At 63.9% G+C, this 57671-nt stretch carries 55 protein-coding genes (1 of these 55 running past the window's edge); 15 read left to right on the forward strand and 40 right to left on the reverse strand.

Annotated features, from left to right (window positions below; translation table 11 throughout):
• From AB4068_RS09635 to AB4068_RS09660, 6 genes are all read right to left on the reverse strand, one after another.
• Positions 1-149, reverse strand: a 149-nt coding sequence (locus AB4068_RS09635) for a hypothetical protein (RefSeq protein WP_441433306.1), incomplete at its 3' end; no start/stop codon positions are given.
• Positions 150-194: 45 nt separating this feature from the next.
• On the reverse strand, positions 195-1109 hold the full coding sequence (locus AB4068_RS09640) for an ABC transporter substrate-binding protein (protein WP_059389394.1): 915 nt from the start codon (positions 1107-1109) through the stop codon (positions 195-197).
• 115 nt (positions 1110-1224) lie between these two features.
• Positions 1225-1953, reverse strand: coding sequence for an ABC transporter permease (locus tag AB4068_RS09645; protein WP_441433246.1), 729 nt, complete (start codon positions 1951-1953; stop codon positions 1225-1227).
• Positions 1950-2600 carry an ABC transporter permease gene (locus tag AB4068_RS09650; RefSeq protein ID WP_059389395.1) on the reverse strand — a complete coding sequence of 217 codons (651 nt, stop codon included), beginning with the start codon at positions 2598-2600 and terminating at the stop codon, positions 1950-1952. The genes AB4068_RS09645 and AB4068_RS09650 overlap by 4 nt, the downstream gene beginning before the upstream one ends.
• Positions 2597-3703 (reverse strand): ABC transporter ATP-binding protein, encoded by a 1107-nt coding sequence (locus tag AB4068_RS09655; RefSeq protein ID WP_284989879.1) that lies wholly within the window; start codon positions 3701-3703, stop codon positions 2597-2599. Before AB4068_RS09655 ends, AB4068_RS09650 begins: the two co-directional genes overlap by 4 nt.
• Positions 3700-4431, reverse strand: a complete 732-nt coding sequence (locus AB4068_RS09660; protein ID WP_284989880.1) for an IclR family transcriptional regulator — start codon at positions 4429-4431, stop codon at positions 3700-3702. The genes AB4068_RS09655 and AB4068_RS09660 overlap by 4 nt, the downstream gene beginning before the upstream one ends.
• 202 nt (positions 4432-4633) lie before the next feature.
• Between AB4068_RS09660 and AB4068_RS09665 the strand changes: the two genes are divergently transcribed.
• Together AB4068_RS09665 and AB4068_RS09670 are read left to right on the forward strand one after the other, a co-directional pair.
• Positions 4634-5833: an allantoate amidohydrolase gene (locus AB4068_RS09665; protein WP_306961952.1), complete on the forward strand. Its 1200-nt coding sequence runs from the start codon at positions 4634-4636 to the stop codon at positions 5831-5833.
• A complete protein-coding gene (locus AB4068_RS09670) occupies positions 5830-7188 on the forward strand; it encodes a formimidoylglutamate deiminase (RefSeq protein WP_441433247.1) in 1359 nt (452 codons plus the stop codon). The genes AB4068_RS09665 and AB4068_RS09670 overlap by 4 nt, the downstream gene beginning before the upstream one ends.
• Before the next feature lie 19 nt (positions 7189-7207).
• Here the strand turns inward: AB4068_RS09670 and AB4068_RS09675 are convergent, their stop codons facing one another.
• The 5 genes from AB4068_RS09675 to AB4068_RS09695 are packed head-to-tail and all read right to left on the reverse strand — an operon-like array spanning position 7208 to position 13118.
• Positions 7208-8266 carry a LacI family DNA-binding transcriptional regulator gene (locus AB4068_RS09675; protein WP_441433248.1) on the reverse strand — a complete coding sequence of 353 codons (1059 nt, stop codon included), beginning with the start codon at positions 8264-8266 and terminating at the stop codon, positions 7208-7210.
• Between the two features lie 10 nt (positions 8267-8276).
• On the reverse strand, positions 8277-9161 hold the full coding sequence (locus AB4068_RS09680; RefSeq protein WP_441433249.1) for a glycerophosphodiester phosphodiesterase family protein: 885 nt from the start codon (positions 9159-9161) through the stop codon (positions 8277-8279).
• A gap of 4 nt (positions 9162-9165) precedes the next feature.
• On the reverse strand, positions 9166-10995 hold the full coding sequence (locus AB4068_RS09685; RefSeq protein WP_441433250.1) for an ABC transporter permease: 1830 nt from the start codon (positions 10993-10995) through the stop codon (positions 9166-9168).
• Positions 10992-12053, reverse strand: coding sequence for an ABC transporter ATP-binding protein (locus tag AB4068_RS09690; RefSeq protein ID WP_441433251.1), 1062 nt, complete (start codon positions 12051-12053; stop codon positions 10992-10994). The genes AB4068_RS09685 and AB4068_RS09690 overlap by 4 nt, the downstream gene beginning before the upstream one ends.
• A 3-nt stretch (positions 12054-12056) precedes the next feature.
• Positions 12057-13118 carry an extracellular solute-binding protein gene (locus AB4068_RS09695; RefSeq protein ID WP_441433252.1) on the reverse strand — a complete coding sequence of 354 codons (1062 nt, stop codon included), beginning with the start codon at positions 13116-13118 and terminating at the stop codon, positions 12057-12059.
• Positions 13119-13572: 454 nt separating this feature from the next.
• Here AB4068_RS09695 and AB4068_RS09700 point away from each other — a divergent pair, with 454 nt between their 5' ends.
• Complete coding sequence (locus AB4068_RS09700) at positions 13573-14319, forward strand: HpcH/HpaI aldolase family protein (protein WP_441433253.1); 747 nt, start codon at positions 13573-13575, stop codon at positions 14317-14319.
• 10 nt (positions 14320-14329) lie between these two features.
• Here AB4068_RS09700 and AB4068_RS09705 read toward each other — a convergent pair whose 3' ends face one another.
• The 15 genes from AB4068_RS09705 to AB4068_RS09775 form a co-directional block, all read right to left on the reverse strand.
• Positions 14330-15049: an aspartate/glutamate racemase family protein gene (locus tag AB4068_RS09705; RefSeq protein WP_441433254.1), complete on the reverse strand. Its 720-nt coding sequence runs from the start codon at positions 15047-15049 to the stop codon at positions 14330-14332.
• 124 nt (positions 15050-15173) lie between these two features.
• Positions 15174-16733, reverse strand: coding sequence for a helix-turn-helix domain-containing protein (locus tag AB4068_RS09710; RefSeq protein WP_441433255.1), 1560 nt, complete (start codon positions 16731-16733; stop codon positions 15174-15176).
• Entirely contained in the window at positions 16730-17779 is a 1050-nt protein-coding gene (locus tag AB4068_RS09715) for a DUF917 domain-containing protein (protein WP_441433256.1), read from the reverse strand. Before AB4068_RS09715 ends, AB4068_RS09710 begins: the two co-directional genes overlap by 4 nt.
• Positions 17780-17850: 71 nt before the next feature.
• A complete protein-coding gene (locus AB4068_RS09720; protein ID WP_441433257.1) occupies positions 17851-18918 on the reverse strand; it encodes a DUF917 domain-containing protein in 1068 nt (355 codons plus the stop codon).
• Positions 18911-20470 (reverse strand): hydantoinase/oxoprolinase N-terminal domain-containing protein, encoded by a 1560-nt coding sequence (locus AB4068_RS09725; protein WP_441433307.1) that lies wholly within the window; start codon positions 20468-20470, stop codon positions 18911-18913. Before AB4068_RS09725 ends, AB4068_RS09720 begins: the two co-directional genes overlap by 8 nt.
• A gap of 63 nt (positions 20471-20533) precedes the next feature.
• Entirely contained in the window at positions 20534-21877 is a 1344-nt protein-coding gene (locus AB4068_RS09730; protein ID WP_441433258.1) for a purine-cytosine permease family protein, read from the reverse strand.
• 261 nt (positions 21878-22138) lie between these two features.
• Complete coding sequence (locus AB4068_RS09735) at positions 22139-23080, reverse strand: carbohydrate ABC transporter permease (protein ID WP_441433259.1); 942 nt, start codon at positions 23078-23080, stop codon at positions 22139-22141.
• An 11-nt stretch (positions 23081-23091) separates the two neighbouring features.
• Positions 23092-24048 carry a carbohydrate ABC transporter permease gene (locus AB4068_RS09740; RefSeq protein ID WP_441433260.1) on the reverse strand — a complete coding sequence of 319 codons (957 nt, stop codon included), beginning with the start codon at positions 24046-24048 and terminating at the stop codon, positions 23092-23094.
• 22 nt (positions 24049-24070) lie between these two features.
• Positions 24071-25033 (reverse strand): phosphodiesterase, encoded by a 963-nt coding sequence (locus tag AB4068_RS09745; RefSeq protein ID WP_306961946.1) that lies wholly within the window; start codon positions 25031-25033, stop codon positions 24071-24073.
• Positions 25034-25062: 29 nt separating this feature from the next.
• On the reverse strand, positions 25063-25872 hold the full coding sequence (locus AB4068_RS09750) for a tyrosine-protein phosphatase (RefSeq protein ID WP_441433261.1): 810 nt from the start codon (positions 25870-25872) through the stop codon (positions 25063-25065).
• Between the two features lie 30 nt (positions 25873-25902).
• A complete protein-coding gene (locus AB4068_RS09755) occupies positions 25903-27258 on the reverse strand; it encodes an ABC transporter substrate-binding protein (protein WP_441433262.1) in 1356 nt (451 codons plus the stop codon).
• A gap of 67 nt (positions 27259-27325) precedes the next feature.
• Complete coding sequence (locus AB4068_RS09760; protein ID WP_306961941.1) at positions 27326-28477, reverse strand: ABC transporter ATP-binding protein; 1152 nt, start codon at positions 28475-28477, stop codon at positions 27326-27328.
• Positions 28478-28636: 159 nt separating this feature from the next.
• Positions 28637-29527 (reverse strand): MurR/RpiR family transcriptional regulator, encoded by an 891-nt coding sequence (locus AB4068_RS09765; protein WP_306961939.1) that lies wholly within the window; start codon positions 29525-29527, stop codon positions 28637-28639.
• 92 nt (positions 29528-29619) lie between these two features.
• Positions 29620-30093, reverse strand: a complete 474-nt coding sequence (locus AB4068_RS09770; RefSeq protein WP_059389398.1) for a sensor histidine kinase — start codon at positions 30091-30093, stop codon at positions 29620-29622.
• A 140-nt stretch (positions 30094-30233) separates the two neighbouring features.
• The gene (locus tag AB4068_RS09775) at positions 30234-31070 is read right to left on the reverse strand and encodes an alpha/beta fold hydrolase (protein WP_441433263.1); all 837 of its coding nucleotides are present in this window, start codon (positions 31068-31070) and stop codon (positions 30234-30236) included.
• A 206-nt stretch (positions 31071-31276) separates the two neighbouring features.
• Here AB4068_RS09775 and AB4068_RS09780 point away from each other — a divergent pair, with 206 nt between their 5' ends.
• The 6 genes from AB4068_RS09780 (at position 31277) to AB4068_RS09805 (ending at position 37873) form a co-directional block, all read left to right on the forward strand.
• Positions 31277-32317: an LLM class flavin-dependent oxidoreductase gene (locus tag AB4068_RS09780; RefSeq protein WP_441433264.1), complete on the forward strand. Its 1041-nt coding sequence runs from the start codon at positions 31277-31279 to the stop codon at positions 32315-32317.
• A gap of 188 nt (positions 32318-32505) precedes the next feature.
• Positions 32506-34239 (forward strand): ABC transporter ATP-binding protein, encoded by a 1734-nt coding sequence (locus AB4068_RS09785; RefSeq protein ID WP_441433265.1) that lies wholly within the window; start codon positions 32506-32508, stop codon positions 34237-34239.
• A complete protein-coding gene (locus AB4068_RS09790; protein WP_441433266.1) occupies positions 34236-36206 on the forward strand; it encodes an ABC transporter ATP-binding protein in 1971 nt (656 codons plus the stop codon). The genes AB4068_RS09785 and AB4068_RS09790 overlap by 4 nt, the downstream gene beginning before the upstream one ends.
• 5 nt (positions 36207-36211) lie before the next feature.
• Positions 36212-36973 (forward strand): formylglycine-generating enzyme family protein, encoded by a 762-nt coding sequence (locus AB4068_RS09795; protein ID WP_441433308.1) that lies wholly within the window; start codon positions 36212-36214, stop codon positions 36971-36973.
• Positions 36974-37029: 56 nt separating this feature from the next.
• The gene (locus AB4068_RS09800) at positions 37030-37362 is read left to right on the forward strand and encodes an ArsR/SmtB family transcription factor (RefSeq protein ID WP_441433267.1); all 333 of its coding nucleotides are present in this window, start codon (positions 37030-37032) and stop codon (positions 37360-37362) included.
• Between the two features lie 13 nt (positions 37363-37375).
• Complete coding sequence (locus AB4068_RS09805; protein WP_441433268.1) at positions 37376-37873, forward strand: SRPBCC family protein; 498 nt, start codon at positions 37376-37378, stop codon at positions 37871-37873.
• 87 nt (positions 37874-37960) lie between these two features.
• Here the strand turns inward: AB4068_RS09805 and AB4068_RS09810 are convergent, their stop codons facing one another.
• From AB4068_RS09810 to AB4068_RS09875, 14 genes are all read right to left on the reverse strand, one after another.
• Positions 37961-38173, reverse strand: coding sequence for a hypothetical protein (locus AB4068_RS09810; protein WP_059389402.1), 213 nt, complete (start codon positions 38171-38173; stop codon positions 37961-37963).
• 148 nt (positions 38174-38321) lie between these two features.
• Complete coding sequence (locus AB4068_RS09815) at positions 38322-39209, reverse strand: N-acetylglucosamine kinase (RefSeq protein WP_441433269.1); 888 nt, start codon at positions 39207-39209, stop codon at positions 38322-38324.
• Between the two features lie 2 nt (positions 39210-39211).
• Positions 39212-40291 carry a family 43 glycosylhydrolase gene (locus AB4068_RS09820; RefSeq protein ID WP_059389404.1) on the reverse strand — a complete coding sequence of 360 codons (1080 nt, stop codon included), beginning with the start codon at positions 40289-40291 and terminating at the stop codon, positions 39212-39214.
• A 24-nt stretch (positions 40292-40315) separates the two neighbouring features.
• Complete coding sequence (locus tag AB4068_RS09825) at positions 40316-42400, reverse strand: hypothetical protein (RefSeq protein WP_441433270.1); 2085 nt, start codon at positions 42398-42400, stop codon at positions 40316-40318.
• Between the two features lie 55 nt (positions 42401-42455).
• Positions 42456-43538 carry a glycoside hydrolase family 130 protein gene (locus AB4068_RS09830; protein ID WP_059389407.1) on the reverse strand — a complete coding sequence of 361 codons (1083 nt, stop codon included), beginning with the start codon at positions 43536-43538 and terminating at the stop codon, positions 42456-42458.
• A 5-nt stretch (positions 43539-43543) separates the two neighbouring features.
• The gene (locus tag AB4068_RS09835; RefSeq protein WP_253257461.1) at positions 43544-44299 is read right to left on the reverse strand and encodes a carbohydrate ABC transporter permease; all 756 of its coding nucleotides are present in this window, start codon (positions 44297-44299) and stop codon (positions 43544-43546) included.
• 229 nt (positions 44300-44528) lie between these two features.
• Entirely contained in the window at positions 44529-45491 is a 963-nt protein-coding gene (locus AB4068_RS09840; protein ID WP_059389408.1) for a carbohydrate ABC transporter permease, read from the reverse strand.
• A gap of 13 nt (positions 45492-45504) precedes the next feature.
• Positions 45505-46815: an extracellular solute-binding protein gene (locus tag AB4068_RS09845; RefSeq protein WP_059389409.1), complete on the reverse strand. Its 1311-nt coding sequence runs from the start codon at positions 46813-46815 to the stop codon at positions 45505-45507.
• A gap of 108 nt (positions 46816-46923) precedes the next feature.
• Positions 46924-47949 (reverse strand): LacI family DNA-binding transcriptional regulator, encoded by a 1026-nt coding sequence (locus tag AB4068_RS09850; RefSeq protein WP_441433271.1) that lies wholly within the window; start codon positions 47947-47949, stop codon positions 46924-46926.
• Positions 47950-48162: 213 nt separating this feature from the next.
• Positions 48163-48942, reverse strand: a complete 780-nt coding sequence (locus tag AB4068_RS09855) for a type 1 glutamine amidotransferase domain-containing protein (protein ID WP_441433272.1) — start codon at positions 48940-48942, stop codon at positions 48163-48165.
• A 151-nt stretch (positions 48943-49093) separates the two neighbouring features.
• Positions 49094-49573 (reverse strand): RpiB/LacA/LacB family sugar-phosphate isomerase, encoded by a 480-nt coding sequence (locus AB4068_RS09860; RefSeq protein ID WP_307053914.1) that lies wholly within the window; start codon positions 49571-49573, stop codon positions 49094-49096.
• Positions 49570-51300, reverse strand: a complete 1731-nt coding sequence (locus AB4068_RS09865; protein WP_441433273.1) for a dihydroxyacetone kinase family protein — start codon at positions 51298-51300, stop codon at positions 49570-49572. The genes AB4068_RS09860 and AB4068_RS09865 overlap by 4 nt, the downstream gene beginning before the upstream one ends.
• 33 nt (positions 51301-51333) lie before the next feature.
• Positions 51334-52110 (reverse strand): SDR family NAD(P)-dependent oxidoreductase, encoded by a 777-nt coding sequence (locus AB4068_RS09870; protein ID WP_441433274.1) that lies wholly within the window; start codon positions 52108-52110, stop codon positions 51334-51336.
• Between the two features lie 29 nt (positions 52111-52139).
• Positions 52140-52964 carry a sugar phosphate isomerase/epimerase family protein gene (locus tag AB4068_RS09875; RefSeq protein WP_441433275.1) on the reverse strand — a complete coding sequence of 275 codons (825 nt, stop codon included), beginning with the start codon at positions 52962-52964 and terminating at the stop codon, positions 52140-52142.
• Positions 52965-53157: 193 nt separating this feature from the next.
• Here AB4068_RS09875 and AB4068_RS09880 point away from each other — a divergent pair, with 193 nt between their 5' ends.
• From AB4068_RS09880 to AB4068_RS09905, 6 genes are all read left to right on the forward strand, one after another.
• Positions 53158-54495: an MFS transporter gene (locus AB4068_RS09880; RefSeq protein ID WP_059389415.1), complete on the forward strand. Its 1338-nt coding sequence runs from the start codon at positions 53158-53160 to the stop codon at positions 54493-54495.
• Positions 54496-54545: 50 nt separating this feature from the next.
• Positions 54546-55409, forward strand: coding sequence for a transketolase (locus AB4068_RS09885; protein ID WP_441433276.1), 864 nt, complete (start codon positions 54546-54548; stop codon positions 55407-55409).
• Positions 55406-56428 carry a transketolase family protein gene (locus AB4068_RS09890; protein ID WP_059389417.1) on the forward strand — a complete coding sequence of 341 codons (1023 nt, stop codon included), beginning with the start codon at positions 55406-55408 and terminating at the stop codon, positions 56426-56428. The genes AB4068_RS09885 and AB4068_RS09890 overlap by 4 nt, the downstream gene beginning before the upstream one ends.
• A gap of 124 nt (positions 56429-56552) precedes the next feature.
• Positions 56553-57212: a GntR family transcriptional regulator gene (locus AB4068_RS09895; protein WP_284989965.1), complete on the forward strand. Its 660-nt coding sequence runs from the start codon at positions 56553-56555 to the stop codon at positions 57210-57212.
• 76 nt (positions 57213-57288) lie between these two features.
• Positions 57289-57495 carry an antitoxin MazE family protein gene (locus AB4068_RS09900; protein ID WP_059389418.1) on the forward strand — a complete coding sequence of 69 codons (207 nt, stop codon included), beginning with the start codon at positions 57289-57291 and terminating at the stop codon, positions 57493-57495.
• Positions 57492-57671: the 5' portion of a type II toxin-antitoxin system PemK/MazF family toxin gene (locus AB4068_RS09905; RefSeq protein WP_284989914.1), read on the forward strand. 147 nt of this gene lie beyond the right edge of the window; only the first 180 of its 327 coding nucleotides appear in the window; its start codon is at positions 57492-57494; the stop codon falls past the right edge of the window. The genes AB4068_RS09900 and AB4068_RS09905 overlap by 4 nt, the downstream gene beginning before the upstream one ends.

The raw sequence follows: 57671 nt of genomic DNA on the forward strand, positions 1-57671 counted from the left end.
AGGTCATCCGGACGCTCGGCGACCTCCGGGTCCAGGTTGTTCATCAACATGCGCAACGGCGCTTCGGTCTGCCAGCTCTTCGCGGTCAGCTCCGTGCCGCGCGCGGCCTTGACCGGACGGGCTCCGGTAGTGAAATCAGCGGGTGCCATTCTTCGTACTCCTTGGTGAGCGGGACTAGTTGCTTCGTGCTCGAACTAGGCCAAGTTCTTGGACTTGAGCCAGTCCTGGGCGATCTGTCCCATGTCCTCGAACTTGGCGGTCCTGCCGTTCATCTGGATCAGGTCATCGGTGGTCAACGCGGCAGATACCTTGTCCAGCACGCCCTTGACGGTGTCGCTGGCCTTCTTCTGGTTGATGACGGGAACGATGTTCTCGGACAAGAACAGATTCTTGTTGTCTTCCAGGGCAACCAGGTTGTTGGCGGCGATGGCGGGATCGGTGCTGAAGAGGTCGGCAACCTGTACCTGACCGGAAAGGAGGGCGTTCAGCGTGAGCGGACCGCCGGCGTCGAGCGCTGAGAACTCCTTGAAGTCGAGGTTGTAGACGGACTTCAGGCCGGCAACGCCGTTAATACGGGTCTTCCACTCCGGCGGGCCGCCCAGGACGAGGTCCTTGGCAGCAGGCTGAAGGTCGCTGATGGACTTGAGGTTGTACTTGTCGGCGGTTTCTTTCTTGACCGCCAAGACGTCCTTGTCCTGTGCCTTGGATGCCGTCAGCTGCGTGAGACCGGACGGAATCTTGGTGCTCAGCTCTTTGGTGACCTCATCCGAGGTTACCGCTTTGGTGGAGGCATCGAGGTACTGCAGCAGCGCGCCGCCATACTCCGGCATGAGGTCGATGGAACCGTCCTTCAGTGCCGGGATGGTGACTTCGCGGCTGCCGATGCTGGGCTTCTCCGTGACCTGGACGCCCTTCGACTTGAGGGCCTCGGCGTAGATCTTGGCAATGAGCTGGCTTTCCGGGAAATCCGCGGAGCCGACGATGATGCTGTCCGTCGATCCTGCGGCCTGGGAGTTGTTGTTGGTGGAGCTCATGGGATCCCCACCACAAGCGCTCAGGGCGATGGCGGTGGCAGCCGCCAGGGCGAAACCAGTCAGGTACTTTTTCATGTCAATTCTCTCTGGGAGGGCCGTTGCAGGGCATGCGGTGGCCAAGTGGGGGTGGTTTGAACGGTGTTGCCGCCGTAGGGCAGGGCGCCCGACGGCGATGAAGCGGGGGAGCTGCTTAGACCGTGACGGGGGTTTTCACGGTGTCAGCCGCCGCGGCCGGGGCGGCCGCCTTGACGGTGCGCCGGGTCAGTCCGGGTGAGACGACCCTGCGGGTGATGAAGGCGAGCAATTGGTCGAAGAACAGGGCCAGCAGCGCAACCAGCACGGCTCCGGCCACCATCTGGCTGTAATCGTTCTGGGCCTTGCCGTCGATCAGCAGCCGTCCGAGGCCGCCGAGCGAAATGTACGCGGCGATGGTCGCCGTCGAGATGATCTGCAGCAATGCGCTGCGGACCCCGGAAAGCATGAGCGGGAGCGAGCAAGGGAGCTGGATGTCCGTGAGGATCTTCATGGTGCGGAAGCCCATGCCCTTGGCGGCGTCGACGGCGGCAGCGTCCACCGCGCGGACACCGGCGTACGTGTTGGTCAGGATGGGTGGGACCGCGAGGAGCACCAGGACGATGAGGCTCGGCAGGATGTAGCCCATTTTGGACGGGAACGCGGGCGAGATCAGCAGGACCAACAGAATCAGCAGGCCCACGCTGGGGAGGGCACGGAGGGCGTTGGCCAGGCCCGCGATCATGAAGACGCCCTTGCCTGTGACTCCGATGTAGATACCGAGCGGAACGGCGATGATGGCCGCGACGACGAGGGCAATGAGGGAGTAGAGCAGGTGTTCGCCGATCAGGGTGGGGATGCCGTCGGCGTCGCTCCAGTGTGCGGGATTGAACAAGTAGTTGATCATGATGCCACCACCTTGGGGGTCCACGGTGTCAGCCACCGGTTGAGGAGGATGATCAGTCCGTCAAGGATCATGGCCAGGACCACGCAGAGGATGATGCCGGCGATGATCGGGGTGAAGAACCGCAACTGGAAGCCTTGGGTGAAGAGCGAGCCGAGCTGCGGGATGCCGAGCAATGCTGCCACGGAAACAAGGCTCACGTTGGAGACTGCCGCGACGCGGAGTCCGGCACTGATGACCGGGACGCCCACGGGTAGCTCCACTTTCACCAGGCTCTGGTATCCGCGGTAGCCCATCGCCTTGGCGGCTTGGACCGTGTCTTCCGGCACGGAATCCAGGGCGTCGGCTACGACGCGTACCAGCAGCGCCACGGTATAGATGGTCAGAGCTGCCACGATGTTGAGGGGATCCAGGATCTTGGTGCCAAGGACCAGCGGCAACAGGACGAACAGTGCGAGGGAAGGGACTGTGTAAAGCAGGCCCGCCACGCCTACCAGAAGGGGATAGATCCGGCGGCTGCGGTGTGCCCACCAGCCAAGGGGCAATGCGATCAGCAGGCCGAGGATAAGGGGAGTGACGGCGAGCAGCACGTGCCAACCGAGGAGGAAGACGATGTTGTCGGACTGACGGCCGAGCCATTCAAAGTTCATCGCGCCGTCTCCAAGTGCGGCTCGGCCTCGATCGCCTTGACGACGTCGGTGGCCGTCACTGTGCCGATAAGCTCGCCGTGTTCGTTGACGACGACGCCGCGCCGGCTGGGGGAGGAAAGCGCGGCGTCGAGCAACTGGCGCATGGTCCCGGACGACGACGCGGAGGTGCCGCTGAGGTTGAGGTGCTCCCTCGTGAGCTCGCCCTTGATGAGGTCCGCTTGTGCCCAGCCGAGCGGCTTCCGCAGCGGGTCGACCACCAGCACCCAGGCCCCCGTGGCCTTGCTCTGGGCCTCGGCGGCAGATGCGCCGAGGGTGACCACGGCTTCTTCGGAAACGGCAACCGTGCCGGCCGCGTTGGTGAAGCCGAGGGAACGGTAGCCACGGTCACGTCCCACGAAGTCGGCCACGAATTCGTCAGCCGGGGACGTCAGCAGCTCCGACGGCGTGGCCATCTGGGCGAGTTTTCCGCCGACACGCATCACGGCAACCTGGTCGCCGAGCTTGAGGGCCTCATCGATGTCGTGGGTGACCATGATGATGGTCTTGCCGATCTCGCGCTGCAGCCGGAGGAACTCCTCCTGGAGCTGTGCGCGGACCACGGGGTCAACGGCACTGAAGGGTTCGTCCATGAGCATGAAGGCCGGATCCGAAGCCAAAGCCCGGGCCACGCCCACGCGCTGCTGCTGTCCACCGGACAGTTGCCACGGGTAGCGCTTGGCGAAGCTCGCGGGGAGTCCGACGCGCTCCATGAGCTCGAGGGCTTTCATACGGGCCTTTTGCCTGCTCTCGCCGAGCAGCACGGGCATCGTTGCCACGTTGTCGACGATAGTGCGGTGCGGAAAGAGGCCGGCGTGCTGGATGACGTAGCCGATCCGGCGGCGCAGCAACGCAGCGTCCATGCCCGACGTCGGCTGGTCATCGAGGTAGATGGTGCCGCTGGTGGGTTCGATGAGGCGGTTGATCATCCTGAGGGACGTGGTCTTGCCACAGCCGGACGGGCCAACCAAGATGGTCAGCTTGCCGGTGGGCGCCTCGAGGTTCAGGCCGTCGACGGCGACCGTCCCGTCCGGGTACGCCTTGGTGACATTTTCAAACTTGATCATTTCTTTTCCATGCTTTCCTGGGGCACTTCATGGTCTCCGGAGGGTTCCACGAGGATATTGTTCGCCACCCTCGCCAGTTCCTCGCCAAATGTCTGGGCCTTCGCCTCGCCCAAGCGGTAGCTCGGTGCGACGATGCTGAGGGCTGCCACGGTGCGGCCGCCGATCACGATGGGTGCGGCGACGGCCGTAATGTCGTCTTCTACGCCGCTTCGCACGATGGCGAAGCCGCGGCCGTTCTGCCCGCCAGTGAGGACCTTCCCGGCGGCGGATCCTTCCAGCGGAATGCTCCTGCCGACCCAACTGGTGTGCCGGACAGAGTGCGTACCTTCGACAATGGCGATGTAGATTCCGGTTTCCCCAGGACCAGGAATGCTCAAATAGCAGGACTCGCCCGTGTCGGCCACCAGCCTCTTCATATGCGGTGTGCACAGAGACACGAGGGATTCCTGTCCGAGCGCGAGTGCTCCCAACTGGATGACACTGGCGCCGGGCCGGAAGTTTCCGCTCGGGTCCCGCTTCACGAATCCGCTGCCCTCCAGTGTGCGGAGGAGCCGGAGTGCGGTGCTGGCCGACAAGTCAACAACGCGTGCGGCGTCGCTCAAGCTGATGGCGCCATCGGTACAGACCGCGCTCAGGAGGGCCAACGCCCTTTCGACCGTCCGGGTGGAAGAGTCTGCTGCCACTGACTGACCTGCTTTCAAGTGGTCTGAATCACCATGTCTTGCCACTTAGTAAAAATCAACTTTCATCGAATGGCAATAGATTTCGTGAAATTACCTGAGATTCCGGGATTTGAGACGCTTGGTGGGAACAAGCCGTTTCGACGGTGTTTCAAGCCTGTTAATTGTCACGGTTCTGCGCTCAAGGTCTTGTCATGGGGTGACAAGTGGTTTTTACTTGGTGGCAGTCTTCATTCATCGGAGGAACAACGTGGAAACCGTCAATCAGCTCCTTGACTCAATCAAGGACGTGGGCCGAGATGCGGTTCGCGGAGGATACTCAAGGGCTGTCTACTCGACGCCCGAGCTCGACCTCAGGCACTGGTTCATCGAACAAGCCCAACAGCGCGGCCTCGACGTCGAGACCGACCGTAACGGCATTATCTGGGCCTGGTGGGGAAAGCCCCAGGACGGTGCCCTCGTCACCGGCAGCCACCTCGACTCCGTCCCGGGCGGGGGTGCCTTTGACGGGCCGCTCGGAGTCGCGTCCGCACTCGCCGCCGTCGACGTTCTTGCCTCTCGAGGCGTCAAGCCGAAGCGTTCGCTGGCCATCACGGTCTTCCCGGAAGAAGAAGGATCCCGCTTTGGCGTGGCCTGCTTGGGCTCGCGGCTCCTGACCGGCGCCATCGACGTCGACAAGGCGCTGAACCTGCGCGACGTCGACGGCGACACTTTCGCCGACGTCGCCCGGAGCAATGGCCTGGATCCCCGGCACGTGGGTCCCGACCCGAAAGCCATGGCGCGAATCGGCGACTTCGTCGAACTGCATGTGGAACAGGGGAAGGGACTGGGCCAAAGCGGGCCGGCCATCGCCGTGGGCAGCTCCATTCTGGGCCACGGCCGCTGGAAACTCAGCGTCAACGGCCAAGGCAACCACGCCGGGACTACCCTCATGGCCGACCGCGCCGACCCGATGGTAGCGGCCGCGCAGATCGTCGTTGCCGTCCGTGATGCGGCCGCGAAACAGGCTGATGCGAGGGCCACCGTGGGGCGCTTGACCCCGGTTCCCGGCGGCACCAACGTGATTGCCTCCCGCGTTGATCTGTGGCTTGACGCCCGCCATCCCGACGATGCCGTGACGGCACAACTGATCGAATCGATCTACCGTGCGGCCCGGGAAATCGCGGCAGGTGAGGGATGCACTGTCACCCTCACCGAGGAGTCCTACAGCGACACCGTCCATTTCGATCCCGAGCTGAGCCGACGCATCGGCGAGCTCCTGCCGGGCGCGCCGGTGCTGGCGACCGGCGCCGGGCACGACGCCGGAGTCTTGGCTGGACATGTCCCCTCGGCGATGCTTTTCGTCCGCAACCCGAGCGGAATCTCGCACTCCCCGGAAGAGTACGTGGCCGACGAGGACGCCTTAGCCGGCGCCGTCGCCCTCGCCGACGTTCTGGAGGGGCTCCTGTGAGCGGGATCTGGTGCGAGGCGGCTCTTATAGACGCCGACGGCGGTTCTGTCGCGGGCGCTTCTGCTGTGGCCGCGAGCGTCCGCTTGGAGGTGGACAACGGCCGCATCTCCGGGATCTTTACCGGCGTCGAGCCCGAAAGCGGTGACCGGATACTGAACGGCGTCGTCTTCCCGGCCGCGGCCAACGCCCATTCGCACGCTTTTCACCGGATCCTGCGCGGACGGACGCATGACGGGCGCGGTGACTTCTGGGTCTGGCGGGAGCAAATGTACCGGAGCGCTGCGGAACTGACACCGGAGAAGTACGAGAAGCTCGCCACGGCAGTGTTCGCCGAAATGGTGGTGTCCGGCTTCAGCAGCGTGGCGGAATTCCACTACGTCCACCACCAGCCGGAAGGAACGCCGTACCCGGAGCCGCACGCGATGGAACTGGCGTTGGCCAGGGCAGCCGTGGCGGCCGGGATCCGGCTGACCTTGCTGGACACCCTGTACCTCGCGGGAGGCATCGGGACGCCGCTGAGCCCGGAACAGGCACGGTTTGGCGACGCCGATGCGCAGGCTTGGCTGGACCGGCTCGGGTCACTGCGTGCCGCGGTGGCATGGAGCTTTCCGCCGGAAATGGTCGGCGTGGGGGCCGCCCTGCATTCCGTCCGAGGAGTGACCGAGGAGGCGCTCAAGACCGTCGTCCGGCAGTTGCCCACCGATATTCCGCTGCACATCCACCTCAGTGAACAACCGGCTGAAAACGAAGCCTGCGTGCAGGCCTATGGCGTCACGCCTGCCGGGCTTCTTGCCCGCCACGGCCTGCTGTCCCGGCGGCTCTCCGCCGTCCACGCGACCCACCTGACGCCGGACGACATCCAACTCCTCGGAGATGCGGGATCCACGGTGGTGATGTGTCCCAGCACCGAGGCCGATCTAGCTGACGGGATCGGCCCGGCACGCGCCCTGTCCGACGCCGGCTCGACCATCGCGCTAGGTACCGACCAACACGCCGTGATCGATCCCTGGGTTGAAATGCGCACTTTGGAACACGGGGAACGCCTCGGCTCCGGCCAGCGGGGCAGGTTTTCACCGCAAGAACTGTTCCACGCGGCCACCATCGGCGCAACCGCATCCATGGCCACGCCCATTGCGTCGGTACTAGAGGTAGCTGCGGTGTGCGATCTCATGGCTGTGGCTCCGGACTCGGTGCGAACCGCGGGTTCCATGCCCCAGCAGTTCGCATTCAGCGCGACGGCGAGCGACGTCACCGCCGTCGTCATTGCCGGTGAACTGGTGGCTTCGAATGGCGTCCATGTCCGGCTGGGGTCTCCGGGCGGGCTGCTCACCGAGGCGTTGAAGGAGTTCTCCTGAAAGACAGTGCCGGGAAGAATCAGCTGACGTGCGCCGGTGAGGCCAGGGTGCGGCCCGGGACGAAGACTCCCGGGAACCGCTCGTGGCGTATGGCGGCGGAGCTGCGATTCTTGAGCAGCTCCGCCATGACCGCAGTGCCCCGTACCGCCACGTCATGGACCGGAATCCTGAGCGTGGCGATCCCGATCTGATCGGCGCCCATCAGGATGCCGTCGCACCCTGTGATGGACAGATCCTCGGGGATCCGCAACCCTGCCGCTCTTGCGAGCGGCATGAAGGAAATGGCACGGGTATCCGACGGGAACATAGCTGCGGTGATCCGTCCTTCGGTTGCCAGCCGGACGATGTCCTCACAACGGTCCATTGAGTCGGCAAAGAGATCGGTATCGAGCTGGTGGACATCGATGCCGCGCCCGCGCAGGTGTGCCGCCATGGCGAGACCCCGCCGGTTTTCGGCTGTGGAGAGGGAGAATGCGGGAACCACCACCGCCACGGCGCGATGGCCCGCGCTGGCCACTCGGTCGGCCAGGATGGCACCGTTCGTGTCCTCGTCGTAGGAGACTCCGTAAATGCCCGGATGTTCCTCCACCCTGCCGACGGACACCACCGGCACCGAGTCGAGGAAAGGTTCCAGATCGTGAGCCTTGATGACGCCGGTGGAAACCATGAGGCCGCCGACCCGCAAGCCCAGGAGCCTTCGCAACCCTGCAAGCTCTTCCTCGGCACCCCGCGTTACCGTGGGAACCACTGTGATGAGCTGAAGCCCTGAGCGGCTGGCCTCGTTCTGAATCTCGCTGTGGAGCAGGCCGTATGCGGGATTCCTGGGATCCCGCAGAAGCAGGCCCACCAGGTCCGAACTCCGTGCCGCCAGCCCGCTGGCAATCATGTTGGGCACGTAGCCCAATTCCCGCAAGGCCCGGTTGACCTTTTCCTGGGTCTTGGGAGAAACAGACACATGCCCCATCAACACCCGGGACACGGTGGCCCGGGATACCTGGGCCAGCTGGGCGACGTCGTCCATCCGCACACCCAGCGGTGATCCTCCGTTACGTCCCTTCGGGGGCCCCAGCTCAGTCACAGCCACAACTCTACTGGCTGGCCAACATGCCCGTGGGCGCCCCCTGAAGCACGGCATTTCGGTAGGGGACCAGCAATCCCGGCCAGTCGGTCTGGATGATGTCGGCACCAAGTCCCACCAGCCGCCCCCACCCTGAATCGGGGTCGCCAAGCACGGACATCTCGTCGTCCCAGCCGCAGAACAGGGGCACCCTGTTGCTCAGGTTGATGGCGTTCAAGAGGACGAAAAGTCCCCGCGAATGGAGCCACTCCACATAGTCGGGAGAGGCAAAATCGTGGTCCGGACCTTCTGCTAGCAGTTCCATGCCAACCGTGTTGATCTCCGTGTACTCCAGCACACGGAGAACGTCCTCATGGGACCGGACCATGGGCGCGAAGGGATATTTCACCGGGTGCGCTGCCAGCAGCTCCAGCGGTTCCCGGTCCACGGGGGATTTCAGCACGGCCCTGCCCAAGACGTCGTAGCTGTCCAGGTATGGCAGAAGCCTTTCCCAGTACCACCAGGAGCGGTCCACGTTGAAGAGGGCACGAGGGTTTTGACGCAGTACCTCATCGAGCGTTGCCACCCTGTAGGGCTCGTTGCTCGCCGTCGAGCACCAGCGGTACTCCAAGGCACGGATCGATGCGGCATCCAGTGTCCTGATGTTCTCCTCGATCCCGAAGTGCATCGGCTCGTAGCCGTCGTGGAAGAGGAAGAACTCGCCGTCGGTCGATTCAACGATGTCGATCTCCACCATTTCGGCACCTTGGCGAAGGGCTGCCTCTACGGCCGGCTGGGTGTTTTCCGCGATGGTGCCGAGGCCGGTGCCGCGGTGGACGGCCACCAAGGGCCTGGCGTGCTCAAAAGCGGCATTGAGTTGGGCATTTTGCTCCACGAATCGTGGCTGTCCGAACATCTTTTTATCTCTCTTGTTGCTTGTTTGCGGCGCCAGCGGTGGCCAGCTCACGGTATGCGCGGGCGGTTTCTGGTGTAGTCGACGGCGGAGCAGGGACTACTTTTGTTGAGGAATTACGACGACGTCGCGAACCGCCGGGTCCGGCTCCCCGTCCGTAGACGAGCCACATGGTGACGCCGGTGATGACCATGAGGATGACGGTGTACACAAAGGTCAGGGCTGTGGTGTCCGTCAAGGTGTCGTTGTTGGTGGCGTTCTTGATGACGATCCCCAAAGGCTGGTACAGGGGGTGAGCCAGGAAGACAGCGGTGTCGTAGTCGTCCAGCAGGTGGTTGAAGTTCAGGACGGCTACAGCCGCCGCCGTGGGTGCGACGATCGGCAAAAGTATCCGACGGAAGGTGGTGAAGGAGCCGGCGCCAAGAATCGCAGCGGCCTCTTCCAACTGGTCGGGTACCGCGGCGAAGGCTGCCTTGAGCATCCGCAGGGTGAACGGAATCTTGCCGATCACGTAGGCAATGGCGAGGATCGCCAGCGTCCCAGTCAGGACAATGTTGCCCATCAGCCATTCGGAGTGGTCGAAAGTGATGATCAATCCGAGCGCAACCATGGTGGAGGGCAGAATCCAAGGGATATGCAGGACGTATTCGATGGCAGCAGTGACGGCGTTGCGGAATTTCTGCACGAGGCGGGCGACGAACAGCAGGCCGAAGACGACAACGATCGTCGCGACGGCACTGTAGCCGATGCTTACCAGGAACGGCCATAAGGCCGAATAGTCGGTGAATACCCGGAGGTAGTTGTCCAGGGTGAAGCTGCCGGTGTTCAGGGTGGCGCTTTGGATTGAGGCTGCGTCGGTGAAGGAAAAGACGACGATCAGGACCGGTGGGAGCGCGTAGACGGCGAAAAGTGCGTATGCCACGGCGTGCACCACAACATTTGCTACCGGGTTTTCGATCTTTTGCTTCTGCATGGAAGCGGGAACCTTGGACACGCTGAAGTAGGTCCCGCCCTTTTCCAAGCGGTTCATGACGGCCAGCAGCACGATCGTGGACAGTCCCAGGATGATGGCGAGCGTCGCGGCGAGATCCCGGGACGAGGGAGCGTTGGCGAACGTCAAAATCATCGGCGTGACGGTCTGGAAGTCCTCGCCGCCGAGTACCTGCGGGGCGGCCAACGCCCCGAGCCCGCCGAGGAAGGTCAGGATGGTGATGGCATAGATCATCGGCATCAGGGTGGGCAGAACGATGCCGCGCAGCTCTTTCCAGCTTGAAGCGCCCATCATCCGGGCGGCTTCGATGGTCTGGAAGTCCACCTTCGCCAGCGCGTTGCCGAGGAACAGCAGATGGTTTCCGGTGCAGGCGAACGTCATGACGAACACCACCGCGAACATGCCGGTGAACCAAGCCGCATTCATGCCCGGGAACACATTCAGCAATAGACGCGTGATGAAGCCACTGTCTCCGTAGATGAACTTGTAGCCGGCCACCAGCACGATTCCGCCGTAAATCAGCGTGCTGGCGTAGCCCAGCCACAATACCCGGGCACCTTTGATGTCGAAGTACCGTGTGGCCAGCACAATGAAAATCCCGACGGCGTTGACGGTCACCGAGAGCACCGCTGCAAGTAGGAAGCTGTTGCGCAGTGATTCCATGGCATGTTGGGAGGACATCAGCCGCCGGATGGCAACGAAGGAAAACTGCCCCTCCGGCATGAAGACCGTTCCAAGCAACCTGACGTTCGGGTAGATCAGGAACGTGACGGAAAACCACAACAGTACTGCCCCGACCACCAGGAACAGCGGAGACCGAAACAGTTGGCGCAACGAGCCGTTCACGAGGCGACCCCGTAGTGGGAGACACCGTACTGGGAGCCGCCGTACTGAAGGACATCGTCCGGATTGATCAGAAGCTGGACCGAATCCCCGGGCTGGAAGCCTCCCCTCCCATCCTCCTGCAGGATCCCGCGGAACATTCCGCGATCCGTTTCGACGCGGTAGCTGCTGTAGACGCCATGGTAATGCCGTGAGCTCACCCGGCCTGGGAGGGCGGGGCCGGCTTCCGATGCGACGGTACCCGCGGCCTCGATCCTGACCTTTTCGATCCGCACGTAAGCCGGCCTCGCGGGATCAAGGGGGGTCCCGCCGTCGCGCATTACTGCTTTGACGGTGGCGGGGGAGAGCTTGTTTGCATCGCCCACAAAGTTGCACACAAACTCGGTGGCGGACCGCGTGTACACTTCCCGGGGCGTTCCTACCTGCTCGATCCGGCCGTTGTTCATCACGGCAATGCGATCGCTCATGGTCAGCGCCTCGTCCTGGTCGTGGGTGACGTAGACGGTGGTGATGCCGAACTGCTGCTGTAGATCCTTGAGCTGGGCCCGGAGCTGGTGGCGGAGCTTCGCGTCGAGGTTGGACAGGGGTTCATCCAACAACAGGATTTTGGGCCGCAGCACCAGAGCCCGGGCGATCGCAACGCGCTGTTGCTGGCCGCCGGAAAGCTCAGTGACGCTCTTGCCCAGCTGTTCGTCGCTGAGATTAACTTCGCGGGCGATTTCGCGGACGCGCTCAGCGGTCTCGGCCTTGGAAACCTTCGCAACCTTGAGGCCGAAGGCGATGTTTTCCCACACGGACAGGGTGGGAAACAGGGCGTAACTCTGGAAGACCATCCCGATTTCGCGGCGGTGGCTGGGCAGGTGCGTGACACGCTTGCCGCCGATGCGGATGTCCCCGCGGCTGGGCGCGATGAAGCCGGCCAGCGCCCGGAGGGCCGTAGACTTGCCACAGCCCGAGGGGCCCAGGAGGGTGAAAAACTCGCCTTCTTCCACCGTGAGCTGGTACTCGGGCAGCGCGACAAAATCTCCGAAACGGATCTCGACATTCTCAAACGTGATCATCGGCTAGCCCTTCAAGTACTCAAGCTGGATCTTCTCGACCCACTTGTCGATGAATTTCCCGACCAAAGTCCAGTCGATCGCCTGGTTCTTGAAGGCGGCAGTCTGTTGAATAGCCTGCGCATCTGCGGTGGTGGCGGCCTTGCTGTTAGCGGGGGCGGTGAAGAACTGCTTGGACCACTTGGCCTGGACGTCTGCGGAACCGAACCAGTCGATGAACTTCTTAGCGGTTTCGGCCTTCTTGGTGCCTTTGATGAGGCCGATCTGCTGAACAGCGAAGGGGACCCCGACGGCGGGCTTCACGGCTTCTGTTGCGATCCCGTATTGCTTTTCGCGGCTCGCCTTGCCGGACAGCCACATCTGGCCGGCGTCCACCTGGGATTTCTTCATGCGCGAGTACAGGTCCTCGCCCGTGACGGCACGGCTCCCGTTGGCGAAGTAGGCCTTTACTTGTGCCCACCCTTCGGCGCTGATCCCGAGCTCACCGTTGGTGTCGGCGTAGCGGGCCAGGATGCCGGCGAGCACCATCTGGGTGGTGGCGCCTCCCAGTGCGGTGGGCACCTCGTACTTGCCTTTGAACTGGTCCTTGGTCCAGAGATCGGTCCAATCCTGTGGGGCGGCAGCAGGAGTGGCGTAGGCGGCTTTGTTGTAGACGAGCATGATCGGCTCGCGCACAATCGGCCAGAATTGCTTGCCTGACTGGTCACCCAAGGAGGCATCGACGTCCCCTGCCCAGGACGGGGTGTAGGGATCGAGTACGTTCTGGGCCTTGAGCTTCTCGAAGTACACGTTGTTCAGGCCGAACGTTACATCGGCCACCGCGTTGTTTTTCTCCGCTGTCAGGCGGTTCATCACGTCACCACCACCAAGATCAACGAAGTCGATCTTGAAGCCGGCCGTCGCGGCCTCCTTCTTCAGCCAATCGCCGCGCCCGTCGGACACCGAGTTGCTGTAGATGATGAGGGATTCGTTGGCGGAGGCTGATGCTTGGCCAGGCGGCGTGCAAGCGGTGGAAAGCAGGGATCCGGCGGCCAGTACGGCACCAAGCAGGACGATTCGACGTTTCAAAGTGTCTCCAGGGGTGAGCGGGTCGGATGCGAACGCGACTAAATGAACGCGCTTTCATTCTGGCTTTCACCGTGGAACATGCGGATTTAAATGGGTAAATCTCACGCAAACAGATGGCTACCGGGAAAAGTTGAAAGCGCGTTCATTGGATCCCAATCGCGCTTGGCACAGCCGATCGCGCCTGATGCCCAAAACCCGGGTGAGTTCCCACGCATAGGCGTGGCCATGCCACACGTTCACCCCATGGTCCGCAAGATGCGCTGCGACCTGCTGTCGTCGCCGGGACTCCATTGTTTCGCGAGCGCTCCCGTAAGCGGGTACGCACGACGGCTGGCGTTGGGGCGTCCAAGGGCGGAATGCCTAGTTACCGGGCCCGGAGGGGGCGGGCTGCCCAAGGGGCCCGTCGAGTTCCTGCCGTAGATTTGGCTAGGGTACACCTGACCAGGAGAAAACGATGATCCCTGCCAACACAGCGCACACGAACAACCGCCTTGGCGCTTGGCTCACTTTTCTGGATGCGCACGGCGTGGAAGCCTTGTCCGGCAGTGGATTCGACTGGATCGGCATCGACTTGCAACACGGCACCGCCACCCTGGACGGACTTCCCGGTTTGCTCCGCGCTTGCGAACTCAACCGAACGCCTGCTTTGGTGCGGACGTCCGGGCACAGCGCGGCGGAGATCGGCCGTGCCCTCGACGCCGGAGCCGCCGGCGTTGTAGTCCCCATGGTCGAGTCCGCGGCCCAAGCCGCGGCGATCGCTGCCGCCTGCACCTTTCCGCCAGAGGGTGTCCGCAGTTTCGGGGCCTCACGATCTGCCATCGCGGCGCCTTCGCTGCTGCAGCCCGAAGGGAAAGTGCTGTGCCTGGCCATGATCGAGAGCGCCGCGGGGCTGGCCAATGCCGGGGCAATCGCCCAGGCAGACGGCATCGACGGGATCTTCGTGGGTCCCTACGATTTGGCCCTGTCCCTTGGCGCCGATGGGGTCACGGATCCGAAGACCCTTGACGCGATCGGCCATGTTCTGGCGGTGGCGCGGAATCATGGGAAGCTGACGGGCGCGTTCAGTGGCTCAGCCGAATTGAGCGGTGCGTTGCGCGACGCCGATCTGCTGGCTGTCGACTCGGATCTCGCCTTCCTGAGGTCCGGGGCCGAAGCCAAACTGGTGGCCACCCGTGCGGCACTTTCGGCCGCACGGGAATAGGCTCACCGACTTAAACGCTGCGGGCCTTCACGGGCGGACGCATGTACGTGGTTCGGCTTGGCCGGACGCCCAGCCGGACGCTGCTTTCGAGCCAGGTGACAGCGGCACCGGTGGGTTCCACCACCGGTACGTACGTGCCGTTCTCTTCGAGCCGGCGCTGGAGTGCAGCAGCCACCCCAAGCATCCCGGTGCAACCGAGCACAATAACATCGGCCTCGCCCTTGTCCACGGCCTCGGAGGCCTGCGCATGGAGGCGGTCCAGGAGCAGTTCGTGGTCCTCCAGACCAAGCACCGGCAAGTCCACAACGCGGATGCAGCCGATCCGCTCGCTCAAGCCGTACCGCCGGGTGAGGCTGCGCAGCATCGGCAAGACGTTGGGAAGCACGGTGACGATGCCGACCCTTTCGCCCAAGCTCAATGCGTGGAGGACTGCCGGTTCGAAGCCGCCAACCACCGGGTAGTCCGCAATTTCCCGCGCCGCGTGCACCCCCGGATCGCCGAAGCAGGTAACAAACACGGCATCGACGCCGTCGCTGCTTGCCTCGTCGATCCGGTCGAGGATGCCCGGTGCGGCGAGGGCTTCGTCGTACTCGGACTCGATGCTTGCTGTTCCGCGGGCGAGGGCGACCACGTCGAAAGTCGTCCCGGGTGAAACCCAAGCGGCGATCTCAGCCCCGACCGACTCGGCAAAGGTGTCGCCGATGACGGGGACTATGACTCGAAGATGCATGACAGATCCTCCTGTAGGGGTACATGTGCTGGCAACACTAGGTCCCCCGTTCACAACCCGGAACGGGCAGCGAGCACTGCGAATACGGGATGACTGTGCGGGTTGCCCTGAACTGTCGGAACCCTTAACCGTGCTCGGTCTCGATGCTGCGGCAGGCCAATTGAAGTGCAAGCCGCTGGTTGGGATCATCCAGGTCCACGCCCAGGCGCTCGCGGAGACGGTGCAGGCGTGCCGTGACGGTGTTGCGGTGCAGGCCCAGAACGATGCTCGTGGTGGACACCGAGCCCCCGGCCTCGAGGTAGGCCCGCAAGGTGCGTAGGAGTTGGCCGCCGTCCACGCCTTTGAGCGGGGCCAACGCGGTCTCGGCGAAGGCCCGCAGGATCTCGGACTCCTGCCACGCGGCCAAGAGCCTCGCGACGCCCAGCTCATCGATGTGTTCGGCCGCAGGACGGTATTCGTGGGTCCTCGCCAATGTTGCGGCGTCGCGGGCCTCCAGGAGGCTGCTGACCAGCCCTCCGGGTCCGTGATGAACGCGCCCCACTCCGGCCACCACCTCCCAGTGTGCGGGCAGCTGGGCCAGCATGAGGCGCACCGAACGCAGGACCCGGCGGCCATCCGACGACGGCGGTTCGGTGGCGCTGCTGATCCAAACTGTCCACCCATCACCGCGGTCCACCACGGGTCCCATGAGCTTTTGGGCCTCAAGGGCGTTCCGAAGCTTCCTCATCGACGTGACCGGATCATCCCGCAAAGGGTCCGGCACCCTCGCGGTCCGGACCAAATGAATTCCCACGTGCCAGTCCTGGAGCCGCCAACCTGCGGACAGCGCGCGTTCCACGACGTCTTGGCTGACCACGCCTTGCCCAGCGATCAGGTCCGCGAGAAGGCGGCCGTGGAACACGGAATCCCTTTCGGCTGCTACCCGCTGGCTAATGAGCCATGCTCGGACATAAGGTTCGGCCACCGCCAGGGCACTGGCGGTGGCAATGCGCTGGTGTTCGTCGCTGCCGGCAGTGTGGGACGCGAGCCATGCGGCGGCCTGCGTTGGGCCTGGCTCGGTCACGGGATGGATCAGGATCTGTCCGTCGGCGGAGGGATCGCTGTGCTGCGGGACGGCCAGGTCCAGCCTGAGCGTGGAAGGCAGGCTGATGGGTTCGCCGTGGATCGCACTCCCGTCCGATGAGAGCAACCAGACCGATTGGGACAACGCCAAGCCCAACGCGGCCAGAATGTCCTCTGCCGTTGTCTTAGTGCTGAGGCGGCGGACGACGTCCTCGATGAGCCTGGCCCTCTGCACTTCCGGTGCACGGACCCGGATGGTGAGCCGGTGGAGCAGTTCCACGAGGTCGGCCCCCACAACGGACAGCACTGGAATGCCAAGACGGTCGGCAAGGCGGAGAGTGGAGAGCAGGGGTGGTTGTTCCTCGGAGGCGATCAGCAGGGCGGCAACGCCAGCCGATTCGGCCCGCCGGACGAGGGCCTCCAAGCGGTAGGACGGCGTCACCGCTGCCGCGGCGCACACCATGAGGTGACCGTTCGCCGTCGTCGGGAGCGCCCCGCTGTACCAGCTCAAGTCCCGGACGGGACGATCGAGTCCTTGCCTGCCGGCGACGACGGCGGCACCGGCGAGCACCGTTTCGGTGAGGAGATCCCGCACGCTGACCGGAGCGTACCCGGCGGTCATCGGGTGGCCTCCGGCTGGCCGGCGTCGATCCCGAAAGCGGTGAGTCCGATCAGCTCTTCAGCGCCGTCCGGCCAACCCGGAATCGACGAAAGGCGGAGCAGGGCGATGGATTGTCCCGAACGGAGCCTGTCCGGCGGAACGGGAACAAAGGTCACGGGGTCCAGCACAGCCAGGACGTCGGGCGCGGACGCGCGGGAGACGCCGTCGATGGCCACGTTTAGGTATTCGTCGAGCATGTCCAGCCTCAGGATGTGCCCGGCTGAGCGGTCCGTGACCGTGAGGCTGCCGGGGACTTCGCCGCGGCGGGGCCGGATCTCGTCCACCCTGCCCTCGCACAGCAGCTCGCCACCCAGCCGCTTGGCGAGGTCCGAAACACTGCGCCCCGCCGAAGCGGCGAGGGCCCGGCCGAGCGCGAGGCATTTGCTCACCGAACCGGGCAGGCCAAGTGCTGCCAAAGTGTCGGCCCGGCAGGGGTAGAGAGCCACTGCTGCGGCACCACCAAGGGCGGCGACGTTGGCGCGCATGATCCTGTCCGCCGCATCGATGGAGGCGGATTCGACAATGACGGAGTCTCCCGCGGGCCCAACCACTGCCATGGGCGTGGCCCGGTGGCCTGCGGCGGCGAGGGTTGTCTGGCTGATCCGGGGGAAAGCCCGGCCCATGAGGTCGCCGTCCACCACGGGAAGCCCGAGCACTTGCGCGGCAACCAAAGGGATGAGGGCGTTCAACCCGCCGATTTCGATCACGCCAATGGCCCCAACGCGTTGCCGCAGGGCACCTGCCAGCGCGGTAACAGCGTTGGCAAAGTCTTCCCCGCCCGGTGGCCGCTCCGCGACGACGTCCGGCGCCCCGGCGAGCCCGACATGGACCACTACCGTGTCCGGAGGCAAATCACCGGCCGCTACCAGACGGGCGCGCCCTCCGCCTTGGAGCACATGCCGTAAAAGCCGGGATCCGACGGCGGCATCCCCGCCGCCGCCGGACCCCAGCAGACCTGCTCCCGCGGCCAGCGCGGATACGTCGTCCACGCCCAGATAGCGTTCCACCGGTACTCGTTGCCTCACGGCAGTGCTGGCACGGGATAGGTCCTCATGGTGATCATTGTGGCACGGGCGATTCAGCCGATTGGCATGTACTCGTGGTGGTAGCCGAAGTAGCCAGGTCCCACCAGTTCGAGCGCAGCATCGGTGCGCCAGCGGGGGTCGCACGGGGCAGCGAGGACCGTGACACGGACACCGTAGCGGAGCATCTCCGTGGTGACTGGCTCGCCGGAATCCGTGTCCAGGACACAGATGAGATCCGGGACGCTGGCCACCACTTCGCCGTCGCGCCGCGCCACGAGGTGTTCGTTCTGGAAGGCGAGTTCGAAGCGCGAGCCCAGGTCCTCGCCGACGCCATCCAAGTGTGCCTCGCCTCGTGCGAAACCGGCCTCCGTCCTGCGCTGGATGTCCACGATCTTACCGGTGAACAGCTTCTTGCCGCGCAGCAGCTCCGTGGCCACCGCGACGGGATCCCGGTGCTGCTCGCGGGCTTCTCGGATGCCGGTTCCCAGCCGTTCGCACAAGGTGATGGTTCCGGGAACCATGAGCTCCTTGATTTGCTTACCGGTCAAGACATACAGGCTGACCGCGGCGGTGCAGCCCATCTCGATAGTTACGGCGCGGGCCAAGCGTTCGGCCCAGGCATTATCGACGGTCTGCAGTGTAATCGCATTTCCGCGTTCGTCCGCCATGGTCATGGGGCTTGCGTGGACTCCGCTGAGTGTCGGCAGGACCATTTGAAGTTCCGGGAAGGCGCGCCCCATGGCGTCAGCATCAACTAGCGGCAAACCCAGTTCCGCCGCGGCAACAAAGGGAGTCACGGAGTTCAGGCCGCCTGCCTCGATGGAGACGGTGTGCGTGACGCGCTTGCCGATCAGTTGCTCGACGGCGCGCAGCGCGTTCGTGGCTTCGTCGCCGGCCGGCATCTTCTCCAGCATCACGGTCGGTGCGCCCATGAGCGCGACGGGGACTACGACGGCGTCGTCCGGCAACTCGTCGACGTCGAGCAGTATCACCGGACCGTGCTGGCGAAGCGCCTGCTCGGCCAGGAGCCTGCCCACGTAGGGATCGCCGCCGCCGCCTGTGCCCAGCACAGCGGCTCCGCGGGCGATGTCCGACATTTGGGTTTCATCAATTTCACGCATTGTTGCCTCCAAGAGCCAGGTTGCCGACTGCCTTGACCCGGATGCGCGTGGCGTTGCCGGGCAAGTACGCCAAGGGAACTTCTTCGATGTCCACGATCGAGACCGAATCGGGGCGTGCACCGGCTGCGATGGCACGGTCGGTGGCTTCCTGCCGCGCGGCGTCGAGCACTGAATCGCGGCTGCCGGGATCCACAGAGAAGACCCGGTCCACTTCGCCGCCCACTTGCGCGATGGCGGCGCCGATCGCATTGGCAACGGAACCATGCTCGGGCCGCAGCACTGCCGAGGCGCCGGCCAGGTTGTCCGGAACCAGGAAGCCGCCGCCGCCGACCACCACCACGGGCACAGGTTCGGCCGAGGTCCGCATGCGGTCAACGGTTTCAGCCGTCCGCGTAGCGATGCTTTCCAGGGCGGCCCGCACCATTGCGGGGTCAAGCCCTGCGACGCGGTCGTTGTCACCGAGTTGGATCAGGCCAGCGGCTGCGGCAACGTCGGTGGCCGTCAGGGTATCTCCGCCGAACAGCAAGGCACGTTCGGTCAACGCGTAGCCGACGCTGCCTGGGCCTACCTCGACCCTTCCGTCGAGCGAGCGGACCAAACTGCCACCGCCAATTCCAATGGACAGCACATCAGGCATGCGGAAGTTCGTCTGTACCCCGGCGACCGCGACGTCGGTGGAGGCCTCGCGCGGGAAGCCAGACTGGAGGATGCCGACGTCGGTGGTGGTGCCGCCGACGTCGACCACCGCGCAGTCCTGCTCTCCGGAAAGGAACGCGGCCCCGCGCATCGAGTTGGTGGGGCCGGACGCGAACGTGGCCACGGGGTACCTGCGGGCGTAGTCGATGTCCATCAGGGTGCCATCGTTCTGGCTAAGGTATACGGGAGCGCTGATGCCCGCTTCGGCAACGGTGCGGCTCAGGCCCGAGGTGACGTGATCGGCGAGGTCGCGGAGTGCCGCGTTGATGATGGTGGCATTCTCGCGGCCGAGCAGGCCCATCCGTCCGATCTCGTGGGAGAGGCTGACGGACAGCTCCGGGTATTCGCTGTCCACGATCTGTGCTGCCCGCAGCTCGAACTCGGCATTGATGGGGGAAAACACCGAGGACAGGGCGATGGAGCGGGCCCCTGCATCCGCGACCTTGTCCAGGACTTCCCGGAACTCGCGCTCGTCGAAGGGGCTGATCTGGCGACCGTCGTACTCGTGGCCGCCGTGGCAGAGGTAGCTGTGTCCGCCGAGGACATCCACCAAGCGGCGCGGCCAGTCCACCAGGGGCGGCAGAGCCCGGGTGGCCGGAAGTCCGAAGCGGATGGCCGCCGTCGGGGTCAGGTTCTTGCCCTCCACGAGCGCGTTGATGAAGTGCGTCGTGCCGATCATGACGGCGGCTACGTCGCCGGGATCGAAACTGGCCGCTTCTCGGAGTTGCCGCAGGGCGCTGACGATTCCGCTGGTGACATCTTCGGTGGTGTGGGTCTTGGTGGCAGCCAGGACGCTGCTGCCATTCATGAGGACGGCGTCGGTATTGGTGCCGCCGACGTCTATGCCGATGCGCATCATGGTTGATTCTCCTTTGATTTCGGGTTCAGGGGCAGCCGGGTTCGGCGTCAGGGTGTGGCCCTAGGAGGCGGCAGGTTCCGGGACGGAGGCGGGTTCGTGGTCCGGGTAGGTCTTGGTGCTGCCGATGCCCCGGATCAGGCCAAGTCGCCCTGCGACGGCGTAGAGGATGAAGGCGATGAAGAGGGAATTGATGGACGGCAGTCCCCAAGCCACGAAGTATCCGATGACGGAGGCGAGTACCCAGATCACGATCGTGGCGGGTACCCAGGCGGGAGCATGCTCAGGCAAACGGCCGAGCTTGCGGCTGGATTCCAGTTCAGGGCGCCATTTCCGGACCACGAAATACTCGGCCACCATGATGCCCGCGATGGGTGGGAAGACCACGCCGAGAAGGATAAGGAAGTCCGTGAAGTGTCCTAGGATTCCGGCAGCGCCCAGGACTGTGCCGATGAGGCCGACGGTGAGGGTGACGGCACCGCGGTGCAGTTTGCGTTTCATGGTGCGGTCGGCAAAGTTGACGATGCCCAAGGAGGCCGCGTAGAGGTTCCAGTCGTTGATCTTGAGCGTCGCGGTGATGACGATCAGTGTGCCGATGAAGCCCGATGTCGATGTGACGATCGCTACGACGTCGTTGGTCTTGAGTGCCAACGCCAGGAGGACACCGATGAGGCCGATGACGTACTCGCCGAGGGTGATGCCGAGGACGGTCTGCTTGACGACGTCCTTGGCGGAGCGGTTGAAGCGGGACATGTCCGGCGTAATGACCGCGCCAACGATGAAACCGCCCGCCACGATCGTGGTGCCCTGGATGAGTGTGAGTGTGGGTCCTCCCGGTGGTGCCGTGAGGAGGTCGCCCAGGCTGTGCTTGGACAATTCGGCAATGATGGACCAGCCCGCGAGCAGGAGGAAGGCCGGTACTGCGACGTACGCGGTCCAGGCCATGGAAGCCATGCCGAACATGACGATCAGGGTGACCAGCACGCCGAATATCAAGGCCCATGCCCACGCGGGCAGGACTCCGACGAGGTTGGCCAACCCTTGCGCGGAGACGGCGTTCTGGATGCCGAACCAGCCGATGGCACTCAGGCTGATGGCGATGCCGATCAGCGATGAACCGGCTCCGCCGAAGCCGGTCCATCGGGCGAGTACCGACGTCGACAGGCCTTCGCGCTGTCCAGCGATACCAGTGAAGATGGTGACGATTTCGAGGATGACCGAGCCGAGAGTGATGGCAAGGACGGCGCTCCAGAAGTCCATGCCGAAGCCGAGGGTGGCGCCCAGCAGGAAGCTCGCCAGGGAACTGAGCTGGCCGAAGCGCTGGGTCGCTACGGAGAACCAGTGAAAGCGTGCGGATGCGGGAACCCGTTCAAGTGCATAGTCATCGTGGCCGACTGCTGTTGCCATCGGGACCTCCAAGGATTGTGGGTTGGGGAGGTCTTCAAGATATGCCGGAATGTGGGACGCATCACGGGGCGTGATGCCCTGTTTACGAACGGTAACAGGGCATCATGCATTTCCTGTCACCCAAGACGCTCGCTCACCTTTGGGGTTGTTTTTCGAAACCGTCGCTCACATCTAGTGAGCGAGCGTTTCCGGATTTGTCCCTTTATGTGAGCGAGCGTCGGTAGAAACGGCCCTATATGTGAGCGAGCGTCGGGGCCAGGGCTACTTCAACCCCGAGCGGACAAATGCATCCACCACGTATCGCTGCAAGAAGATGTAGATCAGGAAGATCGGCAGACAGGCGAGCGAGGACGCTGCCATGATGGCGCCCCAGTTGTTGCCTTCGGCGCCGAGGAACCCTCGGATGCCTACCTGGATCAGGGCATCGGACTTCTGCATGATCAGCGAAGGCCACAAGTATTCGTTCCAGGCGCTGATGAACAGCATGATGCCCAGGGCTGCCAGCGCTGGCCGGAGGTTCGGGACAACCACTTCCCACAGCGTCCTCCAGGATGACCGACCATCCATCTGGCTCGCATCCAGGAGGTCTTTGGGGAAGGCTTCGAGGTGTTGCCGCAGCATCATCACCGCGAAGGCCGAGCACAGCTGCGGGATGACGACGCCGGTGATGGTGTTGAGAAGGCCCATCTGCGAAACCAGCAGGTAGTTGGGAATCATGGTGACCTGGAAAGGCACCAACCAGGAACCGACAAACAGCAGGTACAAGGCCTTCTTTCCGAGGAAGTCCCAGCGCGCAAAGCCGTAGGAAGCAAGGATGGCCACGAGCAGTTGGGACACCGCCAAGGTCAGTGCCATGCCGAAGGTATTCGCTAGCATGCCCGCGATGGGGATGGTCTTCAGGACGTACTGGAAGTTCTCCATGCTCAGGGGTCCCGGCAACGGGTTGGTGGACAAAGCGTCCGACGACGGCCGGAAGGCCGTGACGAACATCCAGTAGATGGGGAAAATGGAGACGACCGCCAAGGCGATCAGCAAAGCGTGGCTGGGCACTAGCCGCAAAGACCCAAGCCGGAACGACGCAAACCGCAGGCGTCCGCGCCCGGCGGCAGGCGCCGTCGTCGGCCCTGAAACTTTCGTCGGCCCTGAAAGCGGGGCGTCCACGGAACCAGGCTGGGCCGGCGGGGCGATGGTGATGAAGGCCATGGTGGCTCTTTCTAGTTGTCGTAGAAGCTGAGTCGCTCCGAGAGTTCCACGAAGACGAGGGCAATCAGCCCGAATCCAAGGAAGAAGAGCGTGCCCGCCGCGGAGGACAGGCCGGCGTCGAAGTTCCTGAAGCCGAACTGGTACAGCAGGTAGTAGATGTTGGTAGATGAGTTGCCCGGTCCGCCCTGCGTCACAAGGTCGATGATGGGATATGTCCACTGCGCGGACAGCAGGATGGTCATGAGCGAGAGGAACACCAGGCTCGGAGAGAGCAGCGGGATGATGATCCGCCACGTGATCTGCCTGCCGCTGGCGCCGTCGATGGATGCAGCGGCGGCATAGTCCGGGCTGATGCCCGCCAGCCCGGCCGATACCACCAGCACGCCGAAGCCGAGCATCTGCCAGCCGACAATCACGATCACCGCCGTCATCGAACTGTCGGGATCGCGGAAAACGTTGCCCATCGGTGCGCCCAGGGCGGCGGCGATCGCGGGAATCGTTCCGCCCTCAGGAGCGAACAGCCACCGCCAAATGGCACTGCTCGCCACGGGCGTGATGAGGAAGGGAACGAAGATCAGGGCCTGGTACGCGGTGCGCGCCTTGCCCTGGACCTTGCGCGAAAGCAGCGCGAACACGAGCGGCAAGGCAACGGAAATGCCCAGGAACGCCAGGATATACAAGCCGGTGTTGATCAGGGCTTGGTGCAGTTCGGGCAGGCTCAGGACCTTCGCGTATTTTTGCACGTCAACGTATTGCTTGGGCTTGGTAGGAATCAGGTTCCAGTCGTTGAAGGACAAGTTGACGGTCTGTCCCAGCGGCCAGTAGGTCCAGACGAGAAGCAGGACCACGGCGGGAAGGATATAGAGATAGGGGCTTAGCGCGCGGCGCTTGGGACGCCGATTGGCCGGGAGCCCCGCCGGGCCGGCAAGGGTAATGCCCGTTGCCGGCCCGGCGGTTTCGATAAACATTCTTGCGGCTTCCTTCCGGTGCCTAGCGGGCGCTGGCGGCGAGTTCGCCGTCGGCCGTTTCGGCAGCGATGGAGAACTCGACGTCGGACTCCTCACCGGGAGCGGTCATCGCTGCGGTGGCCTCTTCGAGGGTCATCTTCTCGAACGCGGCCATCTGCTCAGCCGTGACGGAGTACACCGTGGAGAACTCGCCGATCGGCACAACGGAGCTGAGCATCTTGTCCTGGTAAAGGTGGATCAGGTTGAACGCCTGCGCACCGTTCTGGCCGCGCATCGACTTCGGCGCGACGTTGAGGTCCTGCGTGTAGCACGTGGCCGAAGCAACCGTGACGGGAGCGCCGCCGAAGGTGCTGAAGGTGGAGTAGTGCAGGTGGCCGGCCAGGATGCCACGGACGTCGGTGCCTTCGATGACCTTCTCGAAGCGGCTCTGCTCGCGGAGTTCGAACATGGCCATCATCTCCAGCGGGCTGGGAACCGGCGGGTGGTGCAGGGCGATGAGGGTGCCGTGCGGGGCCGGGGTGGCGAGGACATCGGACAGCCAAGCGAGCTGCTCGTCGGAGATTTCGCCGTGGTGCTTGCCCGGAACGGTGGAGTCCAGGGCGATGATGCGCAGGCCGTTGACGTCGTGCACCATGTCAACGGATTCCTCGCCGGCGTCGGAGTCGAGGAGGCCCGAACGGAAGGCGGTACGGGCGTCGTGGTTGCCCATGACCCAGATGATCTTGGCACCGAGTTCCTCGGCTACGGGCTCCACGATGTTGCGGAGGCGGACATAGGCGTCGGGGCGGCCAGTGTCGGCGAGGTCGCCGGTGAATACCAGTGCTTCGGGCTTGACCTGGGCCTTCACGAAGTCGCGGAACAGTTGGCGGAGGTTCTCGTCGCTGTCCACGCTGCCGTGCAGGAGGTCGTTGTCGGCCACGAAGTGGGTGTCACTGATGTGCAGGATGAAGTGCTCGGGGGCGGGGTGCTGGAGTTCGGTGTTCATGGTCTTGTCTCCTTGTAAGTGAGTGCTTCCTAGCGGGTGGAGCTGATGGTCAGGACATCCCTGAGCCGTTCGAGGTCGGCGTCGCTGAAACCGTGTGCCTGGAGCAGGCCGGTGGCGCTGCCATACATTTCGTCCATGAGGTCCAGCGTGGTTTCCAGGACGGTGGCGGGGCTCGCGGAGATGATTTCCCGGAGTTCCCCGCCGATGCCCGCAAGGCCCGGGTGGCTGGAGGCGGCGGCCATCATGGCCTCGCTCCATTCGCCGCGAAGGTTTTCCTCGCTGGCTGTGTAGTCGAGGATCACCTGCTCGCGGTCCACGCCCGCGGCCAGGAGGGCCAGGGCAATCACGACGCCGGTGCGGTCCTTGCCCGCCGTGCAGTGAACCAGTACCGGATCCGTTCCGGAGTCGGCAATGAGGCGGATAGCGGTGGCAAGGCGCTGGGCGTGGCTCTGGACCATGAGCATGTAGATGTGCGAAAGGGTGGTGATCTCCGCGGTACCGGGGACGTTGCCCTCTTCGAATATCGGGTTGTGCCTCGTGTCGACGGCGAGTCCGTCAAGGTTGCTGGGCGACTTCGCCAGCTCGGTCCGGTCTCGCAAGTCGATCACCAGGCGGATGCCGAGCTCGGAGAATTGCCGGCGTCCGGCGTCGGTCAGTCCGTGGAGCGCGTCCGAGCGGTACAGCTTCCCGTCACGGACGGTCCGCGCGGCGGCGGGCTCGCTGGCCGCGGCGGGAGCGGCGGCCGGATAACCCGCCGTGCTCCGGAAGTTGTAGGTGCCCTCTACGGGGTAGGGGCGGTTGCGGGTTCCGAAGACTGCGTCCTCGGCGGTGGTTGTCACAGCTTGTGTCCTTCCTGATGGGGAAAAGGGTTAGGGGATCAGGTCCTGCGCGCGCTTCTGGGCGTCGGCCATGGTGGTTTTTGCCTCCTTGCCGTAGTAGACGACGTTCTCGACGGCCTTGCCGAGGATGTCGTCGATCTGCACGTAGCTGTTTCCCGGGTAGGAAACCCACGGCTGCAGGCGGTCAAGCTGGGCGAGGTTCGGAGCCAGGAGCGGGTTCTTCTGGGCCCAGTCGTAGAGCGAGCCGCCCGGAGCGGTGAGCGAGGTGCGCAGCGGCAGGTAGCCGATCTTGGTGGAGATCTGCTCGTAGGCGTGGTCGCTGGTCATGAACTTGATCAATTCCCAGCCGGCGCGCTGCTTCGCTGGATCCTGTGAGAGGACGAACAGGGCCGATCCCGAGTTGGTGGGCACGGCAGGCTTGCTGCCGAAGGAGGGCATGCCGGCTGCTTTGAGCTCCCAACCGCCCTTGGTGGCAGCGGACATGAATGAGCCCTGGAGTGCCGACGTAGTGAGGATGAAGGCGGTGTCGCCCTTGGGGAGGCCTTCGTATTGTGCGTTGCTGTCTGCGTTGCGCAGCACGCCGTCCTTCGTCAGCTGTGCGAGCTTCGTAACGGTGTCCACGGCCGCGTCCGAGCCGAAGCCGATGGTCTTGCGGTCATCGGAGAGGACCTGGGCCCCGTTCGACTTGAAGACACCCTGCATGCACCAGTTGCCCCCGATGCTTGCGCAGGAGATGTCCAAGGACGGTTTTCCGGTCTTCGCGGAGACCGCTTTTGCGGCTGCTTCCACCTTGTCCCAGGTGGAGAGGTCAGGGTTGGTGATTCCGGCGTCGGCGAGCTTGGTGGCGTTGTAGAACAGGACGGGCGTGGAGAAAACGTAGGGAATGCCGTAGGTCTTGCCGTTCCAGTCGGCCAGGTGCTTTGCGTTGGGGTGGAACGGGTGGGCACCGCCGAGGGCGTCGTCGACGGCTTTCTGGCCGACGAGGTCGCTGATGGGCTGGGCACCGAGCTGGGTGGCGGCGAAGTCGAGGGAATCGAACGTCAACTGCGCGACGTCGGGCGCGTGTCCGGCAAGGAGCTGCGTCTGGACGCTGCTGACCGTGTTGGACCCGACGGCGCCGCCGCCCTGTGGTGCCTGCGCGGTGACGTGGATGTTGGGGTGGGCCTTCTCGAAGTCGGCTACGAGGCCTTTGACGGTATCGGTCCACACGCCAGCCTGGGCCAGGTTGTAGCTTTCGAAGGTGATGTTGACTTGCTGGTCTGCTGTGAGCTCAGGGATGGCTTGGTTGCTCACGGTGCTGGCCTGCGAGGTGCCGGAGCAGCCCGCGAGTGCCAGGGCTGCCGTGCCGGCGGCGATGGTCAGTGCAATTGAACGGAGAGGGCGCACAATATTTCCTTGATTGCTGGGTTGGGTGGGTGCTGCTGGTTCAGGGTTGGGTCCGGAAGAGGGGAGGCTAGGCAGATGCCGCCGGCTGCGCGGAGCTGGCTGTGGAGGCATGCTTCGCGTCTGCTTGCCATTCGAGGCGGCGGCCGCTTGCGCGGTCAAAGAGATGGAGGTTCTTGGCATCGGCACTGAGTACGACGGCGTTGCCCGGCTCCCAGTGTTGGCCTCGCGGGGCGCGGACGGCCACGCGGTTCCCGCCGACGCGGCAATAGATCACCTGTTCGCTGCCGAGGTTTTCGGCCAGGTCAACGATGCCCCGCAGGGCTGCCCCGGAGCTCGGCGCGGCTGCGGAAGAACCGGGTGCGTGGATGCTCAGGTGTTCCGGGCGGACGCCCAGCACCACGTCCCGCCGGGGTGTTTCCCCGTCCCACAGCACTGCTTCGACTGAAGGCGCCATGACGGTGATGGAGCCGTTGCTGGTGGAAAGTTCGGCATCGATCAGGTTGGTGGCAGGGGAACCAAGGAAGCCTGCGGCGAATACGGATGCCGGCTTGTCGTAGAGCTCTTCCGGCGTGCCGAGTTGCTCGAGTTGGCCCCCGTTGAGCAGCGCGATCTTTGTTGCCATGGTCATGGCTTCCACTTGGTCGTGCGTGACGTAGATGAACGTGGCACCGAGGCGCTTGTGCAGTCCGGCCAGCTCCTGCCGGGTTGCGGTCCGGAGCTTGGCATCCAGGTTGGACAGCGGTTCGTCCATGAGGAAGGCCTTGGGTTCGCGCACCAAGGCGCGGGCTACTGCGACTCGTTGGCGCTGGCCACCGGAGAGTTCCTTGGGTTTGCGGTCCAGGAGGTGGCCGATCTCCACCATGTCGGCCACGGCTTCGACGCGCTTCTTGACTTCCTGCTTGTCGGTGCGCCGCACGTGGAGCGGGAAGGCGAGGTTCTTCGCCACGCTGAGGTGCGGATACAGCGCGTAGCTCTGGAACACCATCGCCAAATCGCGTTTCTTGGATGGAGCGGCGGTGATGTCCGTTCCGTCCAGTTCGAGCGAGCCCGACGTCGGTTCCAACAGGCCCGCGATCATACGGAGCAGGGTGGTCTTGCCGCAGCCGCTGGGGCCGAGCAGGACCAGGAAATCACCATCTTCGACGGTGAGCGATACGTTCTTTACCGCCGACACGTTCTTGAATGAACGCGACAACTGGTTGAGCACAAGTCGGCCCACGAGCACCTCCGGGGAAACGATGTTTCCTAAATCGAATTATTTAGGAAACGTCTTACCCTTGAAGGGTGGGGCTCGATCATTAACGGTCGGTGCGGAGTTGATGAACTCCCCGTGCGCGGACAGGAAACAGTTGAAACTGCCCGCGTTTCGCGCCAAAAACTATTCGGGGTTTTCCACCATGTGGAGGACTTCCTCGAACACCGCGGAGCGGGCGCGCTCAACCTCGGGGGAATCCGCGGTCACTGCGGCGTGCAGGGCGGACAGCACCAGCATCTGGACGATATTTCCAATAGGCAGCTGGTCGTTCCAGGAATGGAATTCCGCCCCGGCCACGAGCGTGTGGGTCGAGAGATCGGCAAGCTCAGACTTCGCGTAGCTGGTTACCCCGATCACCGTGGCCTTGCGTTCAGCCGCTATCCGGGCAGAACCAACAGTGAAGGAGTTCATTCCGCTGTCGCTCACGGCGATGCAGACGTCGCCCGCGGAGAGGAGCTTGGCGGTGATGTGCTGCGAAACAATGTCGGATGGCGCCTCGCATCCAACGCCCGCGGCCAGAAAACGCAGGGCAAGCGATTGGGCCGGAGCGAGTGAACCACCATTCGCCACCACCAGCAGGCGTCCGCCCTGGCGAATCGCGCGGACCGCCGCATCGAACGCCTCGAAGTCCAAAGACCCTAAAGCTCCGCGGATATCGTGGGAGGCGCGGGAAAAGATCCCGGAGACCAGGTGCTCCGAGGAACCGGGTTCGCCGGTTGCCCCCGATTCTTCCTGCTGGATGCTGTCCCGTGCCGCGGCGCCCAGATCGCGCAGCAGGACTTGGCGCAAGTGCTGGAATCCGTCGAAGCCCATGCTTTTGCACGCCCGGACGATCGTCGCAGGCGATGTGCCCGTCCGGGTGACCAGATCGGCTACCGACATCCTGGCCACGGTTTCGGGGGACTCGAGGCACAATTGCGCCACCCGCTGTTCACTGGGAGCCAGCGAGGGGAAAATCGACTTGATGTGTGCGCGGGAGCCGCCCAGAGGCGGTTCCGATTTGTACGGGGTCATTCGCCTTTCATACCAGATTCACTTGAATAGCGAACCAGCAGCGCCGAAACCGACGACGGCGGGTGCCTGCCGCCGTCGGGCATCGACGCCTATCAGTCGAGCGGCAAAGTGACGGTGACGCAGGTACCCTTGCCTGGGCTGGAGACGACCGAGACGTCGCCGCCCACTTCGCTGACGGCGATGGACATGAGGCGGAGCCCGAATCCGTGGTGTGCGCCCGCGGGAGTCGCCTGGCTGTCGAAGCCCGCGCCGTTGTCCGTGACAGTCAGCCGGATCCCGTGGTACACGGCGGCCAAGCGGACTGTGACGTCGTGGGCATGCGCATACTTGAAGGCGTTGCTGAGCACTTCCTTGGCGGCGTGGTAGAGCAAGGAAGCGGAGCCGGACGAGATTTCGACACCGTGGTGCGGCGTCTCCCAATGGATTTCGGTCCCTTGGCGGCGGAGCGGTGAGGCCAAGCGGTCGATGCAGCCGGCGAGCCCCAAAGCGTGGAAGTCAACGGGTTGCTGATCGGTGATTACGCCATTGATGGCGGTGACCTCGTCCAGGGCTGTTGTTGTCTTCATGGCCGGTCCTGCTCCCCTTGCAGCTTTAGTGCTTTCGCCGGCGAATGGGTTCCGCCTGTGCTTGCATTAAGACTGGACCAGAGGCGTTAAGGTTCCCGCGATATTCAGTTAGTTTCGCCCTAATTTTTTGTCAGGAATCCCTACTTCGCGAGGAAGCCGAGCAAAGCCTGGTTGATCTCGGCGCCATGCGTCCACAGCAGGCCGTGCGGGGCGCCGTCGATTTCGACATATTCGGCACTGGGGAGCGCTTCGGCGAACCTCCGGCCGGTGACGTCGATGGGGAGGATGTTGTCCGCGGTGCCGTGCACGATCAGGGCGGGAACGTCGATCTTGGGGATGTCGGCCCTGAAATCCGTGAGCCACGTGGGCTGCGCCGCCACCGAAGCGTAGGCGCCTGACTGGGCTGCCAGGTTCCAGCTGGCGGCGACTGCCTCGTGGCTCAGGCGGTGCGTTCCGAGGAAAGTGGAGGCGTTGTAGAAGTTGTTGAAGAATTCGGTGAAGAAAGCATAGCGATCGGAAATGACGGCTTCCGTGAGACCGTCGAACACTGACTGCGGGACGCCTCCGGGGTTGTCCGCCGCCTGTAGGAGGAACGGCTCCAAGGATGCGAGGAACACTGCTTTCGCCACCCGGGCCGAGCCGTAGGTGCTGATGTAGCGTGCCACTTCGCCGGTACCCATCGAGAAGCCAACCAGGACGGCATCGTTCACATCGATGGTGTTCAGGAGGGTGTTGAGGTCCGCGGCGAAGGTGTCGTAGTCGTAGCCGACGGTCGGCTTGCTGGACTTGCCGAAGCCGCGGCGGTCGTAGGTGATGACGCGGTAGCCGGCGTCGAGCAGTGCGGCGGCCTGCTTCTCCCAGGACGAACCGTCCAAGGGGTAGCCGTGGATAAGGACCACTGCCTGGCCGGTCCCGTGGTCCTCGTAGTAGAKCTCGATSTCGGTGCTGTTTTCATTTCCGACGGTGATGTAAGCCATGACTACGGTCCTTTCGTAGCGGATCTTGCCGAGCGTCTCCAGCCTACTGTCCGGGTACGACGCCGGCACGCTCCGCGCCATCATGACGCTCGCTCACGTATGTGGGGGTTGCGGCGGACGCTCGCTCAGGTATGTGGGGGTTGCGGCGGACGCTCGCTCACTAACGGCTCGGGAATGAATCCAAATACTTGAATGTTCAATTAATTATGGATTTTGGAATCTTCACTTTCGGTGAGCTATCCCGCGACATCAAGACCGGAGCCTCCCTGTCACCGCACCAGCGGGTCAAGGACATCATTGAGCTGGCGAAGCTTGCCGAGCAGGCAGGACTATCGTTCCTGGGCCTGGGGGAGCATCATCGGCACGATTTCGCCCTCTCTGCCCCGGAAATGGTGCTCGCGGCCATCGCTCGGGAAACCACCAACCTTCGGCTGGGCACCGCCGTCACGGTTCTCTCCACCCAGGACCCTGTCCGGCTCTTCGAGCAGTTCTCCACGCTGGATCTAATTTCGGGCGGGCGGGCAGAGATCATTGCCGGCCGTGGCGCCTTTGTGGAGTCGTACTCCTTGTTTGGCCACAGATTGGAGGACTATGACGAGCTGTTCGAAGAGAAGCTGAACATGTTGCTCGCGCTGCGTGACAACGACAACCTTCGCTGGGAGGGAAGCCTGACCCAAACCGTCTCCGGGATGGACATAGCGCCGCGTCCGATCCAGGAAAAGTTGCCCATCTGGGTGGGCGTGGGCGGTACTCCGCAGAGTTTCGTCCGGGCGGGGCGGTTGGGCCTGCCGTTGTTTATCGCTCTGCTGTCCGGGCCGGCACGATTCCGCCGGCTCGTGGAACTGTACCGGGAGACCGCTGAAAACGCGGGACACGACGGTGCCGCCCTGCCAGTCGGCGCGGGTGGCCATTTCTATGTGGCGCCGACGTCGCAGCAGGCACGGGACACCTTCTACCCTTACTATCGCGCCTACTTCGAGCAGAACATGCCCCGGCCAGTTGACCATTTCCCGCGGAACACCTTCGATGAATGGACCGAACCGGGTGGCGGCCTGCTTGTGGGAAGCCCCCAACAGCTCGTCGAAAAGCTACTGGAAATTCATAGCGCCCTCGGCAACACGCGGTATCTGGCTCAGGTCGGTCTCGGCGGGTTGCCTTTCGCTGAGACGGCGCGGTCCATCGAGCTCCTGGCCACCGAAATCATCCCCGCAGTGAATCGTGAGATCGGCGTTGCTCTTGCGCGGTAAGCCCCACGATCTGAGCGAGGGTTGGGGAAAGGGGCCCCATATCTGAGCGAGGGTTGGGGAAAGGGGCCCCATATCTGAGCGAGGGTGCACCTGATCGCCCGCCACGCTTCGCCCTGAGGGAAAGCTCTAGTTGCCCCCAGCAACCAGTCGTAGACTGGCCTTCGAATCACTACGTGAGTTGGAGAACGATGCTCTGGAAACTTCTCGTTCAGTACCTGCGGCCACATCGGCGGCTACTGATCGCCGTCGTCATTTTCCAGTTGGCGCAGTCCATCGCGTCGCTGTACTTGCCCACACTGAATGCCGACATCATTGACGAAGGCGTGGCCAAGGGGGATACCGGGTACATCCTGGGCACCGGCAGCCTCATGTTGCTCATCACCCTCCTGCAGATCGCGTGTTCGATCACAGCCGTGTACTTCGGCGCGAAAGCCGCCATGGGCCTGGGGCGGGACCTGCGCGGGGCCATTTTCACCAGGGTGGGGGAGTTCTCCGAGCAGGAGGTCACCCGCTTCGGTGCGCCGTCGCTGATCACCCGCTCCACCAACGACGTGCAGCAAGTCCAACAGCTCGTCCTGATGTCCTGCACCCTCATGGTGGCGGCGCCCATGCTCAGCATCGGCGGGGTCATCATGGCCGTCCGGCAGGATGCGCAGTTGTCCTGGCTGATTGCCGTGAGCGTCCCCGTGCTGCTCGTTGCGGTGGGCCTCGTTGTCAGCCGGATGGTTCCGCTGTTCCGCAAGATGCAGGTCCGGATCGACACCGTGAACCGCGTGCTCCGCGAACAGCTCGCCGGCATCCGCGTGGTACGTGCGTTCGTGCGCGAGGACATGGAGGCGGAACGCTTCGCCTCCGCGAACCGGGACGTCACGGAGATGGCGTTGCGCGCGGGGCGGCTCATGGCCCTCATGTTCCCGGTGGTGATGCTGGTGCTCAACGTCTCCAGCGTGGCCGTGATCTGGTTCGGATCGTTCCGGATCGATGACGGATCCATGCAGGTAGGAACCTTGATCGCCTTCCTGAGCTACCTCATGCAGATTCTCATGTCCGTCATGATGGCTACGTTCATGGCCGTCATGATCCCGCGTGCGGCTGTGTCGGCTGACCGCATCGGGCAGGTGTTGGAGACCCAATCGAGCGTGCAGCCTCCCGCGAACCCGGTGACGGAGACCGCAGGCCGCGGCGAGCTGGAATTGCTCGACGTCGGATTCGCCTACCCGGGTGCCGAGCAGCCCGTCCTGAGCGGCATCAGCTTCCGGGCACGCGCTGGCCAGACGACGGCGATCATCGGCAGCACGGGCGCGGGCAAGACCACCTTGGTGAACTTGCTGCCACGGCTCTTCGACGCGAGCAGCGGCTCGGTGCGGATCGACGACGTCGACGTCCGCGAACTGCACCCGGACCTCTTGTGGGGGCACATCGGGCTGGTCCCGCAAAAGCCCTACCTGTTCTCCGGCACGGTGCGCAGCAACCTGCTCTATGGCAAGCCCGACGCCACCGAGGAAGAACTCTGGCGGGCCCTCTCCATTGCGCAGGCCCAGGACTTCGTCGAGGAGATGGAAGGCGGGCTTGACGCTCCGATCTCGCAAGGCGGCACCAACGTTTCCGGCGGTCAGCGGCAGCGCCTGGCAATCGCCCGGGCACTCGTGAAGCAGCCCGAGCTCTACATCTTCGACGACTCCTTCTCCTCGCTGGACACTGCCACCGATGCCAGGCTCCGCCAGGCACTCAAGCGCCACACTTCGGGCGCCACCATGGTCATCATTGCGCAGCGGGTGTCCAGCATCGCGGACGCCGAGCAGATTCTGGTGCTCGACGACGGGCGGCTGGTGGGGCGCGGAACCCACGAAGAGTTGCTTGAGACTTCCGAAACGTACCGCGAGATAGTTTCCTCGCAACTGGCAGCGGAGGAGGCGGCATGAGCAGCACAGCAGGCACCGCCAACCGCCCGCAGCGTCCCCCGATGGGACCAGGCCGTGGCGGACCGTTCGCGGGAATGAGCATCCCGGCCGAAAAGGCCATGAACTTCCTGCCCTCGGCCAAGCGGCTCCTGGGTACGCTGCGGCCCGATCGCTTGTGGCTGACCCTGGTCCTCTTCCTCGCCGTGGCCAGCGTGACGCTGTCCGTGATCGGTCCCCGGCTTCTCGGCGAGGGCACCAACTTGATCTTCGCCGGCGTCGTATCCAAGCAGCTTCCCGCCGGAGTAAGCAAGCAACAGGTCATCGACGGGCTGCGCGCTTCCGGCCAGGGCGCCAAAGCGGACATGTTGAAGGGCATGGACCTGACTCCCGGCGTCGGAATCGACTTCGGGGCGTTGTCCTCGATCCTGCTGTGGGTGCTGGTCTTGTATGTCCTGGCCTCAGCGTTCGGCTGGATCCAGGCGTACGTGCTCAACGGCGTCGTGCAGCGAACCGTGTACCGGCTCCGCGAGCAGATCGAAGCGAAAATCAACCGGCTCCCGCTGCGCTATTTCGATTCAGTGCAGCGTGGTGAACTGCTCAGCCGCGTGACCAACGACGTCGACAACATTTCACAAAGCCTCCAACAGTCCATCAGCCAGGCAGTCACGTCCCTGCTGACAGTGGCCGGCGTCATCTTCATGATGTTCCTGCTCTCGCCGATCCTGGCGCTGATCACCCTGGTCACAGTGCCGTTGACGCTCGTGACCACCGTGCTGATTGCCAAGCGCTCGCAGAAGCTGTTCGTGGCCCAGTGGAAGAACACCGGCGAGCTGAACGGCCAGATCGAAGAAACCTACACCGGCCACGCGCTCGTGAAGGTGTTCGGCCGCCAGCGCGAAGTGGAGGAGCGCTTCCGCGAGAAGAACGCAGAACTGTTCTCGGCCAGCTTCGGCGCCCAGTTCATCAGCGGCTTGATCATGCCGGCACTGACATTCATCGGCAACCTCGTCTATGTGGGGATCGCCGTGGTGGGTGGCCTTCAGGTAGCTTCGGGCGCCATGCAGTTGGGCGATGTCCAGGCGTTCATCCAGTACTCACGGCAGTTCACGCAGCCCCTGGCCCAGCTTGGGTCAATGGCCAATCTGCTTCAGTCCGGCGTCGCGTCCGCCGAGCGAGTCTTCGCGCTGCTCGACACCGAGGAGCAAAGCGCTGATCCTGTGCCCTCCGCTGTTCCCGAGGTAACGCGCGGACGCTTGGTGTTCGAGGACATTTCCTTCTCCTACTCGACGGACAAGCCGTTGATCCAGAATCTGAGCCTGGTGGCCGAGCCCGGCCAGTCTGTGGCGATCGTCGGGCCAACCGGGGCGGGCAAGACCACCCTGGTGAACCTGATGATGCGCTTCTACGAGCTCGACGCCGGGCGGATAACGCTCGACGGCGTCGACGTCGCCTCGATGTCCCGCTACGAGTTGCGCTCGCGGATGGGCATGGTACTCCAGGACACCTGGCTGTTCGGCGGGACCATCCGGGACAACATCGCCTATGGACGGCCAGACGCCACCGAAGCCGAGATACTGGAGGCGGCACAAGCAACGTACGTAGATCGCTTCGTCCACTCCCTCCCGGAGGGCTACGACACAGTGCTCGACGACGAGGGCAGCAACGTTTCCGCCGGTGAGAAGCAGTTGCTCACCATCGCCCGGGCGTTCCTGGCCCGTCCGTCGGTCTTGATCCTGGACGAGGCCACGAGCTCCGTGGACACCCGGACCGAGGTCCTGGTCCAGAAGGCCATGAATGCCCTGCGGTCTGACCGGACCAGCTTTGTGATCGCGCACCGCCTGTCCACGATCCGCGACGCCAACCTCATCCTGGTGATGGAGGCCGGGCAGATTGTGGAACAGGGCACCCATGCGGAGCTGCTGGCCTCCGGTGGCGCGTACTCGCGGCTCTACGAAGCCCAGTTCGCGGCGCCCGTGGCGGAGGTCTGAGGCTCATCAAGCCGCCAGACCTCCTCAGCCTGCCTGGTGGGCAGATTGGACTCCGGGACGCGCGCAGCGGCCGCACCAACTCGGTGGACCTTGTCGCCTTCGAGATTGGAAGGACAGCGGTCACTCGAGCCGAGTTTGCCGGGGTCAAGAATGACCCCAGCCGTGGTCACTCTCCAGACGCGCCGGCACACGGTGTCACCTGGCTTGAGGCCATCGACTGGTGCAATGCGGCATCTGAAGCGGAAGGCATCAGCCCGGCCTATGCCCGCACCGGACGAAACGTCGAATGGAACGTCGCGGCCAACGGCTACCGGCTGCCCACAGAGGCGGAATGGGAATACGCATGCCGTGCCGGATCGGTTGGCCCGCACTATGGTCCGCTCAATGAGATTGCCTGGACCGCGAAGGATGGGCTGTCCGCGCCCAGCGACGGGGCGCTTAAAGCTCCCAACGGGTTCGGCGCCTACGACACGCTCGGCAATGTCTGGGAATGGTGCTGGGACTATGCGGATCCCGCGAGATACGGCGACTACAGGGCATTCCGTGGCGGTGGCTGGGCTGACGACGCCTGGAATGTGCGTGCGTCGGTGCGGCGCGGCAGTGCTCCTGATGCCGTCTTGGAAGACGTGGGCTTCCGGGTGGCTCGGGGCGCCTGTGGTGCACCCATGGCAAAGTCCGGGCAGGGTTGGTCGGACGAAGCCGATAGAAGCCGGGCAAGAGTACGCGGCCCGATTCCGTTCGGCTGGACTCCGCTGAAGTTCGACTAGTGCAAAGTATCCATGCCCGTTGACACCCCTCCGCCATCGGAATATCCTACAACCAAATGGTTGTAGATCAGCTCAGCGACACCGAACTTGACCGCCTGTTCCAGGCACTTGCCGATGCCACGCGCCGGGATATCGTCCGGCGGGTGACTGTCGGGGAATATTCAGTGTCCGGCTTGGCTGCCCTCTACGCCATGAGCTTCGCCGCCGTCCAGAAACACGTGGCGGTTTTGGAGCGCGCCTCCCTTGTAACGAAGGAGAAGCGTGGAAGGGAGCAGATCGTGCGGGGTAACCATGATGGCTTGCAGAAAGCCCGCCAGCTGCTCGATGAGTACGAGGCGATCTGGCGGCAGCGCGTCGATCGGATCGCAGACATCCTCGCCGAAAAATAGGAAGGGTTCCGCAATGACGGTTATCAGTTCCACCCAGAATCCCGAAGCGTTGACCTTGACCCTCGTCGCTGAGTTCGATGCCAGCCCCGAACAGGTCTGGCAAATCTGGGAAGACCCGCGCCAGCTTGAGCGCTGGTGGGGTCCGCCCACGTGGCCGGCCACGTTCGAGCAGTACGAGTTCGAGCCGGGCGGGAAGGCCAGCTATTACATGACGGGTCCCGACGGCGAGAAGCCCCGCGGCTGGTGGCGCATCACGTCCGTCCAAGCTCCGAACAGGCTGGAGTTCGACGACGGTTTTGCCGACGAAAATGGCGCACCCGTCGAGGAGATAGGTGCCGGCCACGCGATCGTGACCATCGAGGAGACAGGCGACCGCACCCGCATGACCATCCTGTCCATCTTCGAATCAGAAGATCAGATGAAGAAGATGATCGACATGGGTATGGAGGAGGGAATGAAGGAGGCCGCCGGCCAGATCGACGCGCTCCTTTCGGAGCACTCCCGCGCCTGACCCTTCACTTCGAAGAAGCCCGGAAAAGCGAACGACGGCGGGAGGTGACTCCCGCCGTCGTCGTCGCTTCGTGCCTCGAAGGTGCCGTTACAGGGACTGCGCGTCGAAGGACGTGGCCTTGGCAGCGCTGCCGGTCAGGCTGACAGTGAAGGTGTTGGGCCCGCTGCAGGTGACCGCGATGCTGGCCTTGGAGGTGTTGTGGCGCACCGAGAAGTCGTGCACCAGTGCGTCCAGCGTGTGGTGGGTGGTTGAGCGGTCCCAAATCTTGAGGGTTACGGAGTCGGCAGTTTCAAACGTCATTGTTCAGTGCTTCCATTCATGAATCCGGATATCCGGCCATCGCGCCAGTGCGAAGGCCGCCGTACAGCTTTTCCATAGTGCACAGCGAGGCGCGGACGGCTCAAGCCAGAACGGCGTTTGTTGCTAGTGAGACTCATCACAGCGGTGCCTAGTGGGACGCAAGATGCAGAGCGCCGAAGACCGGATCCTGGGTCAGAACCTGCAGAGTGTGGAGACCCCGGGCAGCAAGGGCTATCCGCATGGCCGCCTGCAAAGTGGGCTGGTTCATCCCGAGGCCACCGCCAAGGACGATGGGCCCCTCGATGTTCAATTGCCCAGCGCATTTCGCCGCCAACGAGGCAAGATCGGCCCCTGCCTGGAGGATCATGTCCAAGGAAGCGGTATGCCCCGAGGCCGCGCACTCGAAGACAATCGATGATTTCGACGCCCAAAACTCGCGTCCCGCGTCGCCATGGAAAAGGGCGATCAAACCTTCCGGGCCGAGGAGTCCACAAGATTTCATAAGCGCCTTCGTCAGTTCGTCCGGGCGCAGCCCGCTGTTCACGCGTTCAAGGCTGTACCTCACCGCTTCTCGACCGAACCAGTATCCGCTGCCTTCGTCGCCAAGCAAGTAGCCCCAGCCGCCCGCGCGCGCCTCGTCCTCGCCGTTAGTGCCCCAGGCCGCGGATCCGGTGCCGGCGATCACGGCGATTCCCGTGCTGCAACCTGCGGCCGCCAGCAGCAGGCGCGTGTCATGGACAACGGAGACGACGGCGTCGGGAGCCAATGGTTGGATCAGTTCCGTCAGCGCGTTCGCATCTTCGGGGGTGTCGATCCCTCCGGAACCAACCACCACCCGCGCAACGGACCCTCCCTGGAGGGTGGCGAAGACGCCCTCCAGATTGCGGCGGGCCTCGGCACGGCTCACGTTCTGGACATTGGCGCTGCCGCCGGAAGTATCGGCGACGGCGGTGCCATTCAGCCATTTGATGCCGCGCGTCTTCGAACCGCCGATGTCCAAACCTACGACCGCGCCGATGGTGCTGGGGTGCGTCACTCTTAGCCCTGGTCTGCCCGGTAGAAATACATCTCCCGCGATCCGGACGGGGCATCCCAGCCTTGGGCGAACATCCAGGTTCCGCCGAACTTGAGCAGGCCGCCCCAAGCCAGCGAGCCTCCCCTGTGCATCGCCTTCTGGGTGAACGGTTCGTTCACGTCGTAGAGCGCCTGCGCTGCGGAAAATTGGCCGTCTGCGTCGCCGTAGAAGAAGTCCAGGACCAGCTTGCCACCGTCGGTCCCGGGGTTGCCGCCGTCGTCGACAATGGCGCAAGCCACTTCGTGCAGTGAGCCGCCCAGCGGCCCAAGGTCCAGGTACTCCTGCGGTTCAAACGTCCAGTTCACCATGTCCGTGGACCGTCCCACATGCGTGGTCCCCCCGCAGCCCTCGGACAGATACATCAGGTAGTGCCCACCGATCTTGACGGCGTCGCCCTGGGCGTTCCGGGGGATGACCGCCCCCTTCGCCCAGAACCGCGAAACCTCGTAAGGGACAGCCAGGCCGAGCTTTTCCCAGTGGATCAAGTCGTCGGACACCGCGACATTGATGTCGCAGCCGACGTCGCCCAAGGGATAGACATCCGGGTCTTGGCCGGCCTGCTCCTCGCCGCGGTCGATCGTCCAGATCCCGTTGTAGAACATGTAGTAGCGGCCATTGGCGTGGTAAACCTTGGGATCTTCGCAGCCAAGGATCTCATTGTCCTGGGTGGGGTAGATCACCGGGTTGGAGGGGCTGTCCTGCCACCCGGTTTCGGGATGGTAGACGGCGACGCCGATACGGCTCGAGACCGATTCCTTGCGGGGGGATGCGCGGTAGAAGAGGTAGAGCTTGCCGTCCCGCTCCATGACGGAGGGATTGAAGATTGAATCCGCGGTCCAGCCGATGCCGGTCGGATCGGCCCAGTCCTGGACTTGCCGGAACGTCAGGGAATCGTCCTTGCGGAACGGTCCCACCGCCCATTCCGGGTGCTCGGGATACGCGGCGGAAAACTGGTCGGTAGAAATGGTGTCGGTCAGCGGATTGCTGAACGTGAGTGCTCCCTCGTAGCTGTGGAGCAAGGCTTCTTTGGTGATTTTCTGCATTGGTTCTTCCTGTGGTGATAACTGTCAGTTGCGGACCAGCGTTACCCAGGTGAACCCACCCGGGGCTACAGTGACGCGGCCGGAGTGGTCTGCGCCGTTCTGGTCTGGACCCGGTGCGACGGGCTTGCCGGAAGCGTCAAAGGCCTCCTGGCTCAAATGGAAGCCTTGGGGCATGTCCACTTTTCGATCGATGCTTCCCGGGGCCGCGCTGATGTACAGGGTCGATTGGCCTCCGGAACCGGAGACGGAAACCGAGGAAATCTGCGGCTGCAGCAGCACGCCGTCGATCGACACGTCGCTTCCGGCCTTGGCGGTCAGGCTGTCCTGGCCCGCCGGGATTGCGTGGTCAAGGGAGAACGGGAAGAGCTTGCCCGGAGCTGCCGTGATGCCTTGCTCCCCGGCGCCACCGTTGGGCGTGCTGCCGAGGAATGTGGTCCCGGATGTCCACGACGTCGTGCCGGCGGCTTCCGGGCGCTGGTTCACGATCGGGTATGCGTTCCGTGCCTGGTCCGAGACCGGGACCGTGATCTTCAGGGTGCCGCCCGCGTTGAGGGCGACGTATGCGCCGCCGGACCAGTTCGCCTCACCGGTCCAGGCGGAGGCGGGTTTGACGACTGCGCCGCCGCTGATGGTGCCGGTCTCGGCCTCGGCCACCTTGAGTCCGTCCGTCCCCACGGTGCTGCTGATCCCCAAGGCCTTGGCCTTGAGCTCCGGATTGGCGTCCAAGGCGAGCATGGACAACAACGTGTGGATGGTGGATTCCGCCCCGGAGTTGGGGTTGACGCGTCCGTCGGTTTCGATGCCGTCGATCGCGGTACCTGTTGCCGGGTTGTAGGCGGGCTTTCCACTGCGGTTGGCACCGAAGTACCAGCCGGCAGCAACTGCCGCGACGTCCAGCAGGCCGGGAGCATTAGCGGCTCTTGCGGTCGCCACGAGTCCTTCGACCCGCGAGTCCACGCCATAGGCTATCTGCGCCTCACCCGGGGTCGGGCTCCAGGCATTGTCCGGTCCACCGGCGGCGAGGAGCTGCGGAGTGAATTGGGCGGAGTCCTTCACCGCAGCCGTCAACAGATCGGGGCGATGCAGTACCGGGGACGCGTTCGCGACGGCGGCCGCGGCCATTCCGCCCCAAGCGTGCCAGAGTGTCCGGGACTGGTTCCACGGAAGAATCGCGCCGAAGGGCCACTGCTGAACTGATCCCGAGGACATCCCGGCGACACCTTCGGTAAGCTGGTTCAGCGCGGTGGCGGCAGCGCCGTCGTCKGGCGCGGCCTTTGAGTAGGCGGAGAGTCCGAGCACGGCTTCCGCCGAGGCGTCCGCTCCTCCGGTGATCAGCCAGGCAGGGACCTTGGCACCGTCGGCAACGTCGTACTTCCCGTACTTGGCGAGCGACTGCTTGTTCAGGGACCCGACGGCGAGATCAAGCCTGGACTGCAGGAAGGCGGCAAACTGGGGATCGGCAGACTTGAACGCCGCATACCCTTCGCCCAGCGCCCACACGGTCCGCGCAAGCCAGTAGGACTCGGCCGAGTCGCTGGGGTCGGGAAGTTCCACAGGCTTGGCGCTCGGCGTCAGTGTGCCATCGGCTTGCTGCCACAAGACCACGTTGCCGGCATTGGGGCCGGATGTTGTCTGCAAATACGCCAGCTCGCGCAACAGGTCGAAGGCACGGGTGCGGCTCGAGGCATCGCCGGTCTGCTGCCAATGGCGCAAGTAGACGACGGCGGTGCGCGCAATGTCGTCCGCGTTGAAGGCTCCCTGGCTCCAGTTGCCCGTGGCCGGGTCCTTGGAACCTCCGCCTACCCGCGTGTAACTGCCGTCGGCATTCTTGTTGGCGTACGTCCACGGTGCTTGTGCCGCGGGATGTTCACCGATCTGGTACGTCGTGTGGCCCTCCACGGCATGCAGGGGAACAGTGTCCAGCAGGAAATTCAGGTGGGACAAGTTGGTCAACGGCGCCTGCGGTGCCGCGGCCGGCGCCTGCGACGCAGCGGCCGGAACCGGCTGCGTCGCCGAGGCCACGCCTGCCCCGGCCAGGAGCATCGACAGCGTTGCAACAACTGCCACCGGGGCGGATTTCAGCCGTGCATAAACAAGGGGAGGTGTCATGTCTAACTCCTAGGGGGCATGGAAGAAGGGCTGGACTAATGAAGCGGTACTGCTTTTACGCGCGGTCCAGGCGTGCCACGCCGATCTTCGAATCAGCCATGCCATAGAAGACGAACAGTTGCTCGCCGATCTTCTCTATCGCCGTGGGGAAAACGACGTTGGGGACGATTCCCGAGATCTCGTCTTCCGTTTCCGGTGCCAGGAGCGGCTTGTCGCTGCGGGCGATGACGATCGAGGGATCGTCACTGTCGAGGATCATCGCAGCGGCTGTGTAGTTGACGTTCTGCTGGTGGTCGAAGGCGGACTTTTCCATCGATCCGGAAACACCGTGGTAGATCAGGAGCCAGCCCTCGTCGACCCGGATAGGTGCCGGTCCGCCGCCGATCTTGAGTTCTTCGAAAGGGAACTCACTCAGGGCCACGAGCTTGTGCTTGCGCATGTGGACGAGGTTGCGGATGTCCTTCTCGACGTCGGCAACTGCGACATAGGAAATCCAGATACCCGGGCGGTTGTCATCGAGGCCCGCGGGCAGGTGCTCGCCTTCGCCCTCGCGGATCCAGCCGAGGTCCCACATGGGGCGGTGCAGCAGGGCGTAGGAGGGAACGCCGTCGGGATCGTTGACCGGTTCCGGGAAGAACACGGCGTCCTTGTTCGCGAACAGGTTCAAGTCCATGGACAAGTCCGCCTGGTACTCGAAATGGCAGGGACCCAGGCGGTCCCAGGTGCGCAGGTCCTCGGAATGGGCGAAGGCCAGGCGGGGACCAAGCGGTCCGTAGGCAACATAGGTCATGAGGTGGCGGCCGAGGGACGGTACCCAGGTGATGCGGGGATCTTCCGTTCCCGCATTGTTGAGGCCCCGTTCCCACCCTTCGTCCGGTGCCAGGACAACGCCCTGGCGCTCGACGCCGGACGGCACGCCGTCGTCGCCGATGATCACTTTGGCGAGCCCGACGCGGGAGACGTTGCCCTTCGCCACGAGGCGCGGCAGGAGGTACAGCTCACCGTCGGGTCCGCGGCCGCTGGCCGGGTTGAGGACGCCTTCGGCTTCGAACTCGTTCCCGTCCTCCGGGGTCATGATGACGCCGGCGCGGGTGAGGGTGAACGGGACGGTGGGGAGTGCTGAAGTTGAGGAAGTCATAGAGCTTAGCCCTTTACGCTTGAACCGATATTGGTGGAAATGAATTGGCGCTGGAAGAAGATGAACAACGCGACGGCGGGCGCCGCGAGGACGCAGGCACCGGCAAGGATGGCGCCGAACGGGTTGGATGCCGTGGCGGCGATGTTCGAGATGTAGTTCGCCAGGGAGACGGCGAGGGGCTGAATGGCTTGGTCCTTGGTGACGAGGAACGGCCACAGGAACTCATTCCACGGACCGATGAAGGTCAGCAGGATTGCGGTGACAATGGCGGGCCGGACCAGGGGGATCGCGATCTGCCAAAGGATCCTCAGCTCGCTGGCTCCATCGATGCGGGCGGCCTCGAACAAGGTGGAGGGGAGTTGCATGAAGTACTGACGGAACACGAACACTGCGGTGGAATTGATCGCGAACGGCAGGATCATGCCCAGGTACGTGTCGGCGAGTCCGTAGTCCCGCACGATCATGACGTACAGCGGAATGAGCAGGAGCTGGAACGGGATCATCTGCACCAGCAGCATCATTCCGAAGACAACCCCCTTGCCGCGGAATTGCATCTGGGCGAGCGCGTAGCCCACAAGGAGCCCGAAGACCACCGTGAAGAAGATGACGCCACCGGTGAAGATACCCGAGTTGACCAGGCCTTTCAGCAGGTCGATCGAGTTGTTGATGTTGCTGTAGTTCTCGCCGGTGATGTTCGCCGGGCTAGGGAAWGCTCCGCCCACCGAAGTGTCCGGGGAAGTCTGCAGCGAGCCGATGAACATGTAGTAGAACGGGAACAGGAAGACGAAGGCTCCCAGGGCCAGCAGCAAGAAGCTGCCCACGCCGAGGTTCTTGCGCTTCGCCACGGAACTGCCTTTGCGGGAGGCCGTGGATACAGGTGCCTCAGCACTGGAACCGGCTTCGGACGTCGCTCCTTCGGAGGCGCCGGCACGTGGCCTGCGGGCGTCGTCGTCGTCGTTCCTGAGAGGCGCTTTATTGAAAATCGACACGTCAGTCCTCCTTCCCGCCAACGAGGCGTTTCTGGATCAAGGCGATCAGCAGCACGCCGATCACGAGCACCACACCGAGGGCTGCGGCCACATCGGGATTCCCCTGCAGGATTCCCTTCTGGTACATCAGGAACACGGGCGAGGTCGAGGCTCCGTCCGGTCCGCCTCCGCCGGTGAGCAGATAGGGCTCGGTAAACAGGTTGGCTCCGGTAATGGTGGCGAGCAGGGTCACCAGCACGCTGGCCGAGCGCACTCCCGGAACGGTGATGTTCCAGAACTGGACCCATTTGTTCCCGCCGTCCACCGAGGCGGATTCGTAGAGCTCGTCCGGGATGTTCTGTAGGGCCGCCAGGTACAGCAGGATGAAGAATCCCAATTGCTTCCACGTCACGTACAGGGCCACTGTTGGCATTGCCAGCCAGGAGTTCGTCAACCACGAGGGGTTCGGGGCCAGCGGGCCCAGAATGGCGTTGACCAGCCCGTCCTGCTGGAACAGGAACAGCCAGACTCCGACGACGGCGACGCTCGCCGTGACGTACGGGACGTAGTAGCTGACGCGGAAGAAGGTCTTGAGCCGCGTCACGCGGTTCAAGGCGTTGGCTAGGACCAAGGATAGCCCCACGGTCAGCGGCACGTTGATGATCAGGAAGATGCCGATGTTGGCGAAGGAACGTTGCACTTCGGGGTCGGACAGGACAGTGATGTAGTTGTCCAACCCCACGAAGGGACGGTCAACCTGGACGCCCGGAGCGGTGAAGAAGAACTGGTGGAAGGAGATGTAGACGGCATACCCGAGCGGGTAGGCCAGCACCGCAAGGACGAAGATGACGTAGGGGGCGCTGAACAGCAGTCCCAGTGGCTGGCGGCCCAGGAAGTTCTTGCGTTTCCTGGGCGCCGGCCGCTGGTCCACAGCCCGCCCCGCAGAGTCTCCCGTAGCGGGAACCCCAGCTGAGCGAAGTGACATGGGGATTCGCCTGCTACTTCTGGGCTGCCAGTTGGTTGATCTTGTCGGATGCACCCTTGAAGGCGTCATCGATGCTCTGGTTGCCAAAGATCACGGACTTGCTCCAGGCATCCCGGAAGGTCTGCCAGATCTGCACCGAGTTGGTCACGTTGGGAACTTCCACCGTGCGTGCGGCTTCGTCGGCGAAGGTCTTGTAGGCCGGGTTCTGGCTGAAGTAGTCCGCGTACGTGGTGGCCAAGTCCTTGCGCATCGGCATCTGGCCCGTTCCGGAGAGGAGCTTGCCGTCCTGTTCCTTGCTGGTGGCGAACTTCATGACCTCCCAGGCGGTTCCTTGGTTTTTGCACGAGGAGTACATGGCGATGTTCTTGGCGTCGGAGAAGGTGGAGCCGTCGGTCTGGGCTTGCGCACCCGGGACCGGGACCGTGCCCCAATTCACCTTGCCCTTGTAAGCGGCGACGGCCCAGGGGCCTGCGAGGGACATGCCGGCCTTGCCGTCGGCGAAGGAGTCACCCTTGTACGCTTCCTTGGATGCCAGGTTCTCCTTGTAGAGGGTCTGGAACATGGTGGCGACCTGCTTGCCTTGATCGCTGTTGAAGGTGGACTTGCCATCCTTGAGCAGGGTCGTCCCACCCGAATTGGCTGCATAGAACGGGTAGAAATCGAACCAGGGCTGGTAGAAGTCGCTCGTGGGCGAAGGCCACACGGCATTGGCGACGGCGCCGGACTTCACGAGGGTGCGGGCAGTGTCCAGGAACTCGGACTGCGTGGCAAGCTTGGGCTTTTCCGGGTCCAGGCCGGCCTTCGCGAAGACGTCCTTGTTGTAGAAGAGGACCACCGGGTTGGACTTCCACGGAAGCTGGTACGTCTTGCCGTCGGAGGACTTGTACTGGTTGGCGAGATCGCCGGTGCGGTCCTTGATGTACTGTGCGCCGTCCGGGAAGGAATCCAGCGGGACCAAGCCACCCTGCTTCTGGAACTGCGGAACAGCTACCGGGGCCGTGTTGAAGACCAGGCAGGGGGCGTTGCCGGCGGTAATTGCCGCCCCGATGACCTCTTCGGAGCTCTTGCCTGCCGGGATTTCCTGGGCATCGACTTGCTGGTCGGGGTGGGCGGCGTTCCAGGAGGCCACCATGTCCTTGCCCCACTTCACCTCGAACTCGTTGTTTGAGTACCAGATCTTGATGGGACCCTTGGCCGTGGTGGCGGAGTTCGCTCCAGAAGCCGTGCTGCTGGAGGCGCCTCCACCGCATGCGGCCAGGCCGGCTCCGATAACGGCAATAGCGGTAAGGGAGAGGACTCTCGAACTAATTTTTCCGTGCTTCATTGCAACTCCTTTTGCGGGTAAAAACTGAAAATGCGGTGGCGACATTGCCGTCAAACGGGAATGGCAAATAACCCCACCCAATTGCGGGTAGATCGGTATTAGTAAGGATTATTTATTCGGCATGCTGGGGACCGGCCCAGTGGATGCGCGGACTACCAGTTTTGGAGATGGCAGATAGACGTCTTCCGCAGGGGCTCCGCCGAGGAGGCTAAGCAGCTGCTGGGCGGCAACCCGCCCCCAGAGCAGCGGATCGGCGGGGACAGTCGTCAACGGAGGATTGAGGTACCTGGCGAGCTCGGTGTCGTCGTAGCCGGTGATGGATAGATCATCGGGAACCGCCAGTCCGAGGGACTGGGCGTAGGACTGTCCGGCGGTGGCCATCAGGTCGTTCGCGTAGATGATCGCAGTTGGCCGTTGGGCCGAGCGAAGCAATTCCGCGGTAGCCGCCAATCCGCCCGCTGCGGTGAAGTCCGCCTCGATGAAGGAACCGGCCCCGAGCCCGGCTTTCGCCATGGCGTTTTGCCACGCCAAGCGCCGGCTTCGGCCGTGGATGTAACTCTGCGGTCCGCCCACGTGGCCGATTTTGGTGTGTCCCAGGGAAACGAGGTGCTCGACGGCGGCCGCAATGCCTTCGGTATCGTCCATGCAGACAGCAGGGAACGGCGAGGGGGTTTCGGGCCGGTTAAGGGTGACGGCCGGAATCTTGAGGCTCGTCAACAAAGCGATCCGGGAGTCGTCAACCCTCATGTCCGTGAGGATGACGCCGTCCACGCGGCTGTCGGCAGCCAGCTTCCGATAGCCCAGTTTCTCGGCGTCGGCGCTTGCGGCCACCGTCAGGACCAGGACGTATTCGTGCTCGACCAAGGTGGTCTCGATCCCGGCGATGAATGCGGGGAAGAAGGGATCAGTTCCCAGAAGCCGGGGGTCCCTTGCCACCACGAGTCCGACGGCGAAGGCTTTGGCAGAAGACAGGCTCTTGGCTCGAAGATTCGGCTTCCACCCTAGTTCCCGGGCTACCCTGAGAATGCGCTCCCGGGTGTCATCACTGACGCCGGGCTGCCCATTCAACGCGTACGAGACGGCACCCTTGCTCACGCCGGCTGCCTGCGCAACGTCGTTGATGGTCACTGTCATGTTTGCCTCATTGCCACTTGGTGATTGGGGTCACTGAACCGGTTTTGTTATCTCTACTGAACCGGTTCAGGGAACTCTTGTCAAGGGCAAACGGGAAATTGATCGGTATGTGCGGGTCGTTTCCAGGCCGTCGACGACACTGGGGATCGCTCCGACGACCCTGGCGGCCGCCCCGTCGTCGGAGCGGCCGCCAGTGTCAAAACGCTGCCGGTGTTAGTGCTCTGTGCCTGCTGCGGCAGCTTTCTTGGCTTCTTTCTTGGCGTCCTTTTCTGCGCGCAAGGCTTCCGATTCCTGCTGTTCTTCGGCCTTTTCCTGATGGATGACCTCCGCGAGGAGTTTCTCCATCTCTTTCGCTACGCCCGCGGCGGAGGCAGGGTTCTGCCCGGTCACCAAGCGGTCGGAGACGACAACCTTCTCTGCGAAGACGTCGGCGAAGACGTGGATCGCACCCTGTTCCTTGAGCCGATCGGCCAAGAAGAACGGGATGACCTTGTCCATTCCTGCGGCAACTTCTTCGTCGTTGGTGAAGGCGGCCACCTCCCGGCCCCCGACGAGCCTGAAGCCGTCGGCCAGGTCCACGTTCACCAGGCCCGCGGGTCCGTGGCAGACCGCGCCCACCACACCGCCGGCGTCGTAGACGCTCGCCACAAGTTTCTGGAGTCCTTCGCTGTCCGGGAAGTCCCACATGGTGCCGTGGCCTCCCACGAGGAAGACTGCGTCGTACTGGCCCGGATCAACAACGTCCACGCGGGCAGTGTTGTAGAGGCCGGCCCGTGTGGCCTCGTCTTCCGTGAAGGCAACCTGGATGGGATCTTTCGAGTCCACCTGGTCGCGCGGGGGCTGACCGCCCTGGATGGATGCGAAGTCGACGAAGTGTCCGGAATCCTTGAAGACCTTCCAAGGATGTGCAGCCTCGGCCACGTTGTAGCCGGTCTTCTTTCCCGTATCGCCAAGCTCGGAAACGCTGGTTAGTACCATGAGGATTTTCTTCATGAAATGCTCCTATCGTCCACATTCCACCCTACGCCTAGCCCAAATTCAGGCCCACCCCGGCGCTGCAGGACCCAACTAGCTCGCAGTTGTTGTCGTTATGAGGGCTCAAAACGACAACAACTGTCAGTCAGTTGGGAGGGGGCAGGACGACTCAGCAGCCTTCGAAATCGGTGAGCACCTTGACCTTGTCCGCCGACGCCGACGTTGGGTCGAAGGCGTAGCCGAGCCATTCCCGTGCGAGCCTGCTGGCCAGTTCCACCCCGACGACGCGCTGGCCCATGGTGAGCACCTGGCAATCGTTGGACAGGATGGACCGCTCCACGGAGAAGGAATCGTGGGCCGTGGTGGCGCGGATGCCGTCCACTTTGTTCGCGGCGATGGCCACGCCGATTCCGGTACCACAGAACAGGATGGCACGGTCTGCATGGCCGTCTCGAATGAGTTCGCCGGCCTTGATCCCTACGTAGGGGTAGGGCGTGGTGAATTCTTCGGTGGAGTCGCTGCGGTTGACGCCGATGTCGATGATTTCGCTGACCCGCGGATCGTCCCGCAAGTCCGCCATAATCCGGTCTTTGTAGTCCACGCCTGCTTCGTCGGCGCCCAGGATGAGTCGGAAACGTTTCGTGGTCATGCCGTGACCTTCCCGGCACTCACAACATGCGGGCCCATGACGGTGAAGATCATCGCCAGTGACGTGGCTCCGGGGTCTGCTGTGCCCAGGCTTTTCTCGGCGAGCGGCCGGGCCCGTCCTTTGAGGGGACGGAGCGCGGCCGTAGCTTGCGCAGCCGAGGTGGCCGCCGAGGCAGCTTCAGCCCAGGCACGCTCCGGAAGGACACCCTCGGAGACGCGCTCGCTGAAGGTTTCGGCGAAGGGGAGCAGGGCATCCACCATGGTCTTGTCGCCTATCTCGGCCTTGCCCAGTTCGGTGATCCGCGCGGCGAACGCTGTCACGGCTGCGGCGAGTCCAGCCGGTTCCGGCGCCTCGTCGTTGCCAAGGGATTCGCCGAAGGCGCGGAGGCCTGCGCCCCACAGAACGCCCGAGGTTCCCCCCGCTTTGTCCGCCCAGGCATCGCCTGCGGCACCCAACATATCGCCGGCTCCCGCGCCACCGGCCAACGCAGCAACCGCTGCCGCGGTTGCGGCGTCAATTCCGCGTACCATTCCGCGGCCGTGGTCGCCGTCGCCCGCTACCGCGTCCATGTCGCCGAGGCGCGATTCGGCGTCGTGCAGTGCTTTCCGCGCCGCCTCGAGCGCGTCCGCGCAGCTCGCGGCGTAGTTGCGCGAGTCCGGGGTGGCCGCGAAAGCGATAGCCTCAGCGCCGCCGTCGTACGCCTCCTCCGAAAGCAAACCGCCAGCAAGGGTGGCGTTGCCGCGCCGGTAAGCCGGTGTTTCAGCGGGTGCTGTCCACAGCGGTTCGAGTTCTTCGTCGAGCCACGTGATGGTGAGGGAGACGCCGGACATGTCCAGGCTCGTGACCAGTTCGCCGACCTCCGGCATGACCAAGGTGTAGCCGGCTGAACGCAGCAACGGGGCCACGGTCAGCCACAGGACGAAGAGTTCTTCGTGCTTGGTGGAGCCAAGTCCGTTGAGGATGACGGCGAGGCGGTTGCCCGCTCCGTGCGGGGTTTCCGCCAGCAGCCGAGCGACGAGTTCCTGGCCGAGTTCCTTGGCCGGCGGGAGCTCGGTGTCGAACAATCCGGGCTCGCCGTGGATGCCCAGGCCAAGTCCCATCTGCTTGTCGTTCAGCGTGAACAGGGGCGCTTCGGCGCCGGGGAAGGTGCAGCCATGGAAGGCGCTGCCGATGGTGCGGGTCAGGTCATTGGCTTTGCGGCCCAAGCGCACGACGTCGGCCAGTCCGGCTCCCGCTTCGGCGGCGGCGCCCATGATCTTGAAGACCGTGAAGTCGCCCGCGATGCCGCGGCGTTTCGCGGATTCCGACGGCGGTGCGCTCGCGATGTCGTCCGTCACCAGCACGTTTTCCACGGCAATGCCTTCTGCAGCCAAGCGCTCGCTGGCCATGCCGAAGTTCAGGACGTCCCCGGCATAGTTGCCGTACGTGAACACCACGCCGGCCCCGGAATCCGCAGCCTTGGCCACGGAATAGGCCTGTTGGGCGGAAGGCGAGGTGAAGATGTTGCCCACGACGGCGCCGTCGGCCAGTCCCGCGCCGATGAGTCCGGCGAATGCCGGGTAGTGCCCGGACCCGCCGCCGGCCAGGACGGCCACCTTGGGCTGCTCGGGACGACGGCGGCGCACTGCGCCGCCGGGAACCTGGCGCACCAGGCCGGAGTGGAGGTCGCAGAAGCCGGCGAGGGCTTCGTCTGCGAAATCGGCGGGATCATTGAAGATTTTGGTCATCGTGGGCTCTTTCGGCTACGGATGCGGGGGCTGCTAGTGGATGTGGCTTCCACCGTTGATGTCGATGGTGGTGCCTGTGAGGTAGGCGGATTCCTCGGAAGAGAGGAACGTGATGACGGCCGCGATTTCCTCGGTGGTGGCGTTGCGGCCCAGGGGAATCCCGGCGTTGATGGCGGCTTCCTGCTCGTCGGTGCTGCCGACGCGGATGTTCGTGTCCACGGCGCCCGGAGTAATGGCGTTCACGGTCACGCCGGTGGCGCCGATTTCGCGTGCCAAGGCCTTGGTGAAGCCGAGGATGGCGGCTTTTGCGGCGGAGTACGGGACCTTGCCGAAGACGCCGCCCCCGCGCTGGGCGGAGACGGAGGACATGTTCACGATGCGGCCCCAGCCGTTGGCGATCATGTCCGGCAGGAAGGCCTTGGTCACCAAATAGGTGCCGGTGGCGTTGACGTCCATGATCTTGTGCCACAGTTCCAGCGTGGTTTCGAGGAACGGTACAGGCGAGGTGATGCCCGCGATGTTGGCGAGGGCGCCGACGGCGGGGAGGTTGCCTGCGCCGATCTCGGCGGCGACTGCGTTATACGCCGCGGTGACGGAAGCCTCGTTGGCGACGTCGATCTCGTAACCGAACGCGGGGACGTTGAACTGGTTGCCGATTTCCGCCGCGACCTTGGCGGACTTCTCGCCGTCGAGGTCCAGGATCACGACGGCCCAGCCGTCATTGGCGTAGCGGCGTGCGGTGGTGATGCCGATTCCCCGGTCCGAGGTTGCCCCGGTGAGGACTGCGGTGCGCTGGATGGTGGTGGTCATGATGCTCCTTGAATTTGTTGGTGTGAAAGTCAGATGAGGTCTGTGATGAAGCTGGCGGCTTTGGCGGCCGCTGCCGGACGCTCGTCGTGGGTGACGTCGCGGGTTTCGAGCTCGAGCGAGAAATGGCCGCTGTAACCGGTGGCTGCGAGCGAGCTGAGTCCGGCGGCGAAGTCCGCCTGGCCGTTTCCGATGCTCAGGTTGATGTTGCCCGGAACGGCGTCCCGCAAGTGGACATGGGCTATCCGGCCCCGATGGCGTTCGATGTACTCCAGCGGATCTTCGCCCGCGGCGACAATGTGGCTGAAGTCCATGACAATCCCGACGCCGGAGCCCGCCAGCCGCGTGGCGAGCTGTTCTGCGCGGTCCAGGTTCCAGCAGAACCGGAGGAAGTGCAGCGATTCTGTCCAGAGTTCGACGCCGAACTCCGCCGCGCGCTGTCCGGCACCGACGAGTTGGGCTGCGATGGTGTCCAGGTCCTCGTCGAGGCCGCGGACGGGATCGTGGGACAACGCTCCGCACGGGAGGACCAAGGCCTTCGCCCCGGTGTTGGCCGTAAGGGTGAGGAGTGCGTCGAGGTGACTTTCGCGGGCGGCGCGCTGGCCGGCGTCGAGCGCTGCGTTGAGGTCTCCTATATCGCCGTTGACCGAACGGACCCGCAACCCTGAGGCGACGACCTCCGCGGTCACGGCCGAGACGGCGTCGGAATCAAGCTCATAGGGAACGTGATCGCAGACGCCCGGCAGCGCGCCGAGGTCGATTTCCTCAAAGCCCAAACCGCCGATGGTGCGCAGGGCGGCGGGCAGATCCTGGTGCCGGAAGCTGATGGACGAGCAACCGAGTCGGGAGTTGAACATCTTCGTTTCCTCCAGTCGTGCCCGAAGGCAGTAGTGATGGGAACCACAGTAGCTAAGTTAACTGTTAACAGTCAACCCTTGAAGTTGACTGTTGACAGAAATGGATGATGCAGGTCACACTGGCGTATCATGTGTTAACAGTCGACAGTGCTGAAGCGCCTAGCCTCAGTCGCTCTTCGAAAGGGATTCACCAATGAGCAAAGAAGCTCTGACCATGCGCGGTCCGGTCCACGGCACCAAGGACGCCAGGCGCGTCGCCATCGGCTCCGGAGTGGGCGCGGTTATCGAAACCTATGACTTCATCGGATTCGGCACCGCGGCTGCCCTGTACTTCGGAACGGCGTTCTTCCCCACGGGCGATCCCGTGACCGGCACCCTCGCCGCTTTCGCGACCCTCGGCGTCGGCTTCGCGGCCCGTCCCATCGGCGGCATCATCGGCGGCCACCTGGGCGACAAGCTGGGTCGCAAGCCGGTCCTCGTGGCTTCCCTCATCCTGATGGGGGTGGCCACCTTCCTGATCGGCCTGCTTCCCACCTACACCCAAGTGGGCCTGTTGGCTCCGGCACTGCTGGTGTTCGTCCGCATCGTCCAAGGCCTGGCCTTCGGAGCCGAATGGGGCGGAGCCATTCTGATGAGCTATGAGCACGCGCCCTGGAAGAAGAAGGGAAAGTACACCGGCATCGTCCAGGCCGGATTCCCAGTGGGCCTGCTGCTGGCAAACCTGGTCTTCCTTGTCAGCGTCCAGCTCGGCGGCGAACTCGCCTGGCGCATCCCGTTCCTCGCCAGCATCGTCTTGGTTGTCGTTGGCTTGATCATCCGCTCCAAGGTCCCGGAATCTCCCGTCTTCGACGAGGTCAAGGACAGCGGCGCAATCGTGAAGTCGCCCATCGTGGAGGTCCTGAAGACCGACTGGCGCAACATCGTCAAGGGCATCGGCCTCCGGATCGCCGAGACCGCGGGCTACGCCGTCTCCATCACGTACATGATTTCCTACCTGAACAGCCAGCATTTGGCCGATAAAACCCAGACCCTGGTGGCTCTCTGCATCGCTTCGGCCATCGGCATCTTCGCAACCCAGGCCTGGGCGCGGCTCACGGACAGGATCGGACGGCGCCCCGTCTACATCTGGTCCTGCGCCTTCGCCGTGCTGTTTGCCATCCCGATGTTCCTGCTGGTCAACACCGGTTTGTTCATCTTCATCATTGCCACGATCGCCGTCTCCTACGGCGTCTGCCAGAACTCCCTCGCCGGCGCCCAGGGCGCCTGGTTCCCCGAGTTGTTCCAAGCGAAGACCCGTGCCTCCGGCGCTTCACTGGCCTACCAGATCTCGGCCACGATCTCCGGCTTCACCCCCTTCATCACCACCCTGCTCTTCGTCGCCATGGGCTGGATGGGCCCGGCCGTGCTCTTCGGCCTGTACGCCGCGATCGGCCTCTGGGCTGCATTGGCTACCCGCGAAACCTGGGGCAAGAAGGAACGCCAGTTGGCCGATGAGGCCACCAAAAGCACTCCCCAGTCGGTGAATGTCTAATGACGGTGGCGCAGGAACAAAAAACGGCCGGACGAATCGGAGAAACCGCGATGGAACGCATCGAACGCGTGCGCGCTGCCGCAACCCGGATCCGGCACCACGCCCTCAACATGGGCGAAGTCCAGGGGCAGGGCTACGTCGGACAGGCACTCGGAGCGGCGGACATGCTCGCCGCAGTCTACGCGGACCAGCTCCGCTACCGGGCCAATGATCCCGAGTGGGAGGGCCGGGACCGTTTCCTCCTTTCCACCGGCCATTACGCAATCGGCCACTATGCAGCCCTGGCGGAGGCCGGAATCATTCCCGTCGAGGAGCTCGAAAGCTACGGCTCGGACGATTCCCGCCTCCCCATGTCCGGGATGTCGACATACACGCCGGGCATGGAAATCTCGGGAGGGTCGCTTGGCCACGGGCTCTCCATCGCTGTCGGAATTGCCCTTGGCCTCCGGCACCGCGCTCCATCGGGAGAGGGCTCCAGCGCGAGGGTGTACAACTTCCTCTCCGACGGTGAGCTTGATGAAGGGTCCACGTGGGAAGCCGCCATGGGCGCGCACCACCACCAGCTGGGGAATCTCACCGCCATGGTGGACATCAACGCCCTCCAGGCGGATGGCAAGACGGACACCGTCCTCCGGACCGAACCCGTGACGGAGAAGTGGGAAGCCTTCGGTTGGTACGCGCAGCGGGTGGACGGGAACGACGTCGGTGCGTTGCTGGCTGCGTTCGACAACGCGGCTAGCCAGGCCGCCGCCGTCGGGCGTCCTTCCGTCATCCTGTGTGACACGAAGGTGGGCCGCGGCGTGCCGCTGCTCGAAGAACGCGAAAAGGCGCACTTCATGCGCATCGAAGAACACGAATGGCAGCTCTGCCGCAAGCAATTGACCGCAGGATCCAACGGGAAGGCCGGCCGATGAGCACCGTCACCGCTTCGAAAGGCGCAGCTTTGAAAGGCGCAGCACCCAAGCTGAAAACGTCGGCCATGATCGCGTCCTTCGCCGACCCGGGCCAGAAGACTTCGTCGGCGCCTTTCGGCCACGCGTTGGTGAAGGCCGCCGAGGCCGACCCGCGAATCGTCGGACTCACCGCCGACCTCGGCAAATACACGGACATGCATATCTTTGCGAAGGCGTTCCCGGAGCGGTTTTTCCAGATGGGCATGGCCGAGCAGTTGCTCTTCGGTGCGGCGGCAGGCTTGGCCGAGACAGGTTTGATTCCGTTTGCCTCAACCTATTCTGTGTTCGCCGCGCGCCGGGCCTACGATTTCCTCTGCCTCGACATCGCCGAGCCGAACCTGAACGTGAACATCGTGGGCGGGCTCCCGGGCCTGACCACGGGCTACGGCCCCAGTCACCAGGCCACCGAGGACATGGCGATCTTCCGAGGAATGCCGAATCTGACCATCGTCGATCCGTGCGATTCCGTGGACATCGAACAGGCCGTGCCGCAGCTGGCAGCCAGCGACGGGCCTACGTACCTGCGCCTCCTCCGCGGCAACGTCCCCACCGTGCTGGACGAGTACGACTACACGTTCGAACTCGGCAAGGCGAAGGTGCTGCGCGGCGGAAACGACGTCGTGTTCGTCTCGAGCGGGCTCATGACCATGCGTGCGCTGCAGGCAGCGGAGGCGCTCGCCGCACACAAGGTGGATGTCGCCGTCGTGCACGCGCCCACCATCAAGCCGTTCGACGCCGCCACCGTCCTGGCGGAACTGAACACCGATCGCCTGGCGGTCACGCTGGAGAACCACAGCGTGGTGGGCGGCTTGTTCGAAACCGTGGCATCGGCCGTGGTCACGGCCGGGCTGGGTAAGCGCGTGGTTCCCGTGGCTCTACCGGACGAGTTCCTTGACGCCGGTGCGCTGCCTACCCTGCACGAGCGTTACGGATTGTCCGTGCAACGGATCGTGGCAAAGGTCCTCGCGGAACTGGGCTGACCCGGTTCATCAAAGGACGCAGGAGCGCGGAGCAGGCGTGGGCCGGTTCCGCGCTCCTGACGTAAGATCAACAGTTAACACACCGACTGTAAACAGTCGACCACTGACATTGAGGACGGACATGATGGCCGGAGCAACAGCACCCCTCCTGGGACTGGAAAAGAAGAGCCTCCGCGAGCAGGCGCTCTCTGCCCTGCGCACCGCCATCACGAGCGGCGAGCTGGCGCCCGGCCGGCACTTGGTGGAGACCGAGCTGTCGGACATGCTCCAGATCAGCCGCGGAACGCTCCGGGAAGCCCTGCGTCAACTCGAGCAGGAGGGTCTGCTGTCTGCAGGACCCCGCGGCCGGCTTTCCGTCCGGCACCTCGATGCCAAGGAAATCCGCGATATCTACTCCGTGCGGGCGGCCCTCGAGTCCCTTGCGGCGCGCACGCTCTGCGAGCTGCCGGACCGCCAACAGGTGATCACTTCGCTGCGTACCGCCATCGATGCCATGGCGGCCGCCGCCAAGGGAAGCCTCGAGGAACGGATCGAGTCCGATCTGGAATTCCACCGCACCATGTGCCGCCTCACGGGCAACGAGACCCTGCTCCATTCCTGGGAATCGCTGGAGGGATCCATCCGGATGTCCATCATGTTCGCCGGCCTTGAAAAGGGCGTCAAAAACATGAGCGTCGAGCGTCACCACGACATTGTGGCCGCCATCGAGACCGGCGACGTATCCCTGGCCCGCAAAACCATCCTTGAGCACATGGACAGCGCTGCCGCGGAGCTGGTGGCTTAGCGCTCGACGACGGCACATCGAGTGAGGGCATCTCTGAACCTGTCGCCACAGCGGTGTTACATGTAACATGGATTCCATGGCAGTTCGAGATCGGGTCAGCGAGTACCGTAAGCGGATGCGCGAACACGGCTTCCGCCCAATCCAGGTGTGGGTACCGGACGTTCGGGCCGACGGTTTCGACGCCGAAGCACACCGGCAGGCCGCTGCCGCAGCAGCTGCTGATCGCCAGTCCGATGACCAGGAGTTTATCGAGGCTGTGTCAGCGCCTTGGGACGAAGAGTGAACCGTGGCGAACTCTGGACCGTGGCTGGCGGTGTCTACGCCTCCAAGCCGCGGCCAGCGCTTGTGATCCAGGATGACCGATTCGACGTCACCGATTCCGTCACGGTTCTTCCTCTGACAACAAACCTCATCGACGCACCCCTCCTTCGGGTCAGTGTCTCAGCCTCAGAGCTGTCC

It is taken from the genome of Arthrobacter sp. 2RAF22 (assembly GCF_052115325.1).
GTDB lineage: Bacteria > Actinomycetota > Actinomycetes > Actinomycetales > Micrococcaceae > Arthrobacter.

Bases quoted from the DNA above. Each gene is read 5' to 3' on its own strand.
- AB4068_RS09640 (WP_059389394.1), bottom strand. From the start codon at position 1,109: ATGAAAAAGTACCTGACTGGTTTCGCCCTGGCGGCTGCCACCGCCATC.
- AB4068_RS09645 (WP_441433246.1), bottom strand. From the start codon at position 1,953: ATGATCAACTACTTGTTCAATCCCGCACACTGGAGCGACGCCGACGGC.
- AB4068_RS09650 (WP_059389395.1), bottom strand. From the start codon at position 2,600: ATGAACTTTGAATGGCTCGGCCGTCAGTCCGACAACATCGTCTTCCTC.
- AB4068_RS09655 (WP_284989879.1), bottom strand. From the start codon at position 3,703: ATGATCAAGTTTGAAAATGTCACCAAGGCGTACCCGGACGGGACGGTC.
- AB4068_RS09680 (WP_441433249.1), bottom strand. From the start codon at position 9,161: ATGTTCGGACAGCCACGATTCGTGGAGCAAAATGCCCAACTCAATGCC.
- AB4068_RS09690 (WP_441433251.1), bottom strand. From the start codon at position 12,053: ATGATCACGTTTGAGAATGTCGAGATCCGTTTCGGAGATTTTGTCGCG.
- AB4068_RS09700 (WP_441433253.1), top strand. From the start codon at position 13,573: ATGATCCCTGCCAACACAGCGCACACGAACAACCGCCTTGGCGCTTGG.
- AB4068_RS09705 (WP_441433254.1), bottom strand. From the start codon at position 15,049: ATGCATCTTCGAGTCATAGTCCCCGTCATCGGCGACACCTTTGCCGAG.
- AB4068_RS09710 (WP_441433255.1), bottom strand. From the start codon at position 16,733: ATGACCGCCGGGTACGCTCCGGTCAGCGTGCGGGATCTCCTCACCGAA.
- AB4068_RS09720 (WP_441433257.1), bottom strand. From the start codon at position 18,918: ATGCGTGAAATTGATGAAACCCAAATGTCGGACATCGCCCGCGGAGCC.
- AB4068_RS09725 (WP_441433307.1), bottom strand. From the start codon at position 20,470: ATGCGCATCGGCATAGACGTCGGCGGCACCAATACCGACGCCGTCCTC.
- AB4068_RS09730 (WP_441433258.1), bottom strand. From the start codon at position 21,877: ATGGCAACAGCAGTCGGCCACGATGACTATGCACTTGAACGGGTTCCC.
- AB4068_RS09735 (WP_441433259.1), bottom strand. From the start codon at position 23,080: ATGGCCTTCATCACCATCGCCCCGCCGGCCCAGCCTGGTTCCGTGGAC.
- AB4068_RS09740 (WP_441433260.1), bottom strand. From the start codon at position 24,048: ATGTTTATCGAAACCGCCGGGCCGGCAACGGGCATTACCCTTGCCGGC.
- AB4068_RS09745 (WP_306961946.1), bottom strand. From the start codon at position 25,033: ATGAACACCGAACTCCAGCACCCCGCCCCCGAGCACTTCATCCTGCAC.
- AB4068_RS09765 (WP_306961939.1), bottom strand. From the start codon at position 29,527: ATGACCCCGTACAAATCGGAACCGCCTCTGGGCGGCTCCCGCGCACAC.
- AB4068_RS09770 (WP_059389398.1), bottom strand. From the start codon at position 30,093: ATGAAGACAACAACAGCCCTGGACGAGGTCACCGCCATCAATGGCGTA.
- AB4068_RS09780 (WP_441433264.1), top strand. From the start codon at position 31,277: ATGGATTTTGGAATCTTCACTTTCGGTGAGCTATCCCGCGACATCAAG.
- AB4068_RS09785 (WP_441433265.1), top strand. From the start codon at position 32,506: ATGCTCTGGAAACTTCTCGTTCAGTACCTGCGGCCACATCGGCGGCTA.
- AB4068_RS09790 (WP_441433266.1), top strand. From the start codon at position 34,236: ATGAGCAGCACAGCAGGCACCGCCAACCGCCCGCAGCGTCCCCCGATG.
- AB4068_RS09800 (WP_441433267.1), top strand. From the start codon at position 37,030: ATGGTTGTAGATCAGCTCAGCGACACCGAACTTGACCGCCTGTTCCAG.
- AB4068_RS09805 (WP_441433268.1), top strand. From the start codon at position 37,376: ATGACGGTTATCAGTTCCACCCAGAATCCCGAAGCGTTGACCTTGACC.
- AB4068_RS09810 (WP_059389402.1), bottom strand. From the start codon at position 38,173: ATGACGTTTGAAACTGCCGACTCCGTAACCCTCAAGATTTGGGACCGC.
- AB4068_RS09820 (WP_059389404.1), bottom strand. From the start codon at position 40,291: ATGCAGAAAATCACCAAAGAAGCCTTGCTCCACAGCTACGAGGGAGCA.
- AB4068_RS09830 (WP_059389407.1), bottom strand. From the start codon at position 43,538: ATGACTTCCTCAACTTCAGCACTCCCCACCGTCCCGTTCACCCTCACC.
- AB4068_RS09840 (WP_059389408.1), bottom strand. From the start codon at position 45,491: ATGTCACTTCGCTCAGCTGGGGTTCCCGCTACGGGAGACTCTGCGGGG.
- AB4068_RS09845 (WP_059389409.1), bottom strand. From the start codon at position 46,815: ATGAAGCACGGAAAAATTAGTTCGAGAGTCCTCTCCCTTACCGCTATT.
- AB4068_RS09850 (WP_441433271.1), bottom strand. From the start codon at position 47,949: ATGACAGTGACCATCAACGACGTTGCGCAGGCAGCCGGCGTGAGCAAG.
- AB4068_RS09855 (WP_441433272.1), bottom strand. From the start codon at position 48,942: ATGAAGAAAATCCTCATGGTACTAACCAGCGTTTCCGAGCTTGGCGAT.
- AB4068_RS09860 (WP_307053914.1), bottom strand. From the start codon at position 49,573: ATGACCACGAAACGTTTCCGACTCATCCTGGGCGCCGACGAAGCAGGC.
- AB4068_RS09865 (WP_441433273.1), bottom strand. From the start codon at position 51,300: ATGACCAAAATCTTCAATGATCCCGCCGATTTCGCAGACGAAGCCCTC.
- AB4068_RS09870 (WP_441433274.1), bottom strand. From the start codon at position 52,110: ATGACCACCACCATCCAGCGCACCGCAGTCCTCACCGGGGCAACCTCG.
- AB4068_RS09875 (WP_441433275.1), bottom strand. From the start codon at position 52,964: ATGTTCAACTCCCGACTCGGTTGCTCGTCCATCAGCTTCCGGCACCAG.
- AB4068_RS09880 (WP_059389415.1), top strand. From the start codon at position 53,158: ATGAGCAAAGAAGCTCTGACCATGCGCGGTCCGGTCCACGGCACCAAG.
- AB4068_RS09885 (WP_441433276.1), top strand. From the start codon at position 54,546: ATGGAACGCATCGAACGCGTGCGCGCTGCCGCAACCCGGATCCGGCAC.
- AB4068_RS09890 (WP_059389417.1), top strand. From the start codon at position 55,406: ATGAGCACCGTCACCGCTTCGAAAGGCGCAGCTTTGAAAGGCGCAGCA.
- AB4068_RS09895 (WP_284989965.1), top strand. From the start codon at position 56,553: ATGGCCGGAGCAACAGCACCCCTCCTGGGACTGGAAAAGAAGAGCCTC.
- AB4068_RS09900 (WP_059389418.1), top strand. From the start codon at position 57,289: ATGGCAGTTCGAGATCGGGTCAGCGAGTACCGTAAGCGGATGCGCGAA.